This window comes from Pseudoalteromonas sp. McH1-42 (assembly GCF_022347845.1).
Classification (GTDB): domain Bacteria; phylum Pseudomonadota; class Gammaproteobacteria; order Enterobacterales; family Alteromonadaceae; genus Pseudoalteromonas; species Pseudoalteromonas rubra_D.
On sequence record NZ_JAKRFU010000017.1, the window covers coordinates 57,672 to 114,935 of the forward strand.

The 57,264-nt window shown below is 42.4% G+C and carries 57 protein-coding genes (1 of these 57 cut by a window edge); 8 read left to right on the plus strand and 49 right to left on the minus strand.

Going from position 1 to position 57,264, the window contains the following annotated elements:
* Nucleotides 1-301, plus strand: partial view of a peptide-N-glycosidase F-related protein gene (locus MHN31_RS15725; RefSeq protein ID WP_239444708.1) — the end only. It extends 1,577 nt beyond the left edge of the window; only the last 301 of its 1,878 coding nucleotides appear in the window; its start codon lies beyond the left edge, outside the window; its stop codon occupies nucleotides 299-301.
* 459 nt (nucleotides 302-760) lie between these two features.
* On the opposite strand, the gene MHN31_RS15730 is transcribed toward MHN31_RS15725, so the two are convergent.
* From MHN31_RS15730 to MHN31_RS15745, 4 genes are all read right to left on the minus strand, one after another.
* Nucleotides 761-1,246, minus strand: a complete 486-nt coding sequence (locus MHN31_RS15730; RefSeq protein WP_239444709.1) for a hypothetical protein — start codon at nucleotides 1,244-1,246, stop codon at nucleotides 761-763.
* A gap of 504 nt (nucleotides 1,247-1,750) precedes the next feature.
* Entirely contained in the window at nucleotides 1,751-2,179 is a 429-nt protein-coding gene (locus MHN31_RS15735; RefSeq protein WP_125563741.1) for a hypothetical protein, read from the minus strand.
* A 91-nt stretch (nucleotides 2,180-2,270) separates the two neighbouring features.
* Nucleotides 2,271-2,516 carry a hypothetical protein gene (locus MHN31_RS15740; protein WP_239444710.1) on the minus strand — a complete coding sequence of 82 codons (246 nt, stop codon included), beginning with the start codon at nucleotides 2,514-2,516 and terminating at the stop codon, nucleotides 2,271-2,273.
* Nucleotides 2,517-2,862: 346 nt separating this feature from the next.
* Nucleotides 2,863-5,097, minus strand: coding sequence for a CocE/NonD family hydrolase (locus tag MHN31_RS15745; RefSeq protein WP_239444711.1), 2,235 nt, complete (start codon nucleotides 5,095-5,097; stop codon nucleotides 2,863-2,865).
* 209 nt (nucleotides 5,098-5,306) lie between these two features.
* On the opposite strand from MHN31_RS15745, the gene MHN31_RS15750 reads away from it, so the two are divergent.
* Nucleotides 5,307-7,376: a winged helix-turn-helix domain-containing protein gene (locus MHN31_RS15750; RefSeq protein WP_239444712.1), complete on the plus strand. Its 2,070-nt coding sequence runs from the start codon at nucleotides 5,307-5,309 to the stop codon at nucleotides 7,374-7,376.
* Nucleotides 7,377-7,702: 326 nt separating this feature from the next.
* Complete coding sequence (locus tag MHN31_RS15755) at nucleotides 7,703-7,882, plus strand: hypothetical protein (protein WP_239444713.1); 180 nt, start codon at nucleotides 7,703-7,705, stop codon at nucleotides 7,880-7,882.
* A 430-nt stretch (nucleotides 7,883-8,312) separates the two neighbouring features.
* Here the strand turns inward: MHN31_RS15755 and MHN31_RS15760 are convergent, their stop codons facing one another.
* The 18 genes from MHN31_RS15760 to MHN31_RS15845 form a co-directional block, all read right to left on the minus strand.
* Nucleotides 8,313-8,792 carry a DUF6265 family protein gene (locus MHN31_RS15760; protein WP_239444714.1) on the minus strand — a complete coding sequence of 160 codons (480 nt, stop codon included), beginning with the start codon at nucleotides 8,790-8,792 and terminating at the stop codon, nucleotides 8,313-8,315.
* Between the two features lie 473 nt (nucleotides 8,793-9,265).
* A complete protein-coding gene (locus MHN31_RS15765) occupies nucleotides 9,266-13,015 on the minus strand; it encodes a hypothetical protein (RefSeq protein ID WP_239444715.1) in 3,750 nt (1,249 codons plus the stop codon).
* Between the two features lie 590 nt (nucleotides 13,016-13,605).
* Nucleotides 13,606-14,967, minus strand: coding sequence for an ATP-binding protein (locus MHN31_RS15770; RefSeq protein WP_239444716.1), 1,362 nt, complete (start codon nucleotides 14,965-14,967; stop codon nucleotides 13,606-13,608).
* Entirely contained in the window at nucleotides 14,964-15,629 is a 666-nt protein-coding gene (locus MHN31_RS15775) for a response regulator transcription factor (RefSeq protein WP_194868661.1), read from the minus strand. Before MHN31_RS15775 ends, MHN31_RS15770 begins: the two co-directional genes overlap by 4 nt.
* A gap of 41 nt (nucleotides 15,630-15,670) precedes the next feature.
* Nucleotides 15,671-18,733, minus strand: coding sequence for an efflux RND transporter permease subunit (locus MHN31_RS15780; protein ID WP_239444717.1), 3,063 nt, complete (start codon nucleotides 18,731-18,733; stop codon nucleotides 15,671-15,673).
* Between the two features lie 3 nt (nucleotides 18,734-18,736).
* Complete coding sequence (locus tag MHN31_RS15785) at nucleotides 18,737-19,801, minus strand: efflux RND transporter periplasmic adaptor subunit (RefSeq protein WP_239444718.1); 1,065 nt, start codon at nucleotides 19,799-19,801, stop codon at nucleotides 18,737-18,739.
* The gene (locus MHN31_RS15790) at nucleotides 19,791-20,534 is read right to left on the minus strand and encodes a MipA/OmpV family protein (RefSeq protein ID WP_239444719.1); all 744 of its coding nucleotides are present in this window, start codon (nucleotides 20,532-20,534) and stop codon (nucleotides 19,791-19,793) included. Before MHN31_RS15790 ends, MHN31_RS15785 begins: the two co-directional genes overlap by 11 nt.
* 423 nt (nucleotides 20,535-20,957) lie before the next feature.
* Nucleotides 20,958-21,956: a PH domain-containing protein gene (locus MHN31_RS15795; protein ID WP_239444720.1), complete on the minus strand. Its 999-nt coding sequence runs from the start codon at nucleotides 21,954-21,956 to the stop codon at nucleotides 20,958-20,960.
* 657 nt (nucleotides 21,957-22,613) lie between these two features.
* A complete protein-coding gene (locus tag MHN31_RS15800; protein WP_125563771.1) occupies nucleotides 22,614-23,060 on the minus strand; it encodes a hypothetical protein in 447 nt (148 codons plus the stop codon).
* Nucleotides 23,061-23,322: 262 nt separating this feature from the next.
* Nucleotides 23,323-23,631, minus strand: a complete 309-nt coding sequence (locus tag MHN31_RS15805) for a hypothetical protein (RefSeq protein ID WP_125563773.1) — start codon at nucleotides 23,629-23,631, stop codon at nucleotides 23,323-23,325.
* A gap of 84 nt (nucleotides 23,632-23,715) precedes the next feature.
* A complete protein-coding gene (locus MHN31_RS15810; protein ID WP_138536576.1) occupies nucleotides 23,716-24,066 on the minus strand; it encodes a DUF6174 domain-containing protein in 351 nt (116 codons plus the stop codon).
* Between the two features lie 267 nt (nucleotides 24,067-24,333).
* Nucleotides 24,334-24,666, minus strand: coding sequence for a hypothetical protein (locus MHN31_RS15815; RefSeq protein ID WP_239444721.1), 333 nt, complete (start codon nucleotides 24,664-24,666; stop codon nucleotides 24,334-24,336).
* A 108-nt stretch (nucleotides 24,667-24,774) separates the two neighbouring features.
* Nucleotides 24,775-25,335 (minus strand): hypothetical protein, encoded by a 561-nt coding sequence (locus tag MHN31_RS15820; RefSeq protein WP_239444722.1) that lies wholly within the window; start codon nucleotides 25,333-25,335, stop codon nucleotides 24,775-24,777.
* A 502-nt stretch (nucleotides 25,336-25,837) separates the two neighbouring features.
* The gene (locus tag MHN31_RS15825) at nucleotides 25,838-26,446 is read right to left on the minus strand and encodes a hypothetical protein (protein WP_239444723.1); all 609 of its coding nucleotides are present in this window, start codon (nucleotides 26,444-26,446) and stop codon (nucleotides 25,838-25,840) included.
* A gap of 177 nt (nucleotides 26,447-26,623) precedes the next feature.
* On the minus strand, nucleotides 26,624-27,103 hold the full coding sequence (locus tag MHN31_RS15830) for a hypothetical protein (RefSeq protein WP_125563782.1): 480 nt from the start codon (nucleotides 27,101-27,103) through the stop codon (nucleotides 26,624-26,626).
* Nucleotides 27,104-27,816: 713 nt separating this feature from the next.
* Nucleotides 27,817-28,293 carry a hypothetical protein gene (locus tag MHN31_RS15835; RefSeq protein WP_138536568.1) on the minus strand — a complete coding sequence of 159 codons (477 nt, stop codon included), beginning with the start codon at nucleotides 28,291-28,293 and terminating at the stop codon, nucleotides 27,817-27,819.
* A 141-nt stretch (nucleotides 28,294-28,434) separates the two neighbouring features.
* Entirely contained in the window at nucleotides 28,435-28,776 is a 342-nt protein-coding gene (locus MHN31_RS15840) for a mCpol domain-containing protein (RefSeq protein WP_125563786.1), read from the minus strand.
* 110 nt (nucleotides 28,777-28,886) lie between these two features.
* Nucleotides 28,887-29,960 carry an SMP-30/gluconolactonase/LRE family protein gene (locus MHN31_RS15845; RefSeq protein ID WP_239444724.1) on the minus strand — a complete coding sequence of 358 codons (1,074 nt, stop codon included), beginning with the start codon at nucleotides 29,958-29,960 and terminating at the stop codon, nucleotides 28,887-28,889.
* A 1,072-nt stretch (nucleotides 29,961-31,032) separates the two neighbouring features.
* Between MHN31_RS15845 and MHN31_RS15850 the strand changes: the two genes are divergently transcribed.
* A complete protein-coding gene (locus MHN31_RS15850) occupies nucleotides 31,033-33,495 on the plus strand; it encodes a hypothetical protein (RefSeq protein ID WP_239444725.1) in 2,463 nt (820 codons plus the stop codon).
* A 38-nt stretch (nucleotides 33,496-33,533) separates the two neighbouring features.
* Nucleotides 33,534-34,619, plus strand: a complete 1,086-nt coding sequence (locus MHN31_RS15855) for an FAD-dependent oxidoreductase (RefSeq protein ID WP_239444726.1) — start codon at nucleotides 33,534-33,536, stop codon at nucleotides 34,617-34,619.
* A gap of 102 nt (nucleotides 34,620-34,721) precedes the next feature.
* Here the strand turns inward: MHN31_RS15855 and MHN31_RS15860 are convergent, their stop codons facing one another.
* The 17 genes from MHN31_RS15860 to MHN31_RS15940 all read right to left on the minus strand — a co-directional run bounded on the left by MHN31_RS15860 (nucleotide 34,722) and on the right by MHN31_RS15940 (nucleotide 47,966).
* On the minus strand, nucleotides 34,722-35,906 hold the full coding sequence (locus MHN31_RS15860; RefSeq protein ID WP_239444727.1) for an NAD(P)/FAD-dependent oxidoreductase: 1,185 nt from the start codon (nucleotides 35,904-35,906) through the stop codon (nucleotides 34,722-34,724).
* Between the two features lie 90 nt (nucleotides 35,907-35,996).
* The gene (locus tag MHN31_RS15865; protein ID WP_239444728.1) at nucleotides 35,997-36,599 is read right to left on the minus strand and encodes a chromate transporter; all 603 of its coding nucleotides are present in this window, start codon (nucleotides 36,597-36,599) and stop codon (nucleotides 35,997-35,999) included.
* Nucleotides 36,600-37,280: 681 nt separating this feature from the next.
* Nucleotides 37,281-37,598 (minus strand): hypothetical protein, encoded by a 318-nt coding sequence (locus tag MHN31_RS15870; RefSeq protein WP_194868679.1) that lies wholly within the window; start codon nucleotides 37,596-37,598, stop codon nucleotides 37,281-37,283.
* 427 nt (nucleotides 37,599-38,025) lie between these two features.
* On the minus strand, nucleotides 38,026-38,373 hold the full coding sequence (locus tag MHN31_RS15875) for a hypothetical protein (protein WP_239444729.1): 348 nt from the start codon (nucleotides 38,371-38,373) through the stop codon (nucleotides 38,026-38,028).
* A gap of 819 nt (nucleotides 38,374-39,192) precedes the next feature.
* Nucleotides 39,193-40,152 (minus strand): acyl-CoA desaturase, encoded by a 960-nt coding sequence (locus tag MHN31_RS15880; protein WP_239444730.1) that lies wholly within the window; start codon nucleotides 40,150-40,152, stop codon nucleotides 39,193-39,195.
* A 130-nt stretch (nucleotides 40,153-40,282) separates the two neighbouring features.
* Nucleotides 40,283-40,585 (minus strand): hypothetical protein, encoded by a 303-nt coding sequence (locus tag MHN31_RS15885; RefSeq protein WP_239444731.1) that lies wholly within the window; start codon nucleotides 40,583-40,585, stop codon nucleotides 40,283-40,285.
* 614 nt (nucleotides 40,586-41,199) lie between these two features.
* Nucleotides 41,200-41,577, minus strand: coding sequence for a hypothetical protein (locus MHN31_RS15890; protein ID WP_239444732.1), 378 nt, complete (start codon nucleotides 41,575-41,577; stop codon nucleotides 41,200-41,202).
* 112 nt (nucleotides 41,578-41,689) lie between these two features.
* Nucleotides 41,690-42,421: a hypothetical protein gene (locus tag MHN31_RS15895; protein WP_239444733.1), complete on the minus strand. Its 732-nt coding sequence runs from the start codon at nucleotides 42,419-42,421 to the stop codon at nucleotides 41,690-41,692.
* Nucleotides 42,422-42,669: 248 nt separating this feature from the next.
* A complete protein-coding gene (locus MHN31_RS15900) occupies nucleotides 42,670-43,026 on the minus strand; it encodes a hypothetical protein (protein ID WP_239444734.1) in 357 nt (118 codons plus the stop codon).
* Nucleotides 43,027-43,052: 26 nt separating this feature from the next.
* A complete protein-coding gene (locus tag MHN31_RS15905) occupies nucleotides 43,053-43,796 on the minus strand; it encodes a hypothetical protein (RefSeq protein WP_239444735.1) in 744 nt (247 codons plus the stop codon).
* Entirely contained in the window at nucleotides 43,786-44,790 is a 1,005-nt protein-coding gene (locus MHN31_RS15910) for a hypothetical protein (protein ID WP_239444736.1), read from the minus strand. Before MHN31_RS15910 ends, MHN31_RS15905 begins: the two co-directional genes overlap by 11 nt.
* Nucleotides 44,791-44,811: 21 nt before the next feature.
* Nucleotides 44,812-45,168: an immunity 53 family protein gene (locus MHN31_RS15915; protein ID WP_239444737.1), complete on the minus strand. Its 357-nt coding sequence runs from the start codon at nucleotides 45,166-45,168 to the stop codon at nucleotides 44,812-44,814.
* A gap of 94 nt (nucleotides 45,169-45,262) precedes the next feature.
* Nucleotides 45,263-45,604, minus strand: a complete 342-nt coding sequence (locus MHN31_RS15920; protein WP_239444738.1) for a hypothetical protein — start codon at nucleotides 45,602-45,604, stop codon at nucleotides 45,263-45,265.
* 105 nt (nucleotides 45,605-45,709) lie between these two features.
* Nucleotides 45,710-46,276: a hypothetical protein gene (locus tag MHN31_RS15925; protein WP_239444739.1), complete on the minus strand. Its 567-nt coding sequence runs from the start codon at nucleotides 46,274-46,276 to the stop codon at nucleotides 45,710-45,712.
* 95 nt (nucleotides 46,277-46,371) lie between these two features.
* Nucleotides 46,372-46,722, minus strand: a complete 351-nt coding sequence (locus tag MHN31_RS15930) for a bacterial transcriptional activator domain-containing protein (RefSeq protein ID WP_239444740.1) — start codon at nucleotides 46,720-46,722, stop codon at nucleotides 46,372-46,374.
* Nucleotides 46,723-47,222: 500 nt separating this feature from the next.
* Entirely contained in the window at nucleotides 47,223-47,603 is a 381-nt protein-coding gene (locus MHN31_RS15935) for a hypothetical protein (protein WP_239444741.1), read from the minus strand.
* Between the two features lie 21 nt (nucleotides 47,604-47,624).
* Nucleotides 47,625-47,966, minus strand: a complete 342-nt coding sequence (locus MHN31_RS15940; protein ID WP_239444742.1) for a winged helix-turn-helix transcriptional regulator — start codon at nucleotides 47,964-47,966, stop codon at nucleotides 47,625-47,627.
* A gap of 100 nt (nucleotides 47,967-48,066) precedes the next feature.
* Here MHN31_RS15940 and MHN31_RS15945 point away from each other — a divergent pair, with 100 nt between their 5' ends.
* Nucleotides 48,067-48,846 carry an SDR family oxidoreductase gene (locus MHN31_RS15945; RefSeq protein WP_239444755.1) on the plus strand — a complete coding sequence of 260 codons (780 nt, stop codon included), beginning with the start codon at nucleotides 48,067-48,069 and terminating at the stop codon, nucleotides 48,844-48,846.
* 25 nt (nucleotides 48,847-48,871) lie between these two features.
* Nucleotides 48,872-49,534: a cupin domain-containing protein gene (locus tag MHN31_RS15950; protein ID WP_239444743.1), complete on the plus strand. Its 663-nt coding sequence runs from the start codon at nucleotides 48,872-48,874 to the stop codon at nucleotides 49,532-49,534.
* Between the two features lie 99 nt (nucleotides 49,535-49,633).
* On the opposite strand, the gene MHN31_RS15955 is transcribed toward MHN31_RS15950, so the two are convergent.
* The 10 genes from MHN31_RS15955 to MHN31_RS16000 all read right to left on the minus strand — a co-directional run bounded on the left by MHN31_RS15955 (nucleotide 49,634) and on the right by MHN31_RS16000 (nucleotide 55,530).
* Nucleotides 49,634-50,053: a hypothetical protein gene (locus tag MHN31_RS15955; RefSeq protein WP_239444744.1), complete on the minus strand. Its 420-nt coding sequence runs from the start codon at nucleotides 50,051-50,053 to the stop codon at nucleotides 49,634-49,636.
* 111 nt (nucleotides 50,054-50,164) lie between these two features.
* Nucleotides 50,165-50,527: a hypothetical protein gene (locus tag MHN31_RS15960; RefSeq protein WP_239444745.1), complete on the minus strand. Its 363-nt coding sequence runs from the start codon at nucleotides 50,525-50,527 to the stop codon at nucleotides 50,165-50,167.
* A 490-nt stretch (nucleotides 50,528-51,017) separates the two neighbouring features.
* Nucleotides 51,018-51,581, minus strand: coding sequence for a hypothetical protein (locus MHN31_RS15965; RefSeq protein WP_239444746.1), 564 nt, complete (start codon nucleotides 51,579-51,581; stop codon nucleotides 51,018-51,020).
* A gap of 126 nt (nucleotides 51,582-51,707) precedes the next feature.
* Entirely contained in the window at nucleotides 51,708-52,373 is a 666-nt protein-coding gene (locus MHN31_RS15970; RefSeq protein ID WP_239444747.1) for a phytanoyl-CoA dioxygenase family protein, read from the minus strand.
* A gap of 390 nt (nucleotides 52,374-52,763) precedes the next feature.
* Nucleotides 52,764-53,129 (minus strand): hypothetical protein, encoded by a 366-nt coding sequence (locus MHN31_RS15975; protein ID WP_239444748.1) that lies wholly within the window; start codon nucleotides 53,127-53,129, stop codon nucleotides 52,764-52,766.
* A 96-nt stretch (nucleotides 53,130-53,225) separates the two neighbouring features.
* Nucleotides 53,226-53,516: a hypothetical protein gene (locus tag MHN31_RS15980; RefSeq protein WP_239444749.1), complete on the minus strand. Its 291-nt coding sequence runs from the start codon at nucleotides 53,514-53,516 to the stop codon at nucleotides 53,226-53,228.
* A gap of 106 nt (nucleotides 53,517-53,622) precedes the next feature.
* A complete protein-coding gene (locus MHN31_RS15985; RefSeq protein WP_239444750.1) occupies nucleotides 53,623-53,985 on the minus strand; it encodes a hypothetical protein in 363 nt (120 codons plus the stop codon).
* A gap of 119 nt (nucleotides 53,986-54,104) precedes the next feature.
* Nucleotides 54,105-54,461 carry a hypothetical protein gene (locus tag MHN31_RS15990; RefSeq protein ID WP_239444751.1) on the minus strand — a complete coding sequence of 119 codons (357 nt, stop codon included), beginning with the start codon at nucleotides 54,459-54,461 and terminating at the stop codon, nucleotides 54,105-54,107.
* Between the two features lie 118 nt (nucleotides 54,462-54,579).
* On the minus strand, nucleotides 54,580-54,960 hold the full coding sequence (locus tag MHN31_RS15995) for a RidA family protein (RefSeq protein ID WP_125564807.1): 381 nt from the start codon (nucleotides 54,958-54,960) through the stop codon (nucleotides 54,580-54,582).
* A 153-nt stretch (nucleotides 54,961-55,113) separates the two neighbouring features.
* The gene (locus MHN31_RS16000; RefSeq protein WP_239444752.1) at nucleotides 55,114-55,530 is read right to left on the minus strand and encodes a GFA family protein; all 417 of its coding nucleotides are present in this window, start codon (nucleotides 55,528-55,530) and stop codon (nucleotides 55,114-55,116) included.
* Between the two features lie 126 nt (nucleotides 55,531-55,656).
* On the opposite strand from MHN31_RS16000, the gene MHN31_RS16005 reads away from it, so the two are divergent.
* A complete protein-coding gene (locus tag MHN31_RS16005; protein ID WP_239444753.1) occupies nucleotides 55,657-56,250 on the plus strand; it encodes a TetR/AcrR family transcriptional regulator in 594 nt (197 codons plus the stop codon).
* Nucleotides 56,251-57,264 lie beyond the last annotated feature (1,014 nt).

Consider the following 57,264-nt stretch of genomic DNA (forward strand, 5'->3'; position numbering starts at 1 on the left):
GGTCACCCATGAACTGCAACCAGACTTTGGCCGCAAGCTCTCTATCCCTTTCACGCTTGGATACAAATTTGGCGGATGCGCAGCGCAAGAATGGCAAAACGACAAAGCCTACCGCCAAGGTGATGCGCCGGTGGCGTACAATGGAATCATTTATCGAGCCAGGCACTGGAGCTATGGATTTCAACCCGACAGATCAGGCCAATATGACGCCTGGCAGCCAGTGAGCTACTGTGACGGTAGCCCTTTAAACGAGTCACTCAACAACACAACGTCAATGCAGCACACAAAAGCTATTGAGTGATATGTCCAGTTATTAAAGAGAGCCGCGCCCGTGCCAACTATTTTGCTCTGGCGCGGTTTGCCCGCGAAGCCAGAATTTACTTCCTGTCAGGATGTCACCTTATTTTTAGCAGTTACCATGTGATTTTATTAAATACTTTCACTTTGACCTTCGATTCAGTGTGCTGCAGGTTGAACCGGAGACTTATCCGCGTAGCACCCTGACGATACATTTCAAATTTCGCTGGTGATCACTAATAACAGCCTACTCGCTCTTTCCATTCGACTTTACCTAAATGCGTTACCAGATTACGTTCACTATCTCGAGCATTATGCTTGCAAACTTGTATGGGGGTCCGTAAAAATTATAATCTGCATAACCATAGTTGGTTTACCTGGCTAACAGAGGATGTGAACCGTTAGTAGGTTTTCAGAACATAACGCCCTTTAGCGGTCACTATCCTCACACAATATGAGCATGTCAGTCGAGCAACTGGATCTTGAAAATCTTATTATTGCGACCCTCACCAATGTAGAAGACCTTGACGCAGCGTCCTTCTCTCACGACACCATCTTCAAACTGTCTGTTCGCAAAAAACAGCGGACTGGTTGCTGCATCGCTGTAACTAAACGTCACATTTTTTAAAGTAAAAGACTCACCTCTGCTTTTGGCATCAATCACCCGAAGGTTTTCAATGCATCCTTCTAAGACAGTAAAACTGCCGTCTTCTACGAGGTCTCTGTAACCTGCTACTTCACGATAAGCTGTTAACTGAACCCAAAATAGCAAAAGCCCGAATAAGCTGCATGACCCCAGCAGCCTTCTGTTAGAGATACGCAGTAACTCACTAAAGATATTCAAAAAGAAAGGGACTTTGTATAGTAAGACTAAAACAAAAATATAAGGGAATAGCCAAACAAAGACGTCGGCACTTGTATCAAAATGACTTTCAAAATAAGTATGCAAGTTTGCCTCAACTACATAATTTAGGGCTAATTTATCAACAAGCCTTTAATCCAGCTGTGGTCATTTTGGTATTGAACCATAGTCAGAGCCGGTAAGACAAATTGCCTCAAGCACAACGGACTGTGCTTATCAAAAACGAAATTAAACTCAACCACCTCATTCACCCAATTAATGGCTGTCAGCAGAAAAGTGGACTCGTTGCCACTATAAAGTATAACGCCGATAAAAATACCCAGTAACACAGGCATATTGCCCATATCAAAAGACTCGCAAAATAAATTTACCACTTGGCATTTTTAGTGATGACTTCACATACTAACGTGGACCGGGTACCCTGAACTCTCTGCAGCATGCTATTTGCTTTCCTGTTCGACTATTGAGTGCCTGCCTCTTGATGCTGTTTAACCGGGGAGTTTGTCAGCCCCTTTTCCGAGTTTACTTTCCTGAGGCGCATTTGAATGGATGTCCATGAAATCTTCAAGATTTGCGCTTAAAGATATAGAGCTACATTGCTTCTTTTAACCTGTCTATTTTCTTTTCTAGCCGTTTATCTGAAAGTTCTAACTTGTTTTCTGACATTGACCTCTCCAGCTTTTTGAGTACAGTTCTTTGATACTCTGTCAGTTCACGTGTACTGATAAAGCGAAAAACAGCCAACGCTTCGTGAGCAATCCTGATATCAATCAGGGCCTGTGAGCGAGTAGCGCCGTCCGATATGATTGAATCTCTCAACTTCAGCAACAACTCGAGCTTTTCAGCAGATAAGACATCTAAATGCTCGAAAAACTCTTTTTTCAATAGGACTTCATATTCCAGAGTTATCGATTTTTCTTCCGGCGACAGAGCATTTTGATAGGCTTTAGACGGGGTCATTGGCTTACCGGCAAAACAAAAGAAACTCATTACCCCCAAACAAATCGTAAGACGCTTCATATTACATCACCTTTATAAGGGAAATTAGAAAACAGCAATATAAAAAGAAAGTTAAGAGTAACGAGCAAGTCTTCTCTACTCATTAATCACCTCAAGAAACACCTCTATGCTGTGCACCTCCACCAAAGTTATTACTATCAGCTTTAATCTCACCGTCATGGCTTTTATAAAAAGCCCACAAACCAATGGCAGCCACAACTGGGATTAGCCAAATTATGATTATTTGCGCGACTTTTTGAAACCTTTCCAGATCATGCCTTCTGCCAATAAGACTGATACCAACATGTTCAGTATTAAAACTGATAGCGACAAAAACATACCCGTAATTTATTTCCATAACCCGCTCCTTAGACATTTTAAAAAATATGTCAGTGAGTACATCAATCTCATTATTTTGCAAAGCTATGTTTAACAGAACGCTAACTCAGGTTCTTATATAACAATAACTTACCATCAACTCAAGCCACTGCTATTTGGCCCAGAAGGACCGGACCAAATAGTATATACGGGATGTCTATCCTGGCGAGTTTAGTTTCGTGTCAAAATATAAAAGACACTCTGACTATACAATTCAGAGTGAACTTTTAACGCCCCTATTCACACGTTAAGGTGCTTCTGGACTGTCGATAAAAAACCCATAATTACCAGCACCTTTTCCCTGAGTCCAGAACAAATATGACATATCATTCCGTTGAAATCACCTTTTCCATTGCTGTGATGGGTAAATGGATTTTGCTGTCCGTATACCAATTCAGTTGCAACTTTTCTTTTGCATCTGCAATCGTTTCGTCACTGACGTTCATGCCTGTACCCATATTAACTTGTGCCAGCTCGTTCTTATTCACATCCAGAACCAGCGCTATTCTGCTACCTTTGGTCAATTTGCGGGCACTCATACGTGTATTCACCAAAGGGATTTTGGTTTTTTGATACGGCACTAATAACTGACGTTTTGAACTGTCACGTGCAAAACTGGCTCTGCTACGGTAATGAGCTAAATGAAATGCGCGGCCATCAGGCTGTATCTGATAAAGGTTAAATCCAATATCCACATCGCGCTTATTGATCGAAATAGAGAAATGGCCCGTCGGTGCGCCTGCGTACTTCATATCTTGTTCGAACGCCTCGGATATAAACACCAACCCGGTTTCACCGGGAAGCTCAGGTTGAATAATATTCGTAAAATCAATATTGTGCTGCACGTTTCTGTCAGCAAGATCGACTAGTTGAGTGTGTTTTCCCAGCACTTCTGGTGGCTGCGTTACTAACTCTTGCAACCCGGGCCGCCCCAGGTAAAAATCGATCCCCTGCTGATTAAGTGACGCATAGCTTTTGACATGGTGCCAGCTGTTATCACCCATAAGTTGATAGTTAACCCGATCTTGCACAAGCTCAGGGGCTGGGCGGTTATTCAGGATGTGATCAAACCATTCAAAGACAACTTTTTCGGTGTTTTTGAGGCCCGCAACAGAGTCTAGTTTATAGTTCGTCACATGAGTATCAGGCACAGTCTGCGCCGTCCAATGGTCATAGGGCCCGATCAGCAAACTGTGGTCAGCATCAGGATTATGCTTATAGTGCTCTGTCAGGTAGTGTATGGCCGAGATCTGCCCGCCATCAAAATAGCCCGTAACAGATAAAACCGGAATGGTGATATTGGCGAAGTCTTGCCCGAAAGGCACCATAGCTTTGTAGTACTCATCAAACGCGGGATGACGTAACAAATTTTGGAATAAGGGGTTAGGCCGCCCTTCTATCTTATCTATGTCCATAAATGGCCGGCCACTTTTGAATAAAGTCTGATTTACTCCGTGCCAGTGAGCGCCATCCGCATATTCTCTGTTATCCATAGTTTTGTTATTTGTTACATGGAATGCCCACTGATAATTGGCTGTTAGAAAGACATTGTTTTCCATCGGCAGCCCCAATGCGGGATGGGCTGCGGCATAAGGAGCAATGGCTTTAAGTGCCTTATGATGATATTTAGCCGCAGCCCATTGAGTAAACCCGTTATAACTGCCACCATACATGACTACCCGGCCATCGCTCCAGGCTTGTTTACTTATCCAGTCAATGAGACGATGTGCATCATGCCCTTCATGCTCCCAGGGCTCAATTTTATTGGTACTTAAACGCTTACCCCGTGAATTTGCGACTATGCCGACATACCCGTGCATAGCAGCATATATCGCAGTGCGGATATGCCGTTTTTCGTTCGCATAAATTGTGTGCTGAAATGCCGCTGGTAATGCTTTAGACGTGTTTTTAGGGCGTACCACGGTCACGGTATGCTCAATTCCTTCTGCCGTTGTCACAAGTAGCGCAGGTTCAATAATATACTCCTTTTGCCATCGGGCATTTATCAACGGCTGTGCAGCCGTAAATACCAGCTGACTAACCTGGTAGTCCGCGATGTCAGCGGCAAGTTTGATAAGCTCCAGCTCAGAGAGCAACGCCTTGTCTTTCACCTTCATCAACTCATGTAAAAGCTGCTTTTGAGCCCTGTTATTTAATGCACTTAGTACCTGATCAAATTGGTATAACGCCTTGTTGTCGAAAGAAGCCAGCTTCGCGCTAATCATTGCCATCAGTGCCTCGCTCACTGCCTGTCCCGATTGCGCCTTTGCCTCATGATATAGCTGAAAATGTACCAGCTTTGTCTGTATTTTCCCGGCTCTGAACAGCTTAGCCGGGTCTAGTGCATCGCCTTTGATAAAGCTGAGCTTTAACTGCTCTTCAGCAGATAAGGAGATCATTGCTTTGTTTGGCAATAAATTGACCTGCTTTAACAGTGTTGCTATTACCTTGTCAGCATCTGAGAGCAATACCTCGTTAGGCTCTCCCGATGGCTTCGCGCTTTTGAGTATTTCCGGTGTGGGATATAGAGTATGCTCCGCCGCATATGACACACTAGCCATGCCAAATACAGCTAAAACTGTTGTAAGAACAATTACTTTCGCAGCTAATTTCGATAAAATGTGCATTCCTGATTTCCTGTTTAATAAATCACAGGCAGTGTATTTTTGGCTGGCATTAAAGTAGTGATGAGCGTGAAACTTTTTATGACTTTTGCTGCCTAGAAATCTTTATAAGAAATATCAATAGCTTAAGATAATAATGAGAAAACATGCGCTGGCAGATTGAACAATTTACCTTTTGCGACCAAACCCTGACTTTATCCTGGGAAGAACAAAAAATTTCACTTGAGCCTATGGTGTCTGAGGTACTAAGTTTCTTTTGTCAAAACCCCCACACACTTATTTCCAGAGACGATCTGATCGAACATGTGTGGCAAGGAAGAATAGTAACTGACAACGCTGTCAATCGTGTGATCACCAAGCTCAGAAAGGCACTGAATGACGATCCCCGCAGCCCTGCATTCATCGTTACCTATCCAAAAAAAGGCTATCAGTTTATTGCCAGTATCAGCGCCATTACGAGCAACCTGCAATCCAGTGATGACGCAACGAAAGTATCGAATAAGGAAAAAGAGACGCGCATTAAACTTACCTACGCGACACTTATTTTAATGACAGCTATATGCATTCTGGGTGCCGCTTATTTCCTACATCAGGCTATGCCAACTGCTGACCCACAGCGTCTAAACGAGGTAAGCGCGCTAACTCGGGAACCCGGACTGGAGCTATACCCCCGGCTTTCTCCCGATGAGCAGTATTTATTGTTTACAGAAGCATACAACGACAGCATTGTATTGAAACTCAAATCACTCATAACGGGCGAAGTGGTAAACCTGGATCATGGACCGGATACATGGGAAGGGCCTGCGGATTGGCGAAAAGATGGCAAAGCACTGGTCTATCTTGCGACCACAGCAAACAGTTGTCAGTACTATTTAAGGACATTTGATGCGGGAAAATTAGGCCCACCGCAGCTTATCCACAATTGCCCCACCGGTAGCTATGGCAAAATTATCTTTACGCATAATCATGATCTGCTGATATACAGCGAAGCTGCTTATCAGGGTGGTCCTTTTAGTTTATTCAGCTTAAGGCTCTCTAGCGGAGAAAAAAAGCGGCTGGTGCAACCCCTCCCCATGCCAGGTCGCAACAGTCAGTTTGATCTGCACCCGACCCGGAACTTACTGCTTATTTCAGCTCCGGATGCCCAATTCTGGCCAGCTCTGTCTGTACTCGACATTACACAAAATCAGTTGTCCCGGTTATTCACGCTCAATCAACATGCGTGCTGCGCAATCTGGAACCATACAGGAGACAGAGTCATTATAACCAGTGACTATCCCGCTAACCAACTTGTCAGCTACGATTTAAACGGCCAATCCCCGACTGTGATTTACACAGACACCCATTCAATTTCTACTCCTGCACGCCACCCAAATGGGCAAGACTACCTGTTCAGTACAGGTAGTCGTGACAAGAATATCCTCTATTTATTTTCAGATAGCAGCGAGCAAACAGCACTCGGGGTAACGTCCGTCGATGAGCGGTTAGCGCGTTTTTCCGATGATGGCCAAAAAGTAGCTTATATCAGCCTGGCCTCTGGGTCTGAACAAATATGGATTTACGATCTGGCGGAAAAAACGACAAGCATGCGTTCAAAATTCGACAAAGCCAGACATATTCTTGACTTAAAGTGGTCTATTGATAATCGCTTTATCTTCGCTTTAGCCCATAATAAGCTTCTCCAGATAGACACCCAAACAGGTCTGAGCAAAACGCTTAAAGTGCCGCATGGCCAGATCGCCGGGCTCTCAGTTAAAGACAACGACAGCATTGCCTTCAGTATAAAAAGCGCAGATAAGTGGCAAGTGCATTACTACAATATTCGCACAGATGAACTTCATAGCGCCCAACATAAATGGCAATTTGTATCGTTCGCTAAAACACCTGAAGATACAGTGTGGCAGGACAATAATGGTGACTATTTCACCGGTCTGACTCACTTACCGGTAACCTCAGACACCATTAAGCAAGTTCCATTGATTGTTCAGTATCGCTTCAACTTACGTAAACAGGCAAATACCTGGCTATGGCAGCATGCAGCAGCACGCCGCTATCCGCTATATCAGTATGATGAGCGAAAACAAACCAAACGCCTCATCGCGACATCAGATAGTAGCGACTTTGACTGGTACCAGAATAAAATCCTTATCAATACCCTCCATTATGAAAACTTTGATATTTACCGCTCAAAAATAGAGAGCACAGGTAGAAAGTAAAAATATCCAGCAGGAACGAATTGAGCGGAAGGCTCGTGGTTATCTGAGGGTACCTGTAGTCCATCGGGGTATCTATGTTTTTCATCTTTCTTAAATTCAAATATATTTAAAATACCCATTAAAGGACCAAAATAACAAACTGTGCCTAAAAGCAAAAACCAATCATTCCAAAAAATTAAATAAAATATAACTTTTCATCACAAAAAAACTTGGTTATTGTACAAACAGGCCCTGACATATTGCAGAGCAAAAGTCAGCTTTAGCATCGCGTTCAGGGTTCATTTGATGAATTAGAAAATAAAAAATCTAAAATAAGGAAATATAAAATGAAGGTACAACTAAAAAAGAAAAACCTAAAGACATTGAATGAAAGCAATCAATTAGCTAAACAAGCAACACCACAAGTTGCAGGTGGTGCAGAAATCTCTGTCTATCCACAATGCAACCCATCAAACCCTGTTATTTGTTGGACAAATGGTGGCTGGCACGGCTGTGTAACTAAATAATACTGGCTATCTATGACGCAGGTTAAAGCCCAACCTTCTGCGCTTCCGGAAATATCTAAATTTTTTCCAAGCGCAGTTTTAATACAAGCGCTCTATTTCATAAAAATCACATAAAATGAATTCGTTAAATGATCAATGCTTAGCATTGGTAGATTTGGCAAGCGGTGGCTGCGAAACCTAATTAGAGTCAAGTTCTAAATTATCAAGGTAAAGTGCACCCAAATACCATCTTTGTATTCCACTACAGGCCCTCAGACCTACTTTTTAATAATTGACAGGCAGAAATAAGTGACATTCAAGCTATGGAGTAAAATCACAGCTTAGCGGTCAAATAGTGTAGTTGTCTCAGCCAATATACCCTAAACTCAATGGAGTGCCAGGCACTCTCAAGCTTCTCAATGATCCACTCACTGCTTTTCTGTACTCAGCACTAGTTACTAGCACTGCCGTTTTTACCAGTGAACTCTATTGAAAAGCCTTTGTCATCCTCTCCTGATACATAAACAGTGATGTGCTTATCGTTATTCAGTTGATACCTAATCTTTTTAGGAAAATCATGGTGTGAATTTTCAAATATCGCGGAGTTTGCTGAGCAGCTTGTTAGTTTGAATGCCGTTGGTAATGTATTACTGGTAACTTTAGCTAAATAAAAAACCTCTCCAGACATTTCAACCAGGCGAAGAGTTTCGGCACTCACCACTTTGTTCTCAACAATGGAATATGTTTGACCATAGCCCTCAAATGTTTTCTCGCTGATTCGAGTCCATGATTCATTGAATTTCAATTTGCTATTTTCAGAATGCCAATTACCTATCAGCCAATTCAATGAATGCAACGTATTACATGCTTTCTCCAGGGCCGAGGATTGAAAAGAAAAACAAAGTAACACCAAACTCATAACTTTCAACATTGTACTTAGCTCCATTGATAACTGGCTCTTTCGAACGCTTGAGCACATAGCCTGCACATTGCGTTTACTGACCAGATATTGGTACTTGGTTACTCTCTCATCCATTTTGCTTCAATTTCTGTGACAATTCATGCTTTAAAGATGAATTTTAATAACTAAGCTTTTTGGTGTCTTTGACTTTATAATCATTAGTTTTATATATTTTTTAAGATTCAACAAAGTTCTTAATCTTCTCTATCCCTACCGCTCTTACCCAATTGTTTATAAGTCACTAAACTTGAATGCATAAAAAACATAAGATCTCTTGCCTGTACTATTTTCAAATTTACCTTTCACTATAATATAGGACTGAAGAACTAACTCCGTTGAGAATGGGTGCAAAGAATTGTGCATGGCTCGACCAAACTCAGTAAACAATACTTATCATTTCTTAGTAATTCACCAGCACTATATATCTTAGCTAGAAAAATAATTTATACGCCAGCGGGCTTTAGATATTGTTCGCAATGTAAGAGCAGATCTGACGGTAGTGTTTCCGGATAATTTGAATCATAAGCGATCATTTCTCTGGCTACTGCTCTTGCTTCTTTGTTGAGCGAAGGATGCTCCATGGCCAGAGCAATGTGCTTCCATGTATATGCCTTCTTATCTCTGTAGCGCCGATAATTAATTTCCCCCTCCCAGAACTTCAGAATCTGCTGACAAGTATTAATGGTCAACTCCGGCTTACTTTGGTAAGCCTCAAGTACACTAATCAGCATTAGCCTTCCGCTTTCTTGCCAGTTGTCTAAGTAACTCTGTGTTGTTTTCACCCAAACCTGATCATGAAAAAAGGGCATCTTTAGGACTTGAATATATCGATTAAAAACATGCCGAGGCGTTTTACCTGGGTTATATTCACTGATAATTTCAGCGACTACCGGAGTGTAAAGTTCAAATTGAGCATGAACTACCAGGGAATAATACACTACATGCCAATTCAGGTATCTCCAGTTTGACTGTTCTTGAAATAATCTGATCACATACTGCTTCGCTTTTGGGTGCGCATACACTTCTCTTAAGCAGCTGGAGATAACTTGCGGGCTTAATGGCGTTTCAGGTGAATCCCTTTCCAGCAAGCGAAGTGCCAGCTCTTGACCTGACTTGTGTCCTTGTAATAGCTTGAGGCAACTACAGATAACTTGCAGGTTTAACGGCGTTTCAGGTGAATCTCTTTCCAGCAAGCGAAGTGCCTGCTGCTGGCCTGACTCATGCCCTTGCAATAGGTTTAGACAGCTAGAAATAGTCTGGTGACCTAACGGCGTTTCAGGTGAATCTCTTTCCAACAGGCGAAGCGCCTGCTCCTGACCTGACTGGTGCCCTTGTAATAGCTTAAGGCAACTACAGGTAACTTCCGAACCTAACGGCGTTTCAGGTGAATCTCTTTTCAGCAGACGAAGTGCCTGCTGCTGTCCTGCTTCAAGCCCTTGTAATAACTTTAAACAACTACAGGTGACTTCTGGACTTAATGGCGTTTCAGGTGAATCCTTTTCCAGCAAGCGAAGTGCCTGCTCCTGACCCGACTCATGCCCTTGCAATAGGTTTAGGCAACTACAGATAGTCTGGTGACTTAACGGCGTTTCGGGTGAATCCCTTTTTAGCAAGCGAAGTGCCTGCTCCTGACCTGACTCGTGCCCTTGCAATAGGTTCAGACAACTAGAGATAGTCTGGTGACCTAACGGCGTTTCAGGTGAATCACTTTGCAGCAGGCGAAGTGCCTGCTCCCGACCTGATTCAAGCCCTTGTAATAGCTTTAAACAACTACAGGTGACTTCTGGACTTAGTGGCGTTTCAGGTGAATCCCTTTCCAGCAGACGAAGCGCCTGCTCCTGACCTGACTCATGCCCTTTCAAAAGTCTTAAGCAACTGGAGGTGACTTCTGAACTTAATGGCGTTTCAGGTGAATCCCTTTCCAGCAAACGAAGTGCCTGCTGCTGTCCTGATTCGTGCCCTTGCAATAAGTTTAGACAGCTACAGATAGTACCTTGACTCAGTACAGACAAAGCTGATTTTCTTTCTAACAGGTTAACTGCATTGATTATTTTTTCGGAACGATTGAAGTCTTTTCCTTTAATAAGATAGAGCAAGTAACCATCAAAGCTGCATCCCCGTTTATCCAATTGTTCAATATAGGACAGCTTTTCAATTCTACTCTTGAAAAAACCCTCTTCGCATAATCGATTCAATAATAAGCTAGATGTAACCCTGTCAGAAAACCTTTCTAAAGCCAAATCCAAGACCTGGTGGTGCAAGAAGTGGCTTTCATCCATTCCCTGCACTATTACATAACTTATACCTTCTTCAGCCAGAGTATCGTGGTTGAAACTTAGATAGCTTTCACTGTTTCTATTAATATAACTTCGCAGCCTTTCATTCACTTCACCTTTTCCTTCCAGACTAAAATATGCGCCATATTTCGTGGAATCATCAAAAAAATCAGCTAAGTAACAAAAGTCTTTCTCATGGAGTAAAGTCTTGTTATTTTTATAAAGCCAGGACCAGTAAACCAAAGCTTTCGCAAGTGCAGAGTGTTGCTCATATATTTTTTTAATATCGCTCTGAATTATCGCCCGATAATGACTCATCAAGTTGCAATCAAGTGAAAATAAAGCCGATTCGTCTCCTGCCGTTCTGGCTAGAATGAATAGCAAAAGAAACAAGCTTGACTTACTGTAGTCCTCCTTCTTTGACATTATTTCATGTGTGCTGCTCCATTGCGGCATCCTTTCAACAATAGCGCTCAGTAGATCATGGTTCTCGTCTGGTTTTAAGCTATATAGGTTATTATCAGGATTGAATAAATACTTTAAGTACGGCTTCTGCTCAGGAAAGCGATCTCCTATCACCAGTCTGACGGAGCGATGACTAGAAAGCGCATTAAATAGTTCGTTAAGGTGGTTAGAGTTATCCGAAAAACGGTACCAATCTTCAATAAAGACTAAATATTTCCCTTGTGTCCATGGAATGTCCGCCATAGCGTTAATGAAAAAATCATCTATGTCCTCCAGCCAAATTACAGAATATTCTGATTTACTCAAGTTGAAGGCTATCCGTCGAAGTAAGGTAGACTTTCCTGACCCTCCGGCCCCACTCACAACAGAAGCTACTCGCATATCAACGTCGTCATGAAATGATTTTATGATCTGTTGCTCAATATCTGCTTCAATGCTGCGCCTAATATCCCAACGCTGAGCAATACCATACCACTGACAATCATCTTTTAATTTAGCCGTATAAAAGTGATAAGGGGCAAAGTGTTCCTGAAAGTTTTCAGCTATGCCTTCAAAAAAGGATTCGCTAATAACTAGGGCCCCAGGGGGGTTGAAAGATTTAGTCTTTTTTTTTAATTGCTTTTTTCTTGGCCAGACAGGGTGCCAAGGCAGCTCTTCATCGGACTCACTATCTGGCCCTGCCCATACTACCGGTAATGTATTATTTGGTGTGTTATGAGGCATCACAATCAATGCCTGACTATCATCGTATCCCAGAGGGTGGGCTGGATATAATTTTTTGCCCCATTCAAGACATACTGCCTTGACTAGTTCTCTCTCCTCTTGCGTAGTGAACACGTACGAATTATCACTGAATGCCATATATTCGTCATAAAGAGGTCGACATACGAGCAGGCTATTAAAATTAGTATCTCGCCTAATATTTTCCTGTCCGTTCTCAAACCCAAGAAGCGCTACATAATGACATCTTGCCCTTGCATTTTTCAGGTAATTATTAAAGAACTTCGTTGCTTGATTACCAGAACCAATGATATCGTCAAAAAAAACAATATCTATATCGCGATTCAAATGTGCTCTAAAATCATCAGATTTAAAGTTCTTTTCTTTTAAGCCAAGCTCTTTTCCATATTGATATAAAAACTGACTACCACTTGAAGCAGATGAAAGTTCTAGTGGATAAAATAAAACATCTTTTAGATCATCTCTGAATATTTTCTTTATGTGCTTTGCTGCTATATTTACATAATCTCGCATCTCATCATCAGTGATGTATTCAATATTTTTCAGCAAGGTCAAAGCTGCCTTACACTGGGACGGCCTAAAGTTACAGAGCCATCGGGTCACATCTCGATATTTATCTTGAAAGAAAGCACTTCTTCTGGGAACCCAGTGCTCTACTATTATCTCTAATTCAGATTTGTGTTCAGCAATGAATTTTTGATGTGGATTCATAATCCCTTCCCCATTTAATACTATCGACTATTTGTCTAACCTTTATCTAGCCTTACCTTAAGCTAATCCAAAGAAGCAAAGCACAAAGGTAGAGTAGCTTCTACCAGTGTATTAGTGATAATGCGGATAAGGCCATTGACCAATAAACCAACATGCCACCAATAAAATTTATTATAATTAGATCAAAAACCTACCATCTCTAGTTTCAGCCTTCAAGCCTAATATAAAGCCCCAAGGTAAGTGAGGCACTGGTTCTGGTTATGAAAGTCATGAATAAAATCATATCTTTCATAATCTTAAGAAGAGAACTTGCTTAGGCGAATATTCTATGAGTTGGGAGCGCGAGACGCGAAGCGAGTTCGAACGACTCGTATACTGGTTTATGATCCTGTCCTGAACTTGCATAGAGGAATCATTACTTTGCGTATAAACAGATCCCGAATCAAAAACCGTGCGGGATGACGCTGTAGAATGTTAGTTTTGCCTTCAATGACAACTGCGAAGCTGTGTTGCCACAGCTTTCTTGGTACTGGAGCCAAAGAAAATGCCAGTAACATCTTTGCTCAGCTCACCTTTATCAACCTATCGCATTAAGCATTTCGCTGAGTAAACACCACTTTAAAACTCGCACCGCCCTGCTCGTTTTTGCAAGTAACGCTAAGTTTGGCATCGTGAAAATCAACGACTTCTTTGACAATTGACAGGCCCAGTCCACTGCCGGTCAGGGTGGATTGCTCTTGTCGCCAGAAACGCTCAAACAAACGGTCATAATACTGTGATTGGATCCCCGGGCCATTGTCACTGACTTCCAGCTCGGTAGTGGTCACTTTTACCTGAATTTTGGCGTTATCCTGCGAGTGTTTCAGGGCGTTTTCGACCAGGTTTTTGATCATGATGTGCACGGCGGCTTTGTCAGCCAGGATCTGATCTGTGTCGGAGTCCGCATCCAGGCTTAATTCTTTATCAAACTGCAGTGCCAAAGGGGCAAGCATCATACATACTTCCTGCGCCAGTGCAGACAAATTCACAGGTACTTTGTTATACACCACAAAGTTTTGCGCACGAGACAGGTCCAGTAGCTGTTGAACCACCCGAGTCATATACGCTACATCGTTGACGATTTCTTCGCGGATCTGGGGGGCAATATCGGCCAGCTGAACCCGGGTATTTAACACAGCCAGTGGCGTTTTAAGCTCGTGGGCTGCGTTTGCCACGAACCGCTTTTGCTCATCAAAGCCGGCCTCTACCCGCTCCATTGCCTGGTTAAGTGAATTCACTATGGGCTGAATTTCATAAGGCAGGCCCTCATTGCTGAGCCTGAAGCTCAGTTGCTCCGGCTTGATCTGCTTTAACTGACCTGCCACGGTTTTTACCGGTTGCACCACAGAGCGCACAGACAAATACCCGACCAGCATAAACACCCCAAATGCCGCAAAAATGGTAATGGCGGTCACCCGGTTAAGTGCCGGTATCACAGCTTCGTTCGCCAGTTCGGTGATTAAATCATTGCGCGCCATATCCAGCACCAGCGCCTGACCATTCAACGTGAGTTCAGTACGAAAACGGTCCACGCCCGCTAAGTGAGAATACCCAACCGGAATATCCCCAGTCAGCGCTTCAAGCGCAGCCGAGCCTTGATCATTGCTTACGGACTGAAGCAACACCTCATTATTCGCAACACGGATAACACGAAACGCAAAGTTATTATACAGGGCATCATAGCCCCATTTTTCAATCACGCTATCGGGGGCATATATAAGCTGCTGCTGTTCAAAACGCAGTGCGTCTGCGACATCTTCGCTCATCCCCTTCATACTGACTTCCAGCGCCAGGTTGGCATAGTTCATCGAAAACAAATGTAAGATCACACCAATGCCGGTAAATACGACAGAGCCAATTAGTATAAAGTGCAGATATATCTTGCGAGCAAGCGAGTTTTTAATGATCTTCATGCCAATATGTATCCTATGCCGCGAAGCGTTTTAATGGTCACGCCAGCTTCTGTGCCATCGAGCTTTTTGCGTATTCGGTGAACCGCGACTTGCAAGGCGTTATCGGTGACTTCAAACCCCATCGCATAGATGGCATCGTAAAGCGCATCTTTGCCAACAGTCAGCCCAACATGGCGCAACAGATATTCCAAAATAGCCACTTCGGTTTTACCCATAGAAAGGTTTTCACCACTCACCGTCACTCTGCGAGATTTGGGGTCAAGGGCGAGATTGCCATGAGACAACAAAGTGCCTGTATACTGGCTCGGTCGACGCAGCAAAGCACGCATACGCGCGAGCAATTCGCCAATGTCGAAGGGCTTGTTAATATAATCATCTGCGCCCAAATCCAGCCCGGCAATGCGGTCATCGACACTACCGCGCGCTGTTAAGATCAAGACAGGCACCGGGTTTTCAGCTTCACGCAGTGTTGCTATCACATCCAGTCCGTCTTTGTCGGGCAGACCCAGATCCAGAATAATGGCGTCGTAGTGCCAAAGGGCCATTTGATCATGTAATGCACCCGCACTGGTGGCAATATCGGCAGCATAGCCTTCCTTAGTCATGGCCTGCTGGATAAAACTGGCCAGTTGCAGGTTATCCTCAGTGATCAAAATGCGCATACTAGGTTCTCCATTGTCTGACTGTGCAGTACTTTCTCTCGTTATTCCGTGCATATATTAACCAGGCGTGGCACATCTGCCGATGAGTGCTGACTACATTTGGGTAACAGCAGTTGTAGTAACACCGGAATGACCACCAGCACCAGTATTGTAGAAGTGATCAACCCACCGATAACGGCCCATGCCAGCGGTGGCCACAACGGACTGCTGGCTGACGTTAGCGGCAGCATGCCCACGATGGTTGTAACTGTAGTGACTATAACAGGGCGCACTCTATTTTGTACCGATAATATGATGGCTGTCTGAGTATTCTGACCGCCTTGTACGTAAAACAAAGTACCGTCGATCAATAAGATAGCATTATTTACCACAATCCCTGCTAATGCCAGAATACCCAATACTGACATAAACCCGAACGGAACCTGTGCCAGACTCAACATGGCAGGTGCACCTATAACGGCAAACGGAATGCTCAGCATCACAAGTAAGGTTAAACGCAGTGAGTTGAACTGCAGTATCAGGGCTATAAAAAGTAGCAATGCGCCAACCGGCAGCGTTTTAACCAGTGCATTATTGGCCTCACCAGATTCCGCCATTTCGCCCCCAAACTCCAGTTTAAGGCCATAGCGCTGTGCAATAGCTGTTAGTGCTGGCTTCAGCTCAGTGAGCAGTTCAGTCTCATCCACACCCGGTGCCACTTCACTGATCAGTTTAACCACGGGCACACCGTTTCTGCGCTCCAGAAGCGCCGGCTGGCCAAGTACCTGAGTATCTGCCAGCGCATGCACTGGTACGGGTTTGTCTATCAAAGACGTGAGTACACCAGTATTCATCATGTCCATGCTGTCATGGCTGGAATTCGGATCGTACAATACCACCGCTGTTGGCTCATCGTTAAAACTCACTTGCGTCATAGTCAGGCCTGAACTGCGCCAGGCCAGATAGTCATTGAGTTGGCTTTCCGTCAGACCAAACTGACTAAGGCGTTGCTGATCAAACGTCATCGTCAGCTGTGGTACGGGGACCGCGTAGTCTTTCCCCGGCGCTTCGAAGCGCGCATCTGCTTTGAGCATGGCAAATACCTCTTCACCGGCACGGCGAAGTACATCGTAATCTTCACCACTTAGCCACATTACCACAGTACTTTCTAATGGCGGTCCCTGGCCCAGTTCACGGGCGCGCAACACGGCCTCTGGATACGCTTTTTGCAAGCTGGTGTTAAGCTGTTCAACTAACTGAGCCATATCTGTATTGGTTTGTGCAGTGAGTACCACACGGCCAATATGACTTTCATCCGGCTTTTGCGCCAAATTGTAGTAAAACCTCGGGCCAGAAAAGCCATTGAACACTAAGGTACGCTGGACGTCGGCTCGGGCGCTAATGTCTTCAGCAATTTGGTTCAATATGCTGGCTGTATATAGTTTATGACTGCCTATTGGCAGCTCTACATCCACAATGGCTTGGTTACGATTGGTTTTTGGAAAAAACTCGCCATCAGCTTGTGGCAATGACATTAATCCGGCGCATAAACCAACAGCCGCAACCAAAGTCAGCGCTTTATATTGCAACGTAAACTGCGATAAAGCCAATGCGCCCCGCTCTAAGTGTTGTTGCAACTGCTGCTGCCAGCGTGACGCCCTCAGTGTGCGAACAGGCAAATAGCGGTTAAGCAACGGCACCAATGTCAATGCAATCGCGTAGCTGGCTACAATACACAAAATAACCATCACCGGAATACTGGCAATAAAGTCTGCCACACTGCCCTTGGCCATGAGCATAGGTAAAAATGCCGCTATCGTTGTCACGGTGGCCGCGCATAAAGGACGCCATAGCTCATGGATACTTTGGATGGCGCTGTGCAGAGGGTCGGTGCCAGACGAAATATGGCGATTAAACCGCTCGGCAACCACAATACAATTGTCAACCATCAGGCCCAGAGACAAAATAAGTCCTGCAATCGTCATCTGGTGTAACACCCCATCCATGGCACTGAATGCCGCTATGGCAGATAGCGTGATAGCCACCACTGCAATACACACACTGACAGCCCCGCTTGCGGACAAGAAAATAAACAAAATAGCGGCAATGGCAATCAGGCTAAGCATTAAAGATTGCATCAGGGCATCTTTGCGCTTTTTGGCCCACTTGGGCTGGAATAACTCAATGCTCACGATCTCTGCGCCATGGGTCTGGTTAAACTGCTCAACCAGCTGGGTGATCTGCTCTCCTGCCTGAGCAATACGGATCCGGTTGGGTACCAGGGTTACTGCCACGCCAAGTTGCTGCTGACCGTCAACCCAGAAAGACTCTCGGGCTTTGGGGTCGGTACGATAGTGGACATCTGCCAAAGTTGAAAGGGGTAACTGCTGACCCTGAGCCGTTGCTATCAGGGTATTTTTTAATTCATCGGTAGAGTCTAACTGAGCCACCGGAGATAAGATCAGGTTAGCTCTGTCGTCAGTGATGCTGGCCACCGAATCTGTATTATTAGCAGCTGCTATACGCTGTGCAATCTGCAACGGGGTAATACCCGTTTGCTGCATAGTCTGCTGTGAAAAAGCCACCGCTATCTGTTGGCCCGGATCGCCCACTAGCTGTGCATTACGTACCGTGCTAAGTGCCAATAGCTGGTCACGCAGCGCGATGGCAAGTTGGCGCTCCTGCAACAAATCTCCCCGACTGCGCACTGACAAAAAAATACCCTGGGTGTCCTGCACGCGATCCATGATGGTCATCGACAACGTCGGGTTACTCTGGCGTATTGGCGCAATACTTTCTTTGATCCGTTGCCAGACCTGATCGGTGTTGTACACGGTTTCTTTTAACTCAATATCCAGTGACGCAGCGCCATGTTTAACCTGAGCACTGTAGGCCTGGATCTCATCTATTTGTGCTAACACGCGCTCTAGCGGGCGAATGTAACGCTGCGCCAAAGACTCGGCTTCGAGGCCACTGGCATTGAGCACAATCAGACCATTGCGATATGGAAAAGTGGGATCTTCCTGCTCAGGAGCACTAAACCAGCCTCCCACACCAGCAAAGCACACAATACATATCAAACCCAGGATCAGGCGTGGGTTGACAAACCAGGGCGTTCTATTCACAACTTACTCCTTATAAAGCGAGGGGGTTTGCAGCGTCCGACTGTCTGCAAATACCAATGCAGGTGATTCAAGCGCTTCTTCACTACTTACCAATATATGATTGGCTCGCCCTGTTACGACCTGCACGTACTGGCGTCGTTCAGGGCTCGATTGCAGCACGACATAAGACCGACCTGTTTCGTCATAATGCAAGACACCGCCTGGCAGCTGATACAAGCGCTGATCTGAAAGCGGTATTTGTAATTGTACATTCAGGCCCATCCAGCTTTGCTCTTGTGCTGCCAGTTGGACTTTCAAAAAAAAGAAAGGAGAGCGAGACCCCAGCGGCAATACGCGCTCTACAATTACCCCCTTAATTGACTCATTTAACGCGGGCACAAATACCTCTACCTGCTGTTGTGCATTAACTTTTAAGGCCACCTCTTCGGGAATTGCAAAGCGGGCATGTAACGCATCAGCCGCCTGAAAGTTCATTACCGTTTGCCCAGCGTCAGCGTACTCTTTTTTACGTACCAGAAGATCGCTCACCACCCCATCAAATGGCGCATTGATGGTCAACTCCGCAAGTTGATTGCGCGCGGCATTCACTTCGGCCTGCGCCTTATTTATCTGCTGATAGGCCATATCCAGGTCACGACGAAGCTTGTCCAGCTGAGACTGAGTTTGCAGGTTACGTTTTACCAAAGCCTCAGCACGCTCGAATTCGACTCGGGAATTGGTAAACGCCGCATTTGCCCGCTGGAGTTCAGCCCGGGCCTGATCCAGTAGCGCATAAGCCACGGGATCGTACAGCTCCATCAAGGCTGTGCCCCGAGTCACAAACTGCCCAGCACGTACCCAGAGCTTTTCTACCCGACCCGATTTCAGCGCAGCCAGCTGAGTATCTTCTGCGCCTTCAATCTGGCCATAAAATACTTTCTTTGGTACGTCCATAACCCGCTCAGGCAGCACAGTGGCTAACTGAATAGCTGGCTGATTAGAATCAGCCTCTACATAAGCGTCACGCTGCTGATCCTGACAGCCAAGCAGAGCTATTAGACTCAGCAGAACAAGGGGTTTAGAAGACATATACATACCCCAGCAATAGTTGCGCAGCACCAGATTTACCTATCAATGGAGAGTCTTCGATCTCGCTGCCGTAGGCGGTATAGCTCAGGTCAGCTTTAATCATATGGTTTTTACCAAAGAACCAATCACTGGAGACACCCACCTCAACATTCATGGTTGCTTCGCCCACATAAGCCATACGTCCGGCGCGTTGCTCATTGGGTAGAACACCATAGTAATAGTCAACCAGATCTTCACTCAGATAACTGGCAGACACATAGGGCACAATGCGGCCATCGCCTACGTTAAATGGTACGCCATAACTTACACCAGCCTCATACCCTTTATGGGTGCTGGTCACATCGTGCATAAAAGAAAAGCCAAACTCGCCAAACTCAGTGTCCAGCTCCCCTTCAAACCCAAAGTCGAAACTCATGTCCCTGTCTTCCATGCCCAGGAAAATGTCACCATCGGCTTCTTCGTAACCATCCAGCCGTAACTGACCCACAACCGAAAACTCTATATTTTCTTGCTGCCAGACTTTATAACTGCCACGCGGTCCTAATAATGAAAAATTACCAGACTGAATGGCCAAAGCTGGCACCAGAATGGTCTCATTGCCAACATCTGTATAGCCCTGATCCTGAGAGACAATTGCTGCGCCAATCCCCCATTGAATGCCTTGGTCCTGATCGTCAGCCAGAGTAGAAAAGCTCATAAATGCCAGAGAAATCAAAGAAAGTGTTTTGTTCATTACCGTGCTCCGTTAGTCAAACTTACTGTATCGGACAACTCATTTGTCCGGGGTTAAGTAAAACTTAAGGGAACAAACTTTCTTGAAACTTACAGCGCAGTAATTTTTTGAAAATTATGACTTGAGATAATCGAGGCACAGGTTGATCTGAAGGTATCGTAAATAGCTATGAGACTGTGTCGACGCCTATGAAGAGACTTACTAACTTGTTTAAAGTACAGGCCGATAACGGACTATCAGCCTGTCAACCAGCCACAAACAACAACAGCTTATTCGTTAGGTTTTGGCTGCACACTTTCAATGTGAGCCGGGAAGTAAAAGCTCAACCTTATTCGTCACCGCTTTCAGCCCTGACGCACCTTGCCTGAAAGCGGTTTCTCGCTAATTGTATGAATTATTGACTCGCAGGGCATGCTTACCACTTTAGTGCTCGTTCGCTCCAACACGCTTTTTCACGGCTGAAATAAACTGTTCTGGATTATCAAGACCGATGAAAATGTACTCCACCGCGCCTTGCGGTTCAGCCAACTCAATTTTGACATTCGGGTTACCAGCGTAATTGTAACGCTTTACGCACTGGGCTCTTGCCACATATTCGTCATGCGATTGTATTTTGGCGATGTTTCTTAAAGGGATAACAAACGAATGAAACAGGCCATAACGAATGACTAGCTCATTACCAACCAAAGAGACCGGCCTGCGAGACACCGCGCGATACTCTGCAACAAAGAAGACCAAGCTTGCAAAGGTAAGAAAAGTCACAATATTCGCAGCCAACGGTGACCAGACAAAATGTAAAAATAGATGCATGATCGGCATTTCGAGGACAATCAAGAAAATGAACCCAAGTAAGTTACTCTTTGCGCCATCTTTTTGGTGATATGTAAAGTGCTGCTCACCACAAAAGTGCTCTGCTTTTACTCGCTTTGCAAAGAGCGCAAAAGTCCACATGCGTATTTCAAAGGTAAATAACCTCGCCAAAGTGCTGTCACCCAAATACCGATTAACTGATGTTTCTATCGCGCTATCCGGATCTTCGAGCTGACCGATGGCAACCTTAATTGAAAAATATACGGTGATCGCTGCCACCAGTTCAAGCAACAAAATTGCCGCTAAAACAAAATAACGGCCGCTTTCAAGGTAATGCCAAAGCAATTTGCTGTGTTCGGGAATAATATAACTCCCCACCAAAATAGCCAAACACACTAGGACAATCGCTTTTAGCAAGGCTTGCTTATAATTCTTGACACATAAGAAGCACAAGACGGGTAGTACAAGCAACGCATCTAAAAGATATAGCCACTCAAAGTTTGCATGACCATAATCATTTAGCCAGCTATCAGACTGGTAATAGACTCCCCACCAGATTGAAATACATAGCAGAAATATCACTGGGACTTTTGACTTTATCGAGTCACTCATACACCTTTCCTTTTGATGTAGTGCTTAACATTACGCTTTACTCTGAAAGCACTGATTTTTTACCTCTGGCAATATCCTATATTGTACAGACCTGCCTTGCAGTGTTTCAAAGTTAATTTTGAAGGCTTTATGTCACTATACTTGCGAGTGATTGAGCAATCATTTAGCGAATGATGTGTTATTTAACAGCAGTAAATCGATGCCACTTATTGATATCTCACAAAAGCTATCATCCCTATAGCGGTTTTAACTAAGCAGGCTATTCTGAAACGGTCATTGTACTCATAGCTTATAATTTACCTGCCGGCGCATGGTGTCACTAGCTCCGTCACTTGCTGCTATATATTTGGATATTCCAGTTGAGCAACACCAAGAGCCCCAGCCATGAAATAAGGAAATCAAAAATTAAGGGGAGACTATCAGGACCGCTTTCCTTGGTTCATGTCAGCATTTTTAGATAAATGAAATAATTACGGGACGTTAAATGCCATGTCATAACTAGCCAAACAAGAAGCTAGGCTGGCGTGCTCACTGGTTACTTTGGCTGGCTGCTACTTCTCTACCTTTCTCAATTACCATGTTCAGTGATACGGGTTAACCTGTACTACCCAAGTTTGAGCACCGCAAACTAAAAACGTTTAACCATGGCAAGCCTAATTAAAAATCAACCATGACGTGCTCGTGCTTTTGCCCGTTCTCTTGTGCCCGCTTCTGCCCTTTTTGATACTCTTGCGCGATCATTTCTTCTATCACTGACGCTTTTTCATTGAAGTCTTTTTCTGATAAATAGCCAGCTTCAAATAAATCCTCAAGCTCATCCAGCTTCTCTTGCAGCTGTTTGATCTTTTCCAGGTTGACACCCAGGCGCTGCATTATAATGGCTTCTTGCATCTCGCCTAAAAAGTTATCGTTGCGGATCGTCGTCTGCAACTCTTTTCGCTGATATTGCAAACTAACCTCTGAGGGTTGAGACTCCGGCATTTCCATAGCAAGCTCCTGGCTGAAGCCTGAGTCTGTATTTCCACTCCCCGGCAATTTACTGCCAGTGTCAACTTTGTTTTCAGCAGCCACTGGGCCAGCACCGGCCGTTTTGTACATTAACATGGTAACTCCTTGATACATTTCTAATACCTATCTGTATGTATCAAAATTTGAGCCAACTATGAGATTGTCATGTTAGGTAGGTCTGAAGCGGAGTTGAGATAGAGTGACTGTCCAATTTTCAACCAACATGAGTTTATTACTCCGCGACGATAAAAGGACCTGATCCCGGGCACAACACCATCAAAAAAACTTTTCAGCTCAGGCACGTAAAATAGATACGAACTCTCTGTGCAATTGATTAACTCTCACCCCAGTGTGAGTGTTAAAAATCAATGTCCCCGCCATTGCCTTTAGTACTGAGCAAGTAACGAAATAAACGACCCAGGCCCCGCAAAAACCAACTGATTACATCGATTGGAAACTCAATAATCTCTTCGAGGAAATCCATTGTTGCGCTCTCTGTCTCGCGTTTCCCACGTTTTTTACTTGGCCAGAGCACGTATGATATAAAATACAAAAAACCACCGACTAGCAAACAGGCCCAATGAAAGTGGCCGGTCAACACACCCAAAATCAAACAGGTTCCGGTAAAAAAGCCCATAAGGGCTAAAGCAATTTTTAACTGTTCCATAGTTCATGTCCTTTTATGCGCCATCTCCAAACGCAGTCAAATCAGGGGAGCAAGTAAACAAAGCGAGGAAGCTGACAAGCCTTGTTAAGGCACCTTAAACTCCTTAATTGAATAGCTACATTCATCATCAACAACCTGATCGTCCCAGTCAACCTCAATGTTCAGTGGAAAGCCATATAATGGATGGTATTCAATTCGCAGGGCATCTGCATTCAGAATTACCTCTTTTGCCAAATCGAAGCGCCCTTCAATAGTCACCTTTTGCTTCCCTTCTAATAATTGAGGCTTTCCTTCAACCACTTGCACTTTACTGTAGTCCAAAAATATGCAGGCGTCAGTCGCAGTAAATGAGTATTCTGTCAATTCAAAGCCTTTCCATTGCATGCTCTGTCTTTCTACTCTTTCAACCGTTTCTGCATTGTTGGCCCAATGCATAATGCCCCAAGATGAGATAACCAGGAAAATTGACATACCCAGTGTAAAAATTATGGCATATACACTTTTTGAACTAAAAATTACCATGATTGCTCTCAAACTACTCATTAGGGAAGTTAGTTCTAAATAGTTATAATATCCGGGAGTGAAAAACCTTGCCTTCAGCACACTGGGAATCATCCCACGTAGGATTAATTATCTCCAATACATATAGGACCAACAGAAGAAAGTACGGCATGGTTTACCCAGTTTTTTTATGATACGTAGCTACGCATCATCACCAATATGACTGGCTATCTTATAAAGGGCTATGCAAGCTAACAAGAATGGAATACTCAATATCACGAAAAAAATACTTTCGACTAATATCTCACTATCTGCCGCTGATCCCATCAAAATGTCCATTGTTACCCACTGTGCCATTGAAACAGCAACAAACCCTAATATCGAGTAAAATAAAACATTCCCCCAGGGTAACCCTTTAACCTCACTGAATTTATACGCAGCAATACTGACTACTATGGTACTTACTATACCAATCAAAGCCTCAATCGCTTGAGAAACAGAATAAATGATAAAAAAGGCGCTATTTCCTTCCATGCTTCAAACTCCTATAAACAATGTGCGGCACAACGCCTTCAAGTACAAGTCGGGATGTCGTCCGGGCCCCTGAAAAAGCATAGCACCGCATTCCTAGAAGCTCCGATTCTAGAGCCCTTTTGCTTCAAAACAACTCATTAGTAATTTTCGTCGCTTTATTTCTTTCTCTGTAGCGGGATATTTTCGATAGCTGAATAGAGTTGATGTATGTTCAGACACACAAGCCCCTACCACATCTATATCAAATTTTTCGACATGGTTGCTGCTTACCTCATAATTGTTATCACATGCATAATTAACATAAGCAAATAGAGGCCCTCCGCCCAACCTTGGGTGTTTCAACTTAACTTTTTCAGTAATGCCAAGCTCTTTCATAGGAAGAAAACCCTTGCTTTTAAGCTCTTGAAAAATAAATTCAACCCCAATTTGAGTATTTACCTGAATTGGAGATTTGTCCTTTTTATTTTTATCGATTAGCAAAATAGTAGCCTTGTTATACTCTTTTTTTATTTTTGAGGTTTTATCAAAGCAAGTATCACCAGTGCTTGTCAGGTTATCATATACATCTTCTTCATACGTGTAAAAATCTCTAACAAACTGATAAGCTGGAGTGCTTGCACAGCCAACTAATAAAAGCGAAATAAAAAACGAAAATTGTTTAGAAAACATTATTTAACCCCTTGATATAGTCTGATTCTCCATCACCATGTGATGGCGTCAAAATGCTTCAATGCAACAAACAGCTGAGTCATAAAGCCAAGTGTTTTCACCCTGCCAAATAACCTTTATGAGAGACAACGCCATCAGGCTTATTTCCTCGCTACTGAAACTTAGGCAAGACCAAAAACTTGCAGCAACTAAAGCTACACTCTCACTCTACCGTAACTGGGTTACAAGAATTAGAACAGTATGGTTAGCTAATCAAAGAAGAGACTAGTATAAGCACTTTATTTGAGCAGCCTTAGCCACGAGGTAATAATGAGGCTAAATGAATAGTGGTTAATTAACCAAAAAAGATACATCTGACTTTTAAAAGGAGCAATATTAATTAATGAAAAAATCACACGAACAATTCACAACCCCTACCTTAAACTTTGAAATAGAAAAACCATTTTAAAAAATCAACACCAAAACTTCCCTCTTATTTTTACTATTGTCAAAAAGTTCATGACTAATAAATATCGCTCCACTTTTCAATGGAATCCCAGTCTACTTCTTGATCAACAACCCTCGCATTTGCATAGTAAGTTCTTCGGTAAGAAAATATTTTTTCTGTAAGCCTAAAGTCACTAACAAAACCTTTTTCAACAATCTCCAAGCGTGAAACCAATTTCTTTTCTAAGTCAAAAATTGCAACTCTCGTTTTTGGCCCCTTTCTATAATCTGTTGTAAGCCATTCTTGAATAGCTAAATAACGGCCACCTAGCAATTCACTGCGTTCAAACCCATAGTAGAAAGTCGGTACTTTATGTCCTTCGATTTCCAATGAGTAATATGCAGGGCCAAATTTGACTTCGCTCTTATAATTTAACTGATACTGCACCTTTGATTTTCTCGTCATTTGACTAATGTCTTTTGCCTGTTGAATACAGCTATTTAGAGTTTCATGAAAATCGACACCCGAACAACCAGCTTTACGCCCCAGCGTATCCTCTCCCTCTGCTGAATATTGAGATGGACCTACTTCTGTGCAACGAAAACGCCACTCTTTGATCCCTGCATCGATTGGATATTGCCGGGACAGCTCCAGTAGTGAACTTCTGGTTATTTGTGATTTCAAAGTATTTCCTCGAAACGCTGCTATTGCTTTGCGCCCTTTAAATGGATGTACGTCATTAGCGCTTTATACCCCACTGCAAGGTAATATATGAGGTGCCTTTTAGGCCCTTTAGCCTTTTATAAAAAACACAACACATGTATTTCCCCAACCTACTTACAGGCTCTATTGATTAGCTAGTCACAAGCCATTTAGATCAACTATCATACCGCGATAGTCAAACCCCTTAGATTTGTAGAAAGCTAACTCTACTTTTTTAAACGAATCGAGGTATGCTGCTAATAGCGGCGCAAAAAATACAGTCGCATAGTAGTGTTTTACTTCTCCATCAGGAAAATAACCAACATCATGGATTAGCCAATGTTGTATGTCGAAAAACCTGAAAAACACGACCGCAGCCAGACCAAATAGTAGAGATAAAAAAAGCTGACACCAAAGTGGTTTATCAAATTTCCATAAAATTCTACTGAGCCCAGATAGAAAAATCACATAAAAATAGAACACCGAAAGTAAAAATACAACTAAAAAATCAAGTTCCTCTGGTAACAAGAAAAAGCTAAATGCAGGTGCGACACACCCAAGCATATTTATTTTATATCTGTCGACAAAAGACTCGCCTTGGAATATTACATCATAGGGTAAAGAGGTTACTATTTTCATCTTGGCTATAAGCCCTTAAAAATGTGCAACTAAATCCACTCTGAAATCAGCGCCGAAGCAGTGCGATCTTAGCGTTACATTGTCATTAACTAATGACCTCGGTTAGAATAATACTTCCGAAAAAGATAACAGTAATGCATTAAGGGTATTAGCATGGGAATACCAGGACTAAATAATCCACCGACTTGAAAAACTTCAGGTGACCCGAAGCCAAATATTGAGTTTATAAGCACTGAAACTGAAGCCCAAATAGCAATAATGCCGCCAAGGAGAGCAAAAAAGTTACAGTAGCTTTTTGTTTTTTTAGAGAGATATTCTCTCGTATTATATAACTCAACTAACAATAGCCACAAAGAGACAATAGCCAAAGTACACATTACAAGTAATGACAACACCAAGAACTCGTATAGTTTCACTGTTTTTACTAACGAATCCAACACTATGAAGTAGCTTAAAAACAGCCCTCCAACAGCTAAGATAGTCGCAGGGACCAATACCAAAACAATATCTAAGAGTATTAATTTCCGCATAGAATTAACAAATAAGTCAATGCTCCAATATTAAGCGTCAAATACAGACTAAGCTTCACAGCGAATGAGCGTTAGCCTGACGTTACATCCGCGCCATTATTAGCATGTTATGTGTATTGCCCATACCTTTTCCCGAGCCCCCCAAAAAAAGCAAAGTTAATACTTGTATCTCAAGAACTGATTTTAATGCACTGCATTACTCGTTAAGTATGAAAGCATACTCTGATAATTGGATACTGACTTTTTCAGGAGATTAATAATTTTATCTTCTTGTCCATCATGAACCACAATCAAACGGCCTCTCACACTATCAAACATAGTAAAGGTAACTTCAGAGCGTTTGTATTTTATCCAGCATCCCACCGCTAATAACACCCAAATCAAAGTGACCACCAGCCCTGCTAAAAGCTTCTCAATCGAATCAACATTCAGCGAAGCCTTACCAACAGCAAATAGTGCCAGAAAAATAAAAGGTGACGCGATAAATTTCCATATCGCATTTTTTGATGTAGAACGAATGACATTTTCCACATCAATTTCATCATACTGGGCCTCAAACGCGATAGAATCTTCCGAGTCGCTATACTCATAAGACAACGCTTTGTCATTAAATACGAACTTAACTTTGTGCCCTTTAAACTTCTGATAAATCGTTTCCACCCGCCCTCCTGAAGTACATACACAGCAACTCGTAATCCCAGGATAGTATCATACCTATTAGATTCACTTTATGAGTACAGTTAGCGTTTCATCTAGGCTTCGTTTAACCAAAAACCTTGGCAGCCATACATATGTGCATCATTATTCCACTCCAAAGATTTCAACTCTATTTCGCCCGAGAGCTTTCGCCTTTTTTAGCGCAAGTGCCGCATCACTGGGCTTTTCTCCAACTCCTACAGACCAGGTTATACCATTTTTGCTAAGCAGCTCTGGACTAACAATAAAGTCCGAAGAAGCTTTCACTAATATACTGTCACCACCACAAAAAACCACTTCACAACCTGAAGCAATAAGGTGTTCTCGAATTTGTTGTAGTTCCATTGCTATCAATGCTGAGTAACTTGCAGCTTGCTCTAAACAATCTGAAAAAATCAACTTCTCTAGCTGTTTTCCTATCTCGTCACCATCAAAAACAATATACATCTCGACTCCTCAATACAACAGCTCTCGCTTATGTAAAAACTCACTATTTGGTTAGCCGCAACATGAAACAAAATCAGCCAGCCAAAATTTGGTCGCTGTTAAACAGTTTGTTATTGTGGTTTCATGCTTGAATCCCGTTTACAATCAAGTATGAATGGTTCAAAAACACTGCCGATCAACACGTGGTCTTGATAGGGCGCACCAACACTTGAACCTGAGATAGCCTCTCCGTTATTCAGGTATATTTCATCCACCGACATACCATCGTTTACATTTACCCGAAGTACTTGTGACGCTGAGAGGTTTGCATGATTTTTACTGTGCTCCAGATACTTGAGCATTTGCGGATGACCTGCGACCCACAAGTTACCTTCAGAATCCCACTCAAGGTTGTCAAGCCCGCTATCAATTGTCATTTCGTCGATGAGTTGCAACTTTCCTGTTTGGTTATCTCGAGCATAGGTTAACAGTCTCTCACCAGTGGACTCTGAGACATACACTTTTGACGAATCAAGGCTGACTTGAATACCGTTTGGGTAAGTCAGGTCGCCAGTTAATTTAGTAATACTACCGTTATTTCCATATGCTATTCCACCACGCGCCAGACGGCCGAAGGATTCCAAAAGGCGACCAAAGCGAGTAAGGCTGCCTTTGTCGATGGTTGCATAAAAACTTTCACTGTTAATTGCCGCAACGTCATTTAGGCTATACGGTAAATCTGTTTTAAATGTTTTTGCACGTTTAAGCGCCCCATCGATAATATCAAAAATGATTACTTCACTATCAGAGCGTTGCTCACTGCCGGGGGCTGATGGGGGATGATTCACGACAAAAAGCCGATCAGCTCCATGAGGGTTCTTCCACAACGAAACTCCATGCGGGTAAAAAGTACCGCCAAGGTCGTGAGACATAAGCGTTGGCTTTGAATAGGAGCCTGTTTGATAAGTATATATCCCACCACCACCAGACCAGTTGCGTCGATCGTGTGCAGAGATAAAAGCCAGGCCACTTGTTGGGTCAATCGTTATATCCTCTGCGCCCACCACACCCTCTACTGTACTGCAGGAGCCTGCAAAATGCGGTTCGATTGTTTTATATGCTCCGCTATCAATAATTGTATCCATGACAAAAACAGCCGGCGGTAAGATCAGGACCGCGATTCCTATTAAGCACTTTTTTAGCATTCAATTTCTCTTTGTTAATTTACCTGTTCAATTAAAGTCGGACTAATAAATAAGAACAGGTATATGTTGATAAGCCCAAATAACCAAAGCACGTGCCCCTTGTTAATTGAGTCTCTTCTTCTCATCTAACAGAGCTTGTTGCTCAATTACTATTGCTGATTGACATGCCCCGCATACTCGCCACAAGCACTTTTATTTTTTAATGATTTTGGAGCCCAATCTATGCGATAGATACAGTTAGAAGATAACCAATGGTCCTATTTAAGTAACTAGGAGTATTGTAATAATTTGTGATGCATTTTTACCCAGGCAGCCACTGAGCAATGAAAAAACACTCACAAGTAGTGAACTTGTTTTTGTTGAGCCCAAGCGCATGAGCCGCCATAGGCAACCTCAATTATGAGGAACCAACTAATCAACATTCACCACGTCCATCCTCATCAAAAAGCGGGATGTTCTAAATTGGCGTGTGTCATTTCTAGATGGGTGATGTAATGAATACCGTGCCATTTGTGGAGCCATTCGGAATTTTTTATAGGCACTTCTTTTAGCTGATTGAAGTCCACCCCACAAACATTGCCACCTCAACAAAGCACTGGAGAATTCCCTCTTTAGGGTAATCAGTAGGACGAGATAGTAATTTGTGCGTAACTACCTCCATAGAACAGCCTGGATATTTGTTTCAATAAGTAGTTTTAGACAAAGCGGTCGTTTTGGTAATCCTATCGTCAATGACAAAGCAGCTTCAATTCTTCTTGATCAACCTAACTGACAGGCCAGCTGTTGGGCGATCACGCGCTCTTTGTCAGCATACGGCTAACAACTTAGTGAAATCTTGCTTTTGTACTCCCAAAGGAGTTTATGGCTGGCTTATTTGCGCGCAACACTTTCACCACATATATTAAATTTAGGAAAACTTTTTGTTTGTGCATTTTTCCTGTGTAGCAATTTCGCTGCCCGGTTATGTTGAGCAAATCCAATTGTGAACTCTGAAATCTAGCTAATGACTAGCAAGAGTTGGCATTGCTCTATCCAACTAAAACTAAATTCACGACGTAAAGGAGTGATTGTGATGGCATTAATACAACAAGTTAAACAGGCACTTATCAGACTAATTGACGCAGACGCAGGCTGGTTGGAGTTGTTGAACCACCATGGCTGGCAAATCGACTTAGCAACGTTACGGCAATTAAGTGATGATGATTTTAAACAAGCGTTATTGACCAAGCCCTTAACAATAGATAGGAACCTGGCCGGCTTTACTGACTTTCATGTATCAGCAAACCATTTAATTAGTGCCAGTGAGCCTGCTAAAAGCTTGTTATATCATGCTTTTGCGTCCCCGAATGTATTAACCAAACCGGATGGATTTGAACTTCAGGCGTTTCCGAGCAGAGCAGAGATAGAAGTTGTCGAGAACTTTGTTTTTGCCGCCAGACAAGCCACATTGGCAGACATTGAACAACAAGCTCGCACCATTATGGGCTTTCCGGACAATGTAGAGCTGGAGCTGGCTGTGTGTAGCTTTAGTACCGAATACCGTGTTGCTCAGTCAACCGTACATGGTACTCATGCCGATATGTGTTTTTCGCGTACTGGTATTGCCCGGGTAGGAACCGATGAAGCCGTTTACTCACCCGAATTAAGAGGCTATAGCGTGTTTTTAGATGACGACGATATTCATCAAATTCGTGTTTTGCCCTGCCACTTCTCTCCTTATATTGCCGCTAAGTTTAAAGGTCGTAAAGACCGTTTTGGCCCGGTCGCGGTGTTAAGCGAAAACGTAGATGATTCGAACAATGAATTTTGGGTGCCCTTACACAAGTTATTCAACGGCGAGGAATGTATTTCGGGCCTTAAACTTGACGTTGATCAGCAAGCCAATTTGTATAATCAAAAATTGGAGAAATTTGCCGAGTTACTTAACCGGGAAGGCCTCAGCGAAGTGCCGGAATCCGCGTTACGTCAGTCACCTTTCCGGCTTACTGAGTTATTAGCTGAGTGGGGTGATGCGACAACGTTTGGGGCTGGTGCTTTAGTTCCGGTTGCCCACCCTTTAGTTGCAGGCGCCGCTTTGGATGGGGCGCCGTTAGATTTTATGACTCCTAAAATGACAGACAGAGGCCTCTTTTACAATGCGTTTGCTCCGACTTTGGCGATGCAAGCCGAAAGAAGCGGTGCGCGCCCTTGGCCCGAGTATGCCCATATTCGGGAAAAGGTTAATGAAGATGGCAGCAAGACCAGTTTGACAAACAACCCTGATGTCATCGACATCACCAAACAAGGTGGCTTTAATGCACTCCACTACCTGGATTTTGCCGCCGATGGCTCTGTCAAGCCTCATGTTAAAGTGGCTGAAAGTAATACTGGTTTGTCGCACAATGGCAAACCGTTGGAAAGCATCAGTGCATATAGTTTGGTTTCTGCGCCCGACTTCTTCCCTAAGGTGCGTCAGCGTTTTGTTTATAGTTGGTGGAAAAATGATATTCCCAAACAGGCACGTGAGGGTACCCTACCTGCCTGGTGGAGCTGGTTGGTTGAACACAACCATTGGCAAAACTTATGGCGGGCAGATCCAACCCCGTTATCTGACTTAAGGGTCGCAGCAAACATTCAGTTACCTAATTCACCTTTTACTAAAAATGATATCACCGCTAGTGCAATAGTAGCTTTACCTCAGGCCGAAGTGGCAACGGATGGTACAACTGCTGAAATCATAAAAATGGCTCATCCAAAGCGAAATACCTTTTTGCCGGATGGCGCGGCTGGTATTTTTGCCCCTGGCTGGGATACCAGTTTTGATACTTTAAGTACCCCGCAAGGCAATGTGGATCATTTGGCCGCGTATGGTTTAGGTAGCCCCTTTCCGGAGGATGCCAAGTTATGTGCTGCGCTGAGCACCTTTTGGCCAGCAGCTGCACCTGATACTACTCGCACCTTTTTTGAAGTGCCTTTTAGCGCAGGTAGTGTTGTGCCATTAACTGATGCCGAAAGCGGCGTTGGTGATGAAGTCTCGTGGGATGGCTTAACCGGCCCTCACTTTGTCGACCGTAATGCAGAGCGTAGTGTGGTGCAATTCCCTGATTATCCTCGCGCCGATTACACTCGCAATGCGTTGAATGGGCTATTTTCAATTGCACAAACCAGCAAGATCTCGCTTGAAGAATATAAACGTCGGATAGTGGCCATGCTTAGGGTTTACCGGGCAATTGATAAGCTTGATAACAAAAATGATGCACATATAGTGTCGTTTAAACAGGTTAACCCCGGAGATAGCGAATTAGAGCAAGCAGAAGAGCGCACCAATGCGGATCTAACCGGTCCTATTTATCGCGTTGAGGGGTTTGATAATGAATTTTCCGGTCAGCAAAACGTGTCGTCCCCAACCCCCACAGATGAATCCAAACACTATGCCCAATACCAGGTTAAGGTAAGTTGGGTGGTATTTGTCGGATCAGGCGACAATGTATTAATGCGTTTAAACCTGGGTGACGGTTCGGCTCGCCGCAGTAACTGGGTTAGTCGTGATGTATAAACCCGTTTTATGCTATTTAAGCTATCCGGAGTCGCTTAATGTCCGGTGCTGATTTATTGATAATAGGTGGCGGCCCGGCTGGTTGTGCAGCCGCTATTACCGCCCGTCAGAGCGGGCTTAATGTCATTTTAATTGAGCGGCAGAGTTTTCCCCGGCATCGGCCGGGGGAATCTTTACACCCGGGTATACAGCCCCTTTTTCGTCAACTGGGTATTGAAGACAAAATACTGGCAGAAGCCCCTCTGCGTTATAAAGGCCAATGGACTGAACAAGGAGACAACACCACCTTTCAAGCATTTGGAGAAGATGACAACGGCAGCTGGCAAGGTTTTCAGATCCCAAGAGAACAGTTGGATCTGTGTTTAATTGAACAGGCCCGCTTGCTGGGCGTAGATATTCGCCAGCCTTGCCGTGCCCTGGAAATAGTCAGAGATAGTGGCAAGGTTACGGGCTTGTCTACAACTCAAGGTAAGATCCTGGCACAGTGCATTATTGATGCCTCCGGCGGCAGACATTGGTTAGCGAAACAACTAAATACGGGCCTGACTTATTTAAGTCGTCCGCTTTATGCACGTTATGGTTATGTCAGTATTAATCAGGCTTCTGACTGCATTGAACAACCGAGATTTAAAGTGTTAACCAATGAATGGCAATGGTTAGCTCAGATCTCTGAGCGCACCATTCACTGGACACGTTTATTTTTTGATGAAAACACGTTCATTGAAGACGAAAAACCAACAGCACCTTCCGATGCTAATAAGCACACTAAAGCACAGAGAAAAATCAATGCGCCGCCAACAGAGTTAGCTCACTTACCAGGGCTAGGCGGTATTAAAGGGGCTGACGTTAGCTGGCGAAAAACCAAGGTGCCGGCAGAGCCGGGTTATTACATTGTAGGAGATGCCGCATTTGTACTTGATCCAACGTCGTCACACGGCGTGCTTAAGGCCTTAATGTCAGGTATTTATGCTGCTAATTTGGTAGCACAAGTCTACAAGCAAAAGATTAGTGACTCAGTGGCTGCTGAGATCTATAACAACTGGCTTACTCAATGGTTAGAGGGGGATGTGAATAAACTTAAAGCCTTTTATCAGAATACTCTGGATGTGCAATCATCGGATTAGGACGTCAATCAATTACTTTTGAGCTACTATTCAGTCAAGCCAATCTACATAAGAAATAGCCAATTTAAATCAATGAGAGGGGGAGATATTTATATCAAGCGCTTAGGGCTTCAAGATTTCCTCTACAACACGCCTGGCGCTTTGAGTTGCATTATGCACAGCGCCCCAATCCTCTTCTTGCGTGTACGAGTCTCCGGCAAAATACAACTTATGATCGATGGTACTGGAAAGAGCACTTGAAATACTCGACGGTGCGATATCCGCCAGGTATGCAGAGTGAATATATGGCTCATCATCCCAATTCTGCACAACATGATTTATATAATTTTGAGAGGCTTTACCATCGAAAACTTGATTTAACTCGTTAAGAATGTACTCGAGTTGCGCTTCTTGCGAAACCAATTGATACTGCCTGGCTTGCTGACCCACAGCGAAAAGCCCCAGTACATTGAATGATGTGTCCTGTCCGTGTGCGGCATCAAAATAGGCCCGTTGACCAGCACTTGTTTCACTATCAGGAAATGTGAGATAAGTCGGATAAAATCTTTCAGCGAAGCGTATAAACACTTTAATACCACCCCAAACCGGAGCCTTCCGGATAGCATTCAGTTTGCTATATGGCAGGGACGGGCTGAAACTAATCACCTCATTTTGTAGTATTTTCAACGGCACCGTGACAATGACTTTGTCGGCTTCGTAAAGCAATCCATTATGGTCGGTTACAATAACTTTATCTCCGGTATAGTCAATTGACACTACCTGAGTGTTAACAGTTATTTGTGACTGGATGCCCGGGATAACATACTCTTCAAAAAAATCAAACCAGGTGGCGTTTATAAATTTTTTATCTTCAAAATCACTGCCAAATGCGTCAAAAATTGGCGAAAGGTTTAGCGCGCCATTTTCAAAATACCCAACTCGATCCTGCCTTTCATAACCTTGAAGCTCAATAGAGTTTTCCCATGACGATGCCTTTAATACCTTCGTTAACTCGTTTTCTGAGGCATGTAGCCATTCCGCCCCCAGCGGGATGGGAAAATCAGCAAATGTGGTCGTACGTTTCATCCTGCCACCAAATGTGGAGGATGCCTCCAACATCTGGAAGTTTATGCCGCTCTGATGAAGTAAATACCCAGCAGTCAACCCAGCCGCCCCCGCACCAACAATGAGCACAGATCCAGAAAAATCTGACGGTATGGAGAGCGAACCACTGTCGCTTTTGCACGAAGTAAGTGGTACAGATATCCCTAGTAACCCACACATTTTAATAAACTCTCTTCGATCCACCTCACTCCTCCGCTTTAGATGCTAATGGCAACATTGATGTTCTCACAAAGGAATTGCGTTTCATCAGACACATCGCAAACAGGGGCGCACTTAATGCGTCCCATGGTTTGCTTTGTTATGATCTTCTGGCTTATCTATCGTTACTATCACGGCTGATAAATGTGGAAATCCCTGCCAAAGAGAAACGGACCCTTCTCCCAAAGAAAAAACGTCACTTTTTAGTTTTGGATAAAAGTACATATGGTGTACAGGGGTAGGATATAACTTGCCGTTGTAAAACATTTTATTATTTGGTGACATCATATAGACCAAAGCTGCGGTCTCGGCAGTTGGCAACTTACCTGCTCGAAAAGCCTCATCCACAATTTTGTATGTTTCATCGTAAGACTTACCCTCATACAGTGATTTCATATGTAATTCATATGCTGGTAGGATTGTTCGCATAGCTGGCTCATTAAAGCAGGACGGTTCATACCTTCCATTCGGATCGTGTACTACAGCACATGTAAACTTGTTTTTCCCTTTTTTTATAGGAATGAATTTTCCACCTTTAAATTTTAGAAAAGTAGCATCTTTAGTAACATGGGATGGCGCCCCTTCACTGGCTCTGGAGATTTCCAGACGATCGGCTTCACTCAGCGAAAAACAGGGTAAAGAACCAAAGGTTAATAGAGCAAAAATCAAATATTTCATAGTGGTTATTATTTCCTTGTATCAACTTACTCAAATATGCATAACGCCACTGCTAATTAGCACAAAAACCTTGGCTAAGCTTTGCGAAAAAGGAGCATAAGCCAAGCATGGTACGCCTTTTTTTAGACCTTGCTATAGACACGACTTCGACAGTACGTATACGTAACCATCGTATAGTTCAAAAAACTTATTGTCATTCACAATTTCAAACGTTGTGTATGGATAAACGAGATCTTCCGGCTCAAATACATCTATTTGAGTCAAATGAGTTCTTGCCGGAAATACCCCCCAAAACAGGCTAGTCCTTTCAGGTACTTGTCCCTCAACAACTTTGTTTGGAGACTTGGAATATTTATATGTGGGAGATTCGATCGTTTTTGAGATTCCAACATATTGAGTATTAGATAAAGAAACATTTTTCCCTAACCTGGACTTAGCTTCTGCCTCGGTTGTTAGACCGCCACGGTACTTAAAGACTTCGCTAATACAATATTCACCATAGTATTTTTTAGGTATTTCAATTGCATTGGCTGACATACAAATAGCAAAGAGGAAAAAGTTATAGAATTTAAACATAACACCTATAATGCCCTGTTAAGGGACTGATAATGTTTAGATAAAAGGTATAGCAAAACGAAACGAACCAAACGTTAGCAGGCCCAATAAATGTTAGGCATTGTTTCACTGAAACACCCCAAATAAATCAGGTATTGCTACCAGCAGAACTTGCCTGATCAGTAATAACCCAAGAGCAGCTCCAATAGGGTAAACGATAACCCTAGCGACTATAACTGCCTGCGGTTCCGACAGCGGCGTAAACTTAGCCAGCGACTTCGGCGAATAAGCCATAGACATCACAAGCCATATCGCTACACCACAGACCAATATCTGTAGCACAATCAAAAGTTGAGATGTATCGCTGACGCTTGGGGAAACTAATGCCGTGAACGCAAAGATCCCCCCCATACCTCCAAACAAAGCTAAGCCAACAATTGCCATATATCTCACGACCAAATCGACAGCCTTAAGACTCTTACGCATATACACCCAACGGTTGGTCATACTTTTCGAGGCACGAGCACAAACCAACCTTTATGTGCCCGATTACCTTAAGGCATTTGTTGTGCCCCATCTCGTAAATTAAACCGGATTACGACGTTATGTAAAGTATGCCTTTGATAGATTGGCTGAATCATTAAAGTGGAACTGAATAACGCCTTTATTTAAACGAGCTTACTAATCAGATAACCGGCCGTTACGATTAAAATAAAAAGGTACTTTTAAAGTTCCACCTTTTTCCAAAGCCGGCCAAAAGGCGCATTGTACCATACGCTAGTAGCTATACCGTTAGTTTTGTATAAATCTCTGTTCAGCTAGGCGTGTTCAAGTTGTTAGGCCAAAGTGTATTCATAGCATCACTGGTTTGTTATGAACAAACGCTTGCACGGTACTCATTTAATTCGTTTACAAAGACTGATAACTTCACATCAAATTGTCCTTTAATCATATTCATGGCTGCAACACCTGTATTTAATGGACGAGCACTAGGTAAATTTTTGAAAGCTTCAATAGCCCATACAGCTGAACTTTTATCATTTCCTTCATACTGGGGGTCAACTAAAAACAAAATAAAGCACTCTAAACCATAGTTTTGCTTAATTGAACGGATTTTCCAGGAGGACTCTAACCACCACTCAGTATTGTCGCTCTCGTGTATTATTTCCCAGCCACTTTGGACTAGCTTACTAAATAGCATTTCTTTGTAGTACTTCATGGTTTTATATTACTCATAATGCTAAGCCAACGGGAAAATCGTGGCTCTATAATGCAAAGGAACGCTGTGCTTTAGTCCTAGTGACCAAACGGACAGACGCTCATCATCTCAGGCTGACAGACATCATACCGCGCAAAAAAGTTATCTAACTGATGGCGTTAGCTACTATTCTTCCTTCAGGCTTATTTAAACCAAACCTGTCGTCTCGCTGCACGCCAAGCGTATGCAGATACTTCAGCTTGGATGACCTCAATTATGAGGTCATCCCCGTGCGCTTAACTAACCGGCGCAAAATAGCAGGCTAAACTTAGCGAGAAGGGGTCAACAGGCGCAGCCTGTTGTTCACGTCCTTGGGTTTCGACACTCTTAATGCACGCCTATTTAAGCCGTTTAATTATCCCGCAACTTAAGTAATGCAAAACAAAAAAAACTACCTGTGAAAGTAAACAAATAAATGGAATGAACACAAACATGCCTACTATTACTGAACCACTTTCACCATCAGGAATTACAGTAAAGTACTCATAGAGTACTAACCATATCCAAATAGCTGATACCGCAAGCTGCCACCACATGAGTTTTTTACTTTTAGAAACCACTCGAGCATGATAAGGCATAACTCCGAAACAGAATATGCAATATAGCAGATAAAAAACAACTCCCATTATTCAAGGATACTCCCAAAGCTTATAACGCCATGATCTGAGGCAAACCGAAGCGCAGCATAGGTTTTGCCCAAGCTGCAATTTGTTAAGCTCCATATACTTGAAACGCCTCTTATCTCGTACTGACAATATTCCCAAAATTGCCTTACTAACTTCATCTCCTGATAAAATTAGCGATTTCACACTTTTCAGGTTCACGCTTATCTCTGCTGATTAAATCTTTAGCTTCAACTATCAACTCTGAGCGACTAGGTAAGTGTTCGGGTAGTCTAATATTGGTGACTATACCAAGGTTATGTAAAGCATTTAAAACCCACCAACCAGGATCTGGCTCATCTTTGTATAACCCCAGCATCGCGGAGCCAGGAAATGCGTGATGATTGTTATGCCAAGCCTCGCCCATAGAAAGAAATCCTGCAATTCTTACGTTATGACCTTGCACAGCAGCACCATCTATAGACCAGTTGCGCTCTCCCTGATTATGGGCGAAATATCCTATTAGCCAATGCCCTCCAATTGAAACAACCACACGGACTGAGACACCCCATATGGCCCAACTCACACCACCTAACATATATAAGACAAAGGCTAAGATAAAGGACTGAAGCAACCAGGTTGATTCGAGAAATTGATAGAAGCGATTTCTAGAAACACGCGGCTCTAGATTAAACGTCGGAGGATGCTTTAGCTTTAAATCGCAATTTAATTGCCACCATCCGTCTTTAATCATATTTGAACCGTGGAGCAGGTAGTCGTGACACTTTGATTGACGTTGTGCCCAATCGCGAAGGTCATGCTGTCTAAGCATACCAATTGGGCCGGCCATACCAACTAAGACACCTAGATAGACAAAAATATATTCCATCCATAGGGGGCACTCATAAGACCGATGAATAAGCAACCTGTGCATGCCCAATGAATGGCCTAAACAGAGCGTGATGCCTGTTAAGGCCATAAAAACGAGAAAGCCGGAAAGTGAAAAAAACAGTGGTGCAGCAAACAACGAAACGAACAAATTTGATAAAAACCAAATTGATTTAGCTGGACTCCAAACTACCTGCCCCTGCCATGCACTTTCAGAATTATTAGAAAAAACTCTTTCGGTATTCTTCATACTTTCCCTGGAGATAGTTGACGCCGATAGAACTGGCCAAAAAACTGTTGGCTATCGTTTTGTGAGACACAAACAAAACCACCTTTATTTGTCCGCCTTTACAACTTTGTTATGTGAGTAGTTTAACTGCTTAATCAGCTGCTCCTCCTGAATCGCCATCAGTGTCAGAAGTTGCTGAACCGTCTTTCGAACCTGTGGGCTCTAAATACGTACCGTCACTCACATTCACCCATTGACCTTTAAGTTTTACGTATTTCTGCAAAATATTATGCACCATAATCGAACCAAATATAGGAACCAATAGTGCCAATAACACTAAATTCATTTTTTCAAATGCAGTTCTAATTGGACAACTCAAAACCGCATAAGCGGCAGAGGCAAATACTAATAAATGAACCAGTAGCAATACTAGATAGATTGGCCAGTTTTCCATAACTCTCCTATTTCATTTAACGCAAGCTTTTGTTTTGACTATTTTATTTCTCTAAAAAGCAATCAAGTAGCAATACCATAGGTAATACCACCATCCTACACGATGTGCTCAGAAAAAACTGCCTCAGATTCATGTTCAGCATCTAGGTTCATTAATCCTGGCATCGATACTTTGCGCGATAGCAATCCACTTTCACTCACTGAGCTGGGCCGAAGTATGAAGATCTTTGTCGTCACTAAGCACAATATTAAACATATTGTCTCGCTTTACGCCAAGCGCATGCAAATCGAAAATAGCTTTCGAGACATAGACATAGTAAAAGCCGATGCACCACCGGCTCGATATGCTGTTGTTGCTCTCTTTACTAGCGACGATTATCCTCTGGTGGATCGGCCAATATGCTCAGCACTCAAATTAGCAACGACTGTCAGTCTTGGCAAAGAGATTAGGCGACGAAATGATTGTGTTATGACAGGAAAGCAACCGCGCCAGGCTATACGTGAATACGTGCGCTTGATACATCAACTTGGGAGGCCTCAATTGACTATGATGTGAAATGAAGCGGAACCGAACCAAACTCTAACAGTCCTGCTTGAACAGCTTGCTATACGCACTTACAGTAGTTTTTGCATTACTCTGGTACAACCCTCGTTTGAATAGGTAATTACCATTTCTAAGTTTTCTAGATTTGATGGGTAACCCTGTAATACTGTTTCTGCGTTATTGTTCTTAACTTCGTACGAGATTGGAAACCAAAACTCAGCAACTTCTCCTTTTGTTAAATCCATGCGTTGAATTTTAAAGCCTTCAACTTCTACAGGAGCTGACACAACGATTCTATTCATCTGGGGGTGGTTGTCGTTTTTATATAAACGATCAGAAATACTTCCAATGACATCTATTTGAATTTTTAGCTGATTCTGTTCTTTAGTGCATTCTGCATGCGCTAAGTTAAAAAACACAAGAGCTGTAAAAAAAGCCAGAGTTTTCATATGCGTATTACGCCCGATTAAAATACAGAGAATACTTGGCCAAAACTAGCGAAGAATGAATGCCAGCCAAGCATTTGACGTCATTTTTGATGTGTTTGTTATGTCTTCTTAGCTACCAATCTCGCCACTCCTTCCAGTTCTTAAGTAGCCTGGAATTAGCTTGCTGCAACGCATTCACTTGTTCATCAGGCCACCACTGGGCTAAGTCAACACTTTTCAGATTGGGTAAGTTATGCAATGGCTCAAGGCTTTTATCAAGTACTCTCGTATTTACAAGACGTAGACGCTCTAAATTCTTTAAGCTCCTTATAGGAGATAGCGTATCTAACTTTTGAGTTGTCCACGTACTTCCGTTTAGGCTAAGAACTTTTAGATTCATTAAATGAGCGAGCTCCCGGATATCTGAAATATTTTTTATATTTTCAAATGCCAGCCACTTAATATTAGTTAGTTGTTCAATTCCATTTAAATTACCTAACTGAGTAGAGCTCCCCAAGTTGAAGTACACTAAGTTAGATAACTTTTTAAAATTGATGTGCTTTATACTAGAGTGTTTTATCGAAAGGCCTCTCAAATTAGGCATGTCACAAATGGCATCAAAAAGGTTTTGATTAACTTTTGGCGCTACCCATAACATTTCAACACGCTCTAAGGTTGGCAATATTTTAACCCAACCATCTCGCACTTTCTTTTCTTGGTATGCACTTAAGCCTAACTTATTAGAAGGACCGCACAATATAAGCCTGTCATTATTAAAGCCTTCTTCAATATCAAACTGCTCTTCTGGCTTATCTAAAACCCATTCATAACCTGAATAGTCAGCTTCATTCCAATTAATAGACAAGTGCGTACTCTCCTGAAAACATAACGCTGCGATCAAAGCCCCCAGACATTCATAATTAAATCAATGTGATGGATACTCACGCCACACTTTGAACAAATTTATTTCGCCCAAAGCTAACCAGATAATATCACCATGCGTATCATCACTATCCTACACGATATGCTCAGAAAAAACTGCCTTCAGATTCATGGTCGGCGTCTTGATTCACTAATGCCGGCAACCGAAACTTGCTCAATAGCAATCAACTTTCACTTATTGAGCTTAGCTGGAATGTTAAAGGGCCAGCCACTGCCAAACACAATATAAAACGTGTGGTTCGCTTGCTTAGCAATACCGCCATGCATAACAATCGGCTTGCTATTTAACGCTTTAATCCGCGCCTGACTTGTGGCGCTAACTGTAACTTCATAGAACAAAAACATCAAACCTAGTAGTATTTGAAATATTTGGTTAAGTACTTCAGTTAAGTCGCCGTATATCGGGTTAATTAAAACCCAAAGCCCAATCAAAATAAATGCTATACCGACAACAACACCAAGCAAACGCATAATTAACTTTTTAGTTGTCACAGTTACAGGGCCTTCGATTACGTATAACATTGCCATAAGGCGCGTCGCATTTGATGGTATGCTTAGGTGATGACAATACCGATTACACCAAATTTAGTGCTCGTTATTTTTTTAAATAAACCCATTTCCACCATGACATCCATAACCCGAGACATATCATGGTACCAGTCAATTATACCCACGGGCATAGTTAAAGACTGTGTTGTATCAATAAACTCAGCAAAGAAATATGGGTCAAGTACACCAAACTCCTCGCCATACCAGATTGGTACCTCAATAACCTGACCCGAATCGATATTTTCACAACAAAAATGCGCGCCATGATGATAGCACCGCCAGCCATCAGGAAAGAGCTCTATTTCGCCAGACTTACCCCACATTTCAGTTAGCGGAATGTCATTCAATTCGGTGATTTTTCTTGCTAACCACTCTGACTGCTTTCTAAACTCGCTAGCTGCATGCTTAATCTCTGGAATTATTCGATAAATTTCCGATTTGGAGATGACTTGCTTTATTGTTACGCAACTCCAATACTTTCGGCTTCCTGAAGCAAAAACACTGTAATTCTCAGGTAATTCATGCCTTAATCTGACTATCAATTTCTCCCTTTTTGAATGAGACATCCAGGAGGGAAATGTCAGTACTAAATGTCTCTCTCGCTCTACCAATCTTATAAGTTTTTCAACCGATGGCAGGAAAAAAGATGATATGTAATATCTACGAACAGGATCAGGCATTCGACCACCTAACGCCTGCATTTTCAGCAGGTTTGTAGCGGTCCCACGCATACGCTTACTAAAAAACATTGGTACGCTCTGCCTCGTCTAATTTCTTTAAGGCAAATTCACCCCTTTCAGATACAGCGTGTGAGCAATCTGAAGCAAAGCGTTCCGCAAACACTTTGGCATTTATACCTAGATTACCTAACTCTCGTATTAGAATCTCGGCCGAAACTCGCCTAACGATGGATGAACGATCTTCAGATGATCTCTGTAGTAGGTCTATTAGTGGAGTTTCAATTTCTAACTTCCGCTCGCCAACCACAGGTTTTAACCGGCCCTCACAGTACCTTATATCAGTCCACACCCATTTTCGACCTTCGACCCATACAACATGCCCTTCAAATAAGCTGCGATATGCCTTAGCTCGAACTGAGGGCTGGATAGCAGATTTAGCTATTTCTTCAATTTGCCCATCGAGTATCTGAGTGCGGCCAAGCTGAGCAAAGAGTGATGGCATAGGCCCAGAAGCAGACAAAATCAACTTAGACCGAAGGGACTTTGCTATCTCTTCTTCAGAGATGATTTTTAGAAGAACCTGTTTATCCCCCTCTTCTATCCTGCCCCAGGAGTTCCAATTCGAAAGCGCGATACAGAGTGCGTCAGCTACATATGCAGGGTCTGTCGACCTTGCTACCTCAGGGAGTATTTCCCTTGCGGCTTTACGAACTTGTGGTACCCAATCATTGAGCCTACGCACTGCAAGAGAAAAAAAGAAAGTATTTGGCGCAGCCCCAGATAGGGCTCGAACTGCTTTTTCACGTTTGTAACCATCCCAGCTAATAAGATCAAGCCATGTTACTAACTCCCTGGGCTTTGACCAGAACTGCCACTTAGGAGGAATAAACCCCTTTATAGCGGAAGAAAATTCTGCACGAATAATCCGTTCCCAATAGTCAAAACTCGAAAGCGGCAACTGAGATGTGACTTCGATTAGTTCAGTCATATCAGCGACGACTTTACTACCTGAGTTTATCGAGTTAGCAAAAGTTCTCACTGCAGAAATAACCTTATTTTCCATAATGTGTGATTGTTACACCTACTATTCTTGCCTCTTAACGCTTTTAGCAGAGGCGCAGTTTACTGCGTCCCTTGCCTGGATTTTTTGAATGCTGTCACTCCATTCAAGAAATGCAGCAACCATTTTATCTAGTAATAAGGGACCAGAAGCCCCAACAAACTTACGACCCTTTACTTGGCAAATTATCCAATCAGATTCTGAATCATAATTTACCTTTAGCTCATCAAATTGGGCCTTTTCTAAGTCAGTTCCCTCTAAATCGATCTCTAGTTTCCACCCTGGATTATCGAGGGTGCTTATTTTTACACCGAATTGATGCTCCCAATCTTCATTACATTGGGCTTGATACCAAGCTTGTAGTCTTTCGAGGTTACTCATAGTTCCGTTCGGCATTTAACGCTAAGCTAAGGGGTTCAGACGCGTGGCAAAATTGGCGAAACCGCCACGTGTTTGCGTCCCAGTGAGCGTTTTGTTAGTCATCATTTTGTATAACATCCGTTAAGCCAAATTTTTCTTTAATTCTACATGCATGCTGTACGATAAGGCTTTTTGAGTCCTTTAACCAGTCTTTACAATATACTTCCAGTTTAATTAAATGCCCTTCTTCGCGTATATCTTCTTGCATGAAAAACTCAAACCAAAGGGTGTTTCCATCTTTGTCTTCGAAAGAGCTGGCTTCTACCGTAAAAGTTAAATATTTAACCAACTTCTTTTCGTAAAGCGGTGTGAAGGTGTTATAAATTTCCGTTATGACGTTCATGTTTAGCTGATCTAATTGCCAACCATTTTGAGGACTTAGAACTATTTGTTTCATACCTGACGACTAATCTCCATTCAGAGGTTCATAATAGCTTGCTAAAATTGTCAAGCGAAACGGAACCGAACAAATTGAGAGCAACCGCGTCACTATAATGGTTTGTTATTTATCAAGTGGCACCGACTCTCCAGTTTCAATAGAGATTTTATGCACTATACCGTCGAAGTCCGTAACTAATACATAGTCACCATCGAATTCAAAACCCTCGGTAAAGATTTCAGGGCCTGATATGCTCCATACTTTGTCACCTGAGGAATTTAACCTACATATGTCTAACTCTCCCCAAGAAATTAAACAATCATATTCATCCACCCAAAAGACACCAAAGCAAGTGGCAAAATCAACTTTTTCTACCCATATAAGCTCTAGAGTAGGAAGCTTTAGTGAGAAGACAGAATCACCTGAAGCCACATAACAAATATCATTCTTAATAGTAAAAGAGTACTGGTGAACTACTGTTGCCCCACCAATACCCAAAAAAATTACAGATGATTCAGGGTTGTCAATTTCACCTAAGAACAGGCCGTGTGCTGAAGAATATTCGCTTTTTATATTTCTACAAAGTTCCACTTCATATGAACGAAGATTATCAGTCGAGTTGATCGAATAATGAGGCTCATTTATTAAAGTTACATCAATGCCGTTGAAGATTTTCTTCATACTTGCCATGGTACATAACGCCTTACTATAGAGTTTTATGTAAAGTAGGCCACTGGCCCTGCAAAAAACGGAGCAAAATTCAAAATGTCAGACCGCGTAACTTGTTATGTTGAGGACTTGATACTATGTATGTAACTGTCAGCGTCTTCAGACCATACAGGTTCTAATTTTTTAAGCACTTCAAACGCGGCAAGAGCTTCCGTAGTTTTACCTAGTTTGTATAACGCCTTAGCTTTGAGGTACAAAAGCTGCCCATCGTGAGGACAACGTGCCAGATGGCGTTCACAAGAAGACAACGCAGATTCGAAATTTCCCTTACTAAGCTCTCGCTGAATAAAACTATAGAGTTTACCACCATCACGATACCAATCATTGTAGGTTCGAAATAGTGCGCCAAAAGTATGTAACGCCACCAACACGACAAGCAGAGAAAGTATGATATCTATTTTTTCCATTTTATAACTTCCAGTAGCGTAACATAACGCTCGCAAAAGGGGCTGATAATGCCTAGCTATAATTGGTGAGGCACGAACCAAGTCAAGCTTTATTAGTCCTGACGTAGTTATGCGTGTAATGTCTAATGCCACACCTGTTTTGCAAGTAAATGGTGAACAACGACAAGTAACAATATCATTGCACCAATATATGAACCTATCAAGTTTAATGGAGGTAAAGAAAAGCTACTCAAGCACAACTAACGCCGCTATCACAGGACTGCTGGCTGTAGTTGTAATTTATGTTAACGTAGCGGCAACGTAGTGCATAAATTGCCACGAAGGACTTCAGTTCCAGCGAATAACCTTGTTAACTCTTGAAAACTATAATCAGCACGAAACATGTAGTTACTAACGGGCTCTATCATAGTGCTCTGATACTAAAGATGGGCGCCAAGCCTATCACGGCATGGTTCTCCACTTCATCTTACCGGAACCTGGTGCTGCCACCTTTATAACCTTCATTTAGGTAGACTAAAAGAGTCATCATCGTAGATTTCCAGCAACACCAGCCCTCCATCTTTGTGCATATTAAATTTCTGGCCAGCTGTATAGCGATCGAAACGAAAGAGAGGAGATAGCCCAATGGCCTTTCTACCCTCTATTTCTGGGAAAAGATGATGCGGAAGCTTATTCCACCAATCCTCAGTCAGTTTTTCAGAAACCCAATCTACTCGTTCATTACTTCTAATGTGAGTTAAATGAGACCGTCCTTTTTTGGTATCAACATCAGCAGAACGAAACCCATCTTTTTCCGCCCGCACGATAAATTGTTCACATGCTCTACTAGAAAGAAATGAATCAAGAGTAAAAACATTCTCGCTAACAGAGAGTAAATTCATGAATCTGAGTTGACGCGCTTATTATAATTTATTTTCGATTTCATCTTGTAGTTTTTCAAGTTCATCAAGGACTTTCATAAATTTGGCACCGAAATCAGTGACTTTGTACTCCACCCTAGGTGGCACCTCATTGTAAGAAACTCGCTCCAGGATCCCAAACTCCGTATTTTTACGCAGACACTGGTTCAGAACTTTGGTGGTTAAGCCTTCAATGCTGCGCACCATTTCACCAGGCCGATTGATTCCATCAGCCAAGAGCTGATAAACCGTAAGAGACCATTTGCAGCCATAAATAGTCTCCACCATCTTTGCACTTTCAGTCGGTGCTGTTTTTCTCAAATATTTTTTTTCTCTATCTTTCATAAAGATGTACCAAAAAGTACCTACCTTACCAATTTGTACTTACTTTTTAACGCTAAGGTGAGTCGATAAATTATCTCCGTACCTTAACATATATCGGAGAATATCTATGACAACTTCAAACATTGCATTAATCGTCGGTGGTTCGAGCGGAATGGGCTTTGCAACAGCAAAACAACTCGTCGCTCAAGGGAGCAGTGTGATTATCTTAGGCAACAATGCTGATAAGCTGGAATCGGCCAGGTCTCAGTTAACCGCAATAGCGAGCAATGACGTTAGTATTGAGACATTACAAGCCAATCTCTATGAGCAACAAGATGTTGACAGAGTCATTCAAGCGATAAACTCGGACGAAAGGCATATCCAATACCTTGTTAATTCGGCAGGTTACTTCAACCCTAAGCCATATTTAGAACACGGAATAGAAGATTATAATGCTTATGCTCTACTGAATCGGGCTACCTTCTTTATTAGCCAAGCCGTATCCCAAAATATGCGTAACAATGGAAGTGGCTCCATTGTTCATATTGGTTCCATGTGGGCTAAGCAGGCGATCAAAGCAACCCCCTCTTCTGCTTATTCAATGGCAAAAGCAGGATTACACGCGTTAACGCAGCACATGGCAATGGAACTGGCCGACCATAATATTAGGGTAAATGCTGTGTCACCTGCGGTTGTGAAAACGCCCATTTACGAAACTTTTATCGATCCGGCAGAAGTGGATGATGCCCTTGCAGATTTTGACAGTTTCCATCCCATTGGTCGTATTGGCACACCAGATGACGTTGCCAACGCTATCATGTTTCTATTGAACGAAAGTGCAAGCTGGATAACAGGCGCGATTTGGGACGTTGACGGCGGTGTTATTGCTGGCAGAAATTAGGCAACAATCTTTATTGGAGGTCAATATGACTACTTTAATCAATGCAGATTTCAAGCAACGTGTCGTCATTCAACCCGCCGACTATAAATGGGTTGACTCTCCGATGCCTGGCGTTGAGCGCATGATGCTTGATCGCGTTGGAGATGAAGTCGCACGAGCGACCTCTATCGTTCGTTACGCACCATACTCAACGTTTTCATCACACACTCATAGTGGTGGAGAAGAATTCTTAGTACTTGATGGTGTGTTTTCGGACGAGCATCAAAACTACGCAAAGGGGAGCTATGTGCGCAACCCAATTGGTACATCTCACACACCAAAAATAGGTAAAGAAGGAGCAACTATATTGGTAAAGCTACATCAATTTGCTCAGGACGACACAGAACAAAAAATGATAGACACTCAAAACCACCCTTGGCAGCCAGGGCTTGTAGATGGGCTAACGGTGATGCCGTTGCATGAGTTTAAAGGTGAGAAGGTCGCCTTAGTTAAATGGGCACCTCACACTCAATTTCAATCGCACACCCATTGGGGAGGGGAAGAAATCTTTGTATTAGAAGGCACATTTTACGATGAGCATGGCCAGTATCCCAAAGGCACCTGGCTTCGTAGCCCACACATGAGCCAGCATACGCCTTTTACGAAAGAGGATGGCGCATTGATTTATGTAAAGGTGGGTCATTTGTAAACAGAACGTCCGCATAAGGCCCCCACTACACGCTTGCTGATATTTTGGGGCCTGGTGCCAAACCAGAAAGCGTGCAATAGATTACTTTTAATGCGTTTGTTAGGCATTTCCGTGCTGTATTTGGCTTTCAATCTTCTTCATGAAGCTCTGTGCACCAAAGCATCTAAATTTAAAGATCCCGTACGGTGTTGTGACAGCGATGATTTTCGTCAAGAAGCCAAATTCAACGTCAATATTAAAGATATGCGTTAAAGGAATGCTAAGGGCATTGTCGCCCTTATGGAATATCTCGTTCACGGTGTTTGGGGTAAAATTAATATGATCTTGAGTAAGGGTGACCGCTCCCCCAACCCAAAGGCCACCATATGCTTCCTTGAACTGACTCAGGACTGATTCAACTACCAGCTCGTGAAAATCGAAGCCTGACAAGTCTGCCAGATTTCCGACCAGGGATAGATCTTCTTTTGCATCTTCGATTAAAAAGTTACAAAGCTTTTTAGCTATTTTTAAATTTGACATATGCTTCCGTGATGTATGCCCAGCGCCCGCCTAAGCGATAAAAAATTTTGGCGCATGTTTTTGAAAAAAGCGACAGGATTTTGTATCCGAATTGCATTACTTGTTATAAACCTACTTCAAATACCTAACTAGTTTTTCTTTAAAAACCAACCAATAACAACCAGCAATGCAAATAACACTCGAATAGAACTGGAATGCGACATTAACGCTGTCTGTTGAATTTATGAAATGAATTCCAGGAAAAACCAACAAAAAATTTGGGATAATTATATTCAAAAATTTGTAATCTTTTCGCCATAAATAAGGACTAACAACGCCAATAATTAGCCCTATAAGAATACCAGTTAAGACTGCGAAATCGGCTCTATCATAATTAAAAGTAAGAGCAATCAATGCACATAAGCCAAACAAGGCAATCCAAACTGACTTTTCAACAAGCTTTAAGTTATATCTCGCTAAATCGGAATTTATCATCTATGTTCCATGCGCTTATAACGCCGTTGTGCCCGACTAAAATAGTTGACTAAAAAATTGTAAAGCTCGAACAAAGCCAACTGTTTGTGCCCGCATTTACGACTTTATTATGTTTTCATTTCATAAACAAATTTAAAAACACTACCTTTCTTTTCAGGTTGCCAGCCAGTTTGAAGAGCAGACCTGATACAATTTTCAATGTCTTTTGGTGTTACAGGTAGTTCGGGGGTTCCAATCCAATTCTCACAACGTATCCAAGGAAATATTATAGATAAAACAGCGCCAGACTTTTTGGTTGATTCTGCTACAGCGGTTATGTGGTTTTCAAAAGCCCCCTGACTATATGCCGGTTTGCTTCGAATCGGTCATCTGTACTCTACAGAGTCAACAACTAACTTACATGAACCTTCCTTCAGGATTGCCATAATTCATCTGAAAACATAACGCCCCTAGCAAAACGAGAGCGTCAGCTGCCCGATTGCGCGCCTTGTTATGCTTTTAATCCCAATAACTTTCTTGATATTTCAACATATTCAGGATTCCCTTTGCCATTTAGCGCCTCGATTAAACCCTCACGACCTGAGTCAATTAACGGGCTTTTTCCTGAGATAAGCACTTTAAGTGTATTTGACTTAAACCAAGGTATTGCTATTTCTTGGAAAGCCTGAAACATGGCATTAGCACATAATTGAATTGATTCTTCACTATTCTCATATTTGAAGCCCGGTTCGTAAGGGTGTAAATCAATACCTGGCATACCATTTAATGCAACATATTCACGAGAGTCGTTAAGTGCCCGAATCAAAACATGCATTCTAAATGTTGGCCCGAACGTGTATTTGTGGAAGTGAACCACATGCGCAACATGCCCAACCTCCTTAGAAAACCAATTACTACGCCTAGTAAAATCATGTTCTTTAACCAACTTGTTAAATCGTCGCAGCACTTTTTGACCATTAGCCTGTTCAATTTTCTTTGCTTCTTTCTCAGCAAGATATTGTTCTTTCTGCTCTTCCGTTAGATGGTCAAGTAATTTAAACCCTTTAGGAATCACTTTTCTCTCCTTGCAATGAATAAAGTCGCCCGCAGCCGCTGACAAAAGTGGCGCTTGTTTTACGGTTTTTTGTACAACAAGTAACAGTTTTGGCAGTCGGTTGCAGCGCCCTGTTGCATGCGATTTTTAAGCCCATGCAAGCCCCATTGGTAACTGAAAGCTACTGTACTCTACATGGACAATACGACGTTGACTTGGCTTAGTTCCTTTACTTGATGAGTGCAGTAAATGAGGCCTCATTACCAATAAGTCCCCAGATTTAGCTGAACAGATATATTCTGCTGATTCGGCGACAACTCTATCTTGTTCATTTTTACTTAGAATACCTAAACTTTGACTATTTGGAATTACTTTTAAGCAGCCATTGCTCTCATTTGCATCATCAAGATGAATGCGGAAGGTCACCATTTCTTCCAGGACATTTAGAGCTGGTTGAACATGATGAACGCCATCTTTCAAAGTCCACGGCCCCCAACCATCAATTTCTTTTTTGTCAGATACTGAAATAGTCTTATCTTGATGCCAAGTAACAAGCCAGTTTTTATCAGGGGTTTTATCAAAGACAATTACTCGAACCACCTCGGGATTTCCGGATAGAAAGCTTTTAGCTTTATCTCGAAGCAAATCCGACTCGACAAGTTTCTTAACTAAGATGAGCTTTTTCTCGGCATTACGGATTCCATGTTTTGGATAATCGGAACCTAATGATTCAATTTCAGTTATGATTTCATTGATTAAGTCATTACCTAGAAAGCCAGAGTGAATCTCAAATCCGTTTTTATCGATGTTCAAATTTCACTCCATTCTCAGAACGTGGAACGTCGTTGTAACCGGTTAAAATTTTGTGAGGTACGAACAAAGCCAACTGTTTTGCGTCCATTGGTTAAAACATTTTGTTAGGTATTTTATTTTACACGCCTAGTAAGGCAAACATTTCCTTCATACAAAAAAGCTACTGCATCGTTTCTTATCAAGCATTCCTCTCTAGTTAGCCCATTTACCCTATCGGCAGTACATTGTTCATAATAAGCTAAGCACGCTAATCCATCATTGATTTTTCCCCAGAATAAAACAATTAGGATTAAAGCGCCTGACAAGAAATACAAATGTCTATTGTTTTTTATTTTCACGCTCACCTCAATTGACACCAAAATTTTCCCGGTTGAGCCGTTTGTGACAGCATCAGTAGTGTGCAGGATAATAAAGTTCATGCATGCTAAACACTAATTGCTGTTGATTATTGAAAGTGAAATACATTTGTAAATCACCTTTTCCTAACGATGTATCATGACCTGGCAGCTTAATTGTAGTAACCAAACCATAACCTTTTTCACACGAAGACATCGGATACTCGAACTCTTCGGTACAGTTGTTATAAAACTGCACCGATTCTTTCTTTTGACTTAAAACCTTATATACGTCGGCCAGCATCTTCCCTTTCTGGAACTGCAACATGTATTCTTTTGCCCACTTACTATCGTCTTTAATTGTATCGCTTGCACATGCGTTGAGTGAGACAACGAAAAATAGAATTGCTAAATATTTCATAGGCTATAACGTTTTGTAAAGGGGCAACCAAAACGCAGTGTAGGCTTTCCCATGGGGGCCACGTTTTTTGTGGCCGGAATGTATTTGAGCAATTTGTTATGTTCTGGTTTGATATTCATGTTTAATCTCAGTCGCTAGCGACCAAGCTTTAGATTGTAATGAGCTGAACCTTTCATTCTTACGAGTTGTACGGGATAAGTAGTAATCATTAAATGAACCCATACCGCCATAGGCACCCAATACTTTTTCTACACCACTGAAATCGGATTGTATGATCCTTTTTCTAGCTTCCTGCATCCAAATCAACCAATTCTCGTTTCCATCATCTTTTAGATAAGAAATCATTTCATCTAGAACGGCTACCAATTCTTTAGTTTTAGGTCCCATATTTCCCTACACATAACGCTCGTCGAAAGCGAAAAATGCTTGGCTAAAATTTGTGGGGTACGAACAAAGACAACTACTCTTTGTCCGCCCGGTTTGATTAACTTTGTTATGAATGCCTTTGAAATGATAAAAACCAGCTATTGCCCCAGATGGTATAATAAGTTCTATATACGTTTCGCACACTACAGGAGCTTGAAGATCTTGAGCGATTATCCCAATTGCAATCTTTACCACTGTACATAACATCAATGCGTACACCACCAAAGAGGAACTCTTTAATCCAAATATCCATACTTGAAGCTTTAGCCCACTCTTGATTAGGCGAACCTAAAACTTTATGAACTTCACCTCTTTTTAGGTTTTTATGAGCTTGTAAAGAGTTGCTCCACAACGTGTATGATGGCATTGCTAATATAAACACAGCTATTAATGAGAGTAATATGATCGTTATTACTGTTTTTTTAATCACGCTCGATACCCTCTGCATACATAACACCTTACTAATAGGCGCAATAATGCTTGGCTAAAATTAGCAACGAAGAAACACAAGCCAGCGGTTTGCGTCCTTTTAAGTGACTTGTTAGTTTACTATTTCGAATCAACTTTATTGGTACCTGCTGGCCCTTCAACTATAGCTACACCACATTTGTTTGCTATAGATTGTATTGAGTCTTCTAGCATTTTGTAGCCAAGTTCATCCGCGCCAATTGGTTCTAATGAAAGCACATAGCCATATTTTAAATCTGGTTCCAATTTTAATGCTTGAGCGGTGGGCTTCTCTGAATCATCCAGTTTTTCTAGAGTCAACTGCCAATCCATTTTAGGGCTGGGGTATACATAGGAAGTAAAATCATCCCATTTTTCCTCACTCCAATCGCCTGATCTTGGGAGAACAGTTGGTAAAGCCGCGATACAAGTAACCCAAATTGCAACATCCATGCTCATATATTTCTCCTAGTAAACTAGCACCTCAATAAGGGGCTTTTAAATAGTTAGCTAAAATGTGTAGCAGAACAGAACCTAGCCAACAGTTAAAAGTCCCATCTTAATTAGCTTGTTATAACTACATTACTACACAGTCAATTTCTGTTTCAACTAACCATTTTTCGTCAATGAAACGGCTTATCTCTACAAAAGTACAGGCTGGTTTAATAGCTGAAAATAACTCACCGTGAGCTTTTGCCGCTTCTTCCCATTGAGAAATATCAGTAAGCATAATCCGAGTTCTAACAACATCACTAATATTCCCTCCAGCTTCTTCTATCGCACCAATTGATAGCTCAAGGCAATATTTCGTTTGATTGTATACGTCATCAATATAAACAGTTTCACCATTTTTTATTGGGGCAGTCCCTGAAACAGAGATTTGATTTCCGACACGACAGGCACGAGAAAAACCTATTGGTTCTTCAAGATGCGAGCCTGAACTTACAGTTTTTCTCATAAGTCGACCTGTAGTTATGACGCGGCACTCAGCCGCTGACAAAAAGCATTTGTTTTGCCGCTTTATGCAAAAGAATAACAACTTTAGCAGTCGGTTTCAGCGCCTTGTTATATTACCGTTCACATAGCCTATTTCAGCTTTTTTGTTATACGTTTAGCCTGCCATTCCTGGAGGTAGAATGTCAAATTTCGGAACATTGTTAGGAAAGGTTGCCCACGATGGTGCTGAAGATGCATAAATCGACATTTTTGGAGTGAAGTTATTATGTTTTAATGAAGTTGCCGATACGGAGTAAAAATTACCCGCTGTTACCTCTGCGCACAAAGCTGTGCTACAAGTACTACAGAAGTGATAATGTACCTCTTTTCCTGAATCCCCAGAACGCGTATACGAGGAAGGTGTACCTTTAGTAAAAGAAAAGTTTTCTATTGGCACCCAAAGCCCAAACCATTTATCCGATCCAGTAAGCGCTTGACAGTCCTTACAATAGCAAAAAATAGAATTTATAGGATCATTATCAAAGCAAAATTCAATGTCGCCGCAAAGACAACTTCCAATGTGTTTTTCCATGCTATCTCCAGTGTGGTTGATTTCAGAAATGGATAGAATGAAATCAAATTCATATTGACTTCCCCCATCCAAAGATCGACTTCATCCTAGAGCAGAATTTATATATGATAAAGAACATATATAAATATGAGAAAGCCTAACCTTATGCCCTACACAAAGGAGCACAAAAATAAAACCCGCGAAAAAATTCTTGATAGTGCCTTCAGACAATTTGTATTAAAAGGTTTTGAAGGCGTGACAATCGATGATTTGATGAGAAGCTGTGGACTTACCCGAGGCGCTTTTTATGCGCACTTTACAAGCAAAGCAGAGCTTTACCGTGAAGCATTAAATTTCGCTACCAGCAGTACCAAGCTTGCCAACCTAAAGCCTGAAGATTTATCAAATAAACAATGGCTATGCCTATTGTTAAATGAATACCTAAGTCTGGATCACGTAAAAGGAAAGAATCCATGCCCACTCGCGTTCTTAGTTACAGACATCAACATGAAGAATGATGAAGCAAATATCGCTTACGCGAACACTTTCCATGGTATGAATGCAGCAATTATGGAATACGCGAAAAGTTACACGGATTGTGACGAGCAAGATATTTTGTCGGTAACTGCAATGATTATCGGGGCAGTAGCTATAGCGCGAAAGCTTCAGGATCTAGATTCTATTCATAGTTTATTAGAAGCATGCAGACGAGAAGCTGGCGCAAAGCTGGGAGGAATATAACACCTTATTATATGTATATTACTCCTGAGTTAACCAGTAATTATGAGCCCCAATTGCATGATCTAAAAACTGCCAAGGGACATACATATTGTTAACGTATTGGGAGTAAGCTGTCTCAATATTTGCTGGTTTATATGTTAAACAATAGTCATTTAGCCTCTCGGTAAAATTACCAGCTTTGGCTCCACGAAACAAATATTGATCGAGTAAGCTTGTAACCACTTTGACATGTTCCAGCTCACTTGGGCACTCTTAAGGTTATTTTTTGAAATTGCATCTTATGCATTTTCCACACCTTGCGATACAACATAGTTGAGGCTTGCATTAAGTGAATGCGGTGGCATGTACTCTCCATTTACACATAACGTTGTGATAACGGGCACGTGCTCGCACCAAACCTGACCAAACCAATGTATTCACGACACTTTCTAGCGCTTCGAGATCGGCAGGGTGTCCCGTTCATGGCTTTATTAAATTTTCACTTTACCTTCGATGAAAACAGATACTCATTATCCTCTACCGATAGCATAATTTTGTAAGAGATAAATTTTTTAAATTTCAGGTCATACTCGAAATCTGCCAAGAGAGTCCCGCCATAACATGATTTTTCATCTTGGATATCTAACTCACACTTTAAGGAATACTGGTATCTTGACAACTCATAAAATTCTAGAGAATGTCGTTCGTTATTCCATCTCGAGCCATCGCACCAAAAGTCACTTGGAAGCTCCGTTTTCCTGAGGAGACACGTTACATAATAACTAACCCAGAAATCTAAGGTACTCATGAATTCTGAATTCGAAATGTTGGCTCCCTGCTGCTTCAATGTATTGCCCAAATCAGCCTCTAGTCGCCTGAAACGTTTCTTCAATTTTCTTTGATTAATACGATGCCCCACGAAATTTAACGCTTTACTCTGAGGAATCCCCAGATAATCATTCTTAAAATCAATGTGATGGACACGCACGGCATTGTTTGATCTAATTTATTTCGCCAAAAACTAACCAGATAACA

What these genes read in the sequence shown, in the direction of transcription:
- MHN31_RS15880 (WP_239444730.1), bottom strand. Translation starts at nt 40,152, where the DNA reads ATGAAGAATACCGAAAGAGTTTTTTCTAATAATTCTGAAAGTGCATGG.
- MHN31_RS15840 (WP_125563786.1), bottom strand. Translation starts at nt 28,776, where the DNA reads ATGTATATTGTTTTTGATGGTGACGAGATAGGAAAACAGCTAGAGAAG.
- MHN31_RS15950 (WP_239444743.1), top strand. Translation starts at nt 48,872, where the DNA reads ATGACTACTTTAATCAATGCAGATTTCAAGCAACGTGTCGTCATTCAA.
- MHN31_RS15915 (WP_239444737.1), bottom strand. Translation starts at nt 45,168, where the DNA reads ATGAGTAACCTCGAAAGACTACAAGCTTGGTATCAAGCCCAATGTAAT.
- MHN31_RS16000 (WP_239444752.1), bottom strand. Translation starts at nt 55,530, where the DNA reads ATGGAAAAACACATTGGAAGTTGTCTTTGCGGCGACATTGAATTTTGC.
- MHN31_RS15815 (WP_239444721.1), bottom strand. Translation starts at nt 24,666, where the DNA reads ATGGAAGGAAATAGCGCCTTTTTTATCATTTATTCTGTTTCTCAAGCG.
- MHN31_RS15850 (WP_239444725.1), top strand. Translation starts at nt 31,033, where the DNA reads ATGGCATTAATACAACAAGTTAAACAGGCACTTATCAGACTAATTGAC.
- MHN31_RS15990 (WP_239444751.1), bottom strand. Translation starts at nt 54,461, where the DNA reads ATGAGCATGGATGTTGCAATTTGGGTTACTTGTATCGCGGCTTTACCA.
- MHN31_RS15865 (WP_239444728.1), bottom strand. Translation starts at nt 36,599, where the DNA reads ATGAAATATTTGATTTTTGCTCTATTAACCTTTGGTTCTTTACCCTGT.
- MHN31_RS15795 (WP_239444720.1), bottom strand. Translation starts at nt 21,956, where the DNA reads ATGAGTGACTCGATAAAGTCAAAAGTCCCAGTGATATTTCTGCTATGT.
- MHN31_RS15930 (WP_239444740.1), bottom strand. Translation starts at nt 46,722, where the DNA reads ATGGAAAAAATAGATATCATACTTTCTCTGCTTGTCGTGTTGGTGGCG.
- MHN31_RS15955 (WP_239444744.1), bottom strand. Translation starts at nt 50,053, where the DNA reads ATGTCAAATTTAAAAATAGCTAAAAAGCTTTGTAACTTTTTAATCGAA.
- MHN31_RS15745 (WP_239444711.1), bottom strand. Translation starts at nt 5,097, where the DNA reads ATGGCTAGTGTGTCATATGCGGCGGAGCATACTCTATATCCCACACCG.
- MHN31_RS15920 (WP_239444738.1), bottom strand. Translation starts at nt 45,604, where the DNA reads ATGAAACAAATAGTTCTAAGTCCTCAAAATGGTTGGCAATTAGATCAG.
- MHN31_RS15735 (WP_125563741.1), bottom strand. Translation starts at nt 2,179, where the DNA reads ATGAAGCGTCTTACGATTTGTTTGGGGGTAATGAGTTTCTTTTGTTTT.
- MHN31_RS15875 (WP_239444729.1), bottom strand. Translation starts at nt 38,373, where the DNA reads ATGAAGTACTACAAAGAAATGCTATTTAGTAAGCTAGTCCAAAGTGGC.
- MHN31_RS15890 (WP_239444732.1), bottom strand. Translation starts at nt 41,577, where the DNA reads ATGAAAACTCTGGCTTTTTTTACAGCTCTTGTGTTTTTTAACTTAGCG.
- MHN31_RS15800 (WP_125563771.1), bottom strand. Translation starts at nt 23,060, where the DNA reads ATGTTAATGTACAAAACGGCCGGTGCTGGCCCAGTGGCTGCTGAAAAC.
- MHN31_RS15980 (WP_239444749.1), bottom strand. Translation starts at nt 53,516, where the DNA reads ATGGGACCTAAAACTAAAGAATTGGTAGCCGTTCTAGATGAAATGATT.
- MHN31_RS15740 (WP_239444710.1), bottom strand. Translation starts at nt 2,516, where the DNA reads ATGGAAATAAATTACGGGTATGTTTTTGTCGCTATCAGTTTTAATACT.
- MHN31_RS15910 (WP_239444736.1), bottom strand. Translation starts at nt 44,790, where the DNA reads ATGGAAAATAAGGTTATTTCTGCAGTGAGAACTTTTGCTAACTCGATA.
- MHN31_RS15905 (WP_239444735.1), bottom strand. Translation starts at nt 43,796, where the DNA reads ATGTTTTTTAGTAAGCGTATGCGTGGGACCGCTACAAACCTGCTGAAA.
- MHN31_RS15765 (WP_239444715.1), bottom strand. Translation starts at nt 13,015, where the DNA reads ATGAATCCACATCAAAAATTCATTGCTGAACACAAATCTGAATTAGAG.
- MHN31_RS15975 (WP_239444748.1), bottom strand. Translation starts at nt 53,129, where the DNA reads ATGAAATATTTAGCAATTCTATTTTTCGTTGTCTCACTCAACGCATGT.
- MHN31_RS15770 (WP_239444716.1), bottom strand. Translation starts at nt 14,967, where the DNA reads ATGAAGATCATTAAAAACTCGCTTGCTCGCAAGATATATCTGCACTTT.
- MHN31_RS15755 (WP_239444713.1), top strand. Translation starts at nt 7,703, where the DNA reads ATGAAGGTACAACTAAAAAAGAAAAACCTAAAGACATTGAATGAAAGC.
- MHN31_RS15750 (WP_239444712.1), top strand. Translation starts at nt 5,307, where the DNA reads ATGCGCTGGCAGATTGAACAATTTACCTTTTGCGACCAAACCCTGACT.
- MHN31_RS15805 (WP_125563773.1), bottom strand. Translation starts at nt 23,631, where the DNA reads ATGGAACAGTTAAAAATTGCTTTAGCCCTTATGGGCTTTTTTACCGGA.
- MHN31_RS15960 (WP_239444745.1), bottom strand. Translation starts at nt 50,527, where the DNA reads ATGATAAATTCCGATTTAGCGAGATATAACTTAAAGCTTGTTGAAAAG.
- MHN31_RS15935 (WP_239444741.1), bottom strand. Translation starts at nt 47,603, where the DNA reads ATGAATTTACTCTCTGTTAGCGAGAATGTTTTTACTCTTGATTCATTT.
- MHN31_RS15830 (WP_125563782.1), bottom strand. Translation starts at nt 27,103, where the DNA reads ATGAAAATAGTAACCTCTTTACCCTATGATGTAATATTCCAAGGCGAG.
- MHN31_RS15760 (WP_239444714.1), bottom strand. Translation starts at nt 8,792, where the DNA reads ATGTTGAAAGTTATGAGTTTGGTGTTACTTTGTTTTTCTTTTCAATCC.
- MHN31_RS15810 (WP_138536576.1), bottom strand. Translation starts at nt 24,066, where the DNA reads ATGCATTGGGCCAACAATGCAGAAACGGTTGAAAGAGTAGAAAGACAG.
- MHN31_RS15940 (WP_239444742.1), bottom strand. Translation starts at nt 47,966, where the DNA reads ATGAAAGATAGAGAAAAAAAATATTTGAGAAAAACAGCACCGACTGAA.
- MHN31_RS15785 (WP_239444718.1), bottom strand. Translation starts at nt 19,801, where the DNA reads ATGTCTTCTAAACCCCTTGTTCTGCTGAGTCTAATAGCTCTGCTTGGC.
- MHN31_RS16005 (WP_239444753.1), top strand. Translation starts at nt 55,657, where the DNA reads ATGAGAAAGCCTAACCTTATGCCCTACACAAAGGAGCACAAAAATAAA.
- MHN31_RS15925 (WP_239444739.1), bottom strand. Translation starts at nt 46,276, where the DNA reads ATGGCAAGTATGAAGAAAATCTTCAACGGCATTGATGTAACTTTAATA.
- MHN31_RS15995 (WP_125564807.1), bottom strand. Translation starts at nt 54,960, where the DNA reads ATGAGAAAAACTGTAAGTTCAGGCTCGCATCTTGAAGAACCAATAGGT.
- MHN31_RS15870 (WP_194868679.1), bottom strand. Translation starts at nt 37,598, where the DNA reads ATGGCAATTGTTGGCTTAGCTTTGTTTGGAGGTATGGGGGGGATCTTT.
- MHN31_RS15775 (WP_194868661.1), bottom strand. Translation starts at nt 15,629, where the DNA reads ATGCGCATTTTGATCACTGAGGATAACCTGCAACTGGCCAGTTTTATC.
- MHN31_RS15845 (WP_239444724.1), bottom strand. Translation starts at nt 29,960, where the DNA reads ATGCTAAAAAAGTGCTTAATAGGAATCGCGGTCCTGATCTTACCGCCG.
- MHN31_RS15900 (WP_239444734.1), bottom strand. Translation starts at nt 43,026, where the DNA reads ATGGCAATGTTATACGTAATCGAAGGCCCTGTAACTGTGACAACTAAA.
- MHN31_RS15790 (WP_239444719.1), bottom strand. Translation starts at nt 20,534, where the DNA reads ATGAACAAAACACTTTCTTTGATTTCTCTGGCATTTATGAGCTTTTCT.
- MHN31_RS15820 (WP_239444722.1), bottom strand. Translation starts at nt 25,335, where the DNA reads ATGTTTTCTAAACAATTTTCGTTTTTTATTTCGCTTTTATTAGTTGGC.
- MHN31_RS15855 (WP_239444726.1), top strand. Translation starts at nt 33,534, where the DNA reads ATGTCCGGTGCTGATTTATTGATAATAGGTGGCGGCCCGGCTGGTTGT.
- MHN31_RS15885 (WP_239444731.1), bottom strand. Translation starts at nt 40,585, where the DNA reads ATGGAAAACTGGCCAATCTATCTAGTATTGCTACTGGTTCATTTATTA.